This window comes from Streptomyces sp. NRRL S-350 (assembly GCF_000719705.1).
GTDB lineage: Bacteria > Actinomycetota > Actinomycetes > Streptomycetales > Streptomycetaceae > Kitasatospora.
The window spans coordinates 285,398-333,829 of sequence record NZ_JOHO01000004.1; the positions used below are offsets into that span (position 1 = coordinate 285,398).

Consider the following 48,432-nt stretch of genomic DNA (forward strand, 5'->3'; position numbering starts at 1 on the left):
GGCCCGGGCAGAACGAGAGGTACTGGCGCCATGCAGCACAGCACAGTCCAGGGCCACCTGGTGATGAGCCTCGTGGTCTCGCACGAGCTCTCCTTCCACCTCCTGGCGGAGCTGGTGTACGAGGTCGACGACCCGTACGCGGTCCGGCTCACCTTCCACCTGCCCGGGGACGCCCCGGTCACCTGGTTCTTCGCGCGGGAACTGCTGGTCGACGGGATCAGCGGGCCCGCCGGCGAGGGCGACGTCCACATCCACCCGGACGGCGAGGAACTCTCGGAAGTCTGCGTCGTGCTGCGCTCCCCCGAGGGAGAAGCCGTGCTGCGGGCCTCCTCGGAGCCGCTGGCCGCCTTCCTGGCCCGCACCGACCGGCTGGTGCCGCTGGGGCGGGAACGCGCCGAGCGGGAACTCGACGCCCGGCTCGCGGACATCCTCCGAGGGTGCGAGAACGCGGGCTGAGCAGCCGGAAGGGCGGCCCCGGCCGCGGTGCGGTGCGGGCTCCGGGGGCGAAGCCTCCGTACGCGGCCTCCGTGCGCGTGGTCCGTGCGCGGCGTCCGAAGCAGGAGAAGCAGGACGAAGGCCCGCACCCGGATGCTCCCGGGTACGGGCCTCTTGCGCGGGCGGCCACGACAGCCGTCAGTCGTCGTCCAGGGCCAGGTGCAGGCCCCACGCCACCAGACTGATGATCAGCGAACCGAACAGGGCCGCCACGAAGCCGGTCACATGGAAGTCCAACTCCAGCTTCCCCGACGCCCACGAGGTCAGCAGCAGCATCAGGGCGTTGATCACGAAGGTGATCAGCCCCAGCGTGAGGATGAACAACGGGAACGAGAACAACTTGACCACCGGCTTGATCAGCCAGTTGACGACGCCGAACACGACGGCGACACCGAGCACCGTGAGTGCCTTGTGCTGCCAGTCGGCGTTGCCCTGGGCGAGTTGGATGCCGCTGACGAGCCAGGCGGCGACCCAGATGGCCGCCGCGTTGATCAGTGTCTTGATGACGAAACCCTTCATGGCGCCCAAGCCTGGCAGCACCACCGGCCCGGGGGAACCACCTCACGGCGGGTTTGGTGTTGAATGCCCCTGGTCCCGGAGGTGGACGGACGAGGGAGGACGGCGCCGGTGAAGCTCTTCCGGCTGGACGAACTGGACACCGAGCGAGCGGCCAACGACGGCGCGTACCTGCGGTTCCTGCGCGAACCGCGGATGTCCGCCGGGCTGTACGCGCTCTCCCCCGGCGACACCGACCCGCAGACCGCGCACCGGCAGGACGAGATCTACCAGGTGATCAGCGGCCGGGCCGAACTCACCGTCGGCACCGAGACCGCGACCGTCGGGCGCGGCACTGTCGTGTACGTCCCGGCCGGCACCCCGCACCGGTTCCACCACATCACCGAGGAACTGCGCGTCCTGGTGGTCTTCTCCCCGCCGGAGGACTGACCCGACGGGCGGGCGTCTAGGGTCGTCCGCATGACCCGCAGCCTCACCGAAGAACTCTGGGCCTCGATCGAGCCGGTCTACGGCGAGATCCTCGCCCACCCCTTCCTCGGCGGCCTCACCGACGGCACCCTGCCGCGCGAGGCCTTCCGCCACTTCGTCGTCCAGGACTCGCACTACCTGCGCGACTACGCCCGAGCCCTCGCCGTCTGCGCCGCCAAGGCACCCGGCGAGGACGACGTCCGCGCCTTCGCCGACGACGCGGTCGGCGCGCTGGCCGCCGAACAGGGCATGCACGCCGAGTTCCTGACCGCCTTCGGCGGCACCGCCGAACAGGCCGCCGCCGAACCGGTCCTGCCCACCACCCGGGCCTACACCAGCTACCTGCTCGCCACCGTCTACGGCGGCTCCTTCGCCGAAGCGGTCGGCGCCGTCCTGCCCTGCTACTGGATCTACGCCCGGGTCGGCGAGGCGCTGCTCGCCCAGGGCTCCCCCGACCCGCTCTACGCCAGATGGATCGCCACCTACGGCGACGAGGCGTTCCAGTCGGTGGTGCGCCGGGTGCTCGCCCTCACCGACCGGCTCGGCGAGGAGATCTCACCCGCCGAACGCCGCAAGGTGGTCGAGCACTTCGGCATCACCTCGCGCTACGAGTGGATGTTCTGGGACGCCGCCTGGCGCGGCGAACGCTGGCCGGTCTGACCGTTCCCACACCTCTCCCGGACCTCTCCCGCACTCCTCCCGGACCGCCCGTGCACCGGCCGGCGGGCGGCTTCTCAGGGCGCGCCCCGCAGAACCGCAGGGGGTCGTCCCGGGGGTCGGGCTCCGGGTGATCTCGGGGTTCTCTCCGGGCTGTTGGCCCTCGTTCCGGCCCCCGGGCCCCCGTACGATCGAAGTATCGAAAGCAAGCGGGATGCGGCACCGGACGGCGGCCGGCCCTTGGGGAGAAGAGGAACGGACATGGCTGAGATCTGGAAGTCGCTGCCGTCGTGGGTGCGCAACATCGTCATCCCGGTGCTGGTCCTGGTACTGGCCTGGAACGTCGTCGCCTTCGTCTTCGGCATCGTCGGCGCGCTGCTGGGCATCGTGATCAAGCTGCTGGTGGTGGTCGGCATCGCCGCCGCCGTGGTGATCCTGGTGAAGAAGGCCGCCAAGAGCTGACCCTCCCCGAACCGCCGTCCTGAGGCCCGGTCCCCCATCGAGGGGGAGCCGGGCCTCGGCCGTTCCCGGCCGCCCGACCGGCGGTCGACCTGCGGTGACCGGGCCGCGACGGTGTCCGGCCGGGGAGACGGTCTGGACCTGCGGGGATCGGCTCGCTACGGTGTTGGGCGTCATGTGCAGGCAACACCGCCTGCGACGCGGGAGCTCGGAGCACCGGGCTGAGAGGGCGCTGACCGGGACGTCGACGGACGGACCGACGGCTGCGTCGACCGCAGGAACCTGGACCGGATAATGCCGGCGTAGGGAGTAGAGGTCAGATGACCACGTTCGAAGCACAGCCGCAGCCTGCCCGGAGCACCCCCAGCAGCGAGCGCAGCGGATACCCGACGCCCGCCTGGCGCAAGGCCTACCGCGAGGGATCCCGCCCCGACCTGCGGGTGCCGTACCGCGAGGTGCAGCTCACCAACGGCAGGACCGTGCCGCTGTACGACACGGCAGGCCCGTACACCGACCCGTCGTACGAGCCCGATGTGCGGCGCGGCCTGCCCCCGATGCGCGACGCCTGGATCCGGCAGCGCGGCGACGTCGAGGAGTACGACGGCCGCGAGCCGCGGCCCGAGGACGACGGGATCAAGCACACCTCTCCGCGCGGCGGCAACCTGCGCAACCTGGACGCCGTCTTCCCCGGCCGACCGCGGCGCCCGCTGCGCGGTCGCGGTGGTGCCGCCGTCAGTCAACTCGCCTACGCCAAGCGGGGCGTGGTGACTCCCGAGATGGAGTTCGTGGCGCTGCGCGAGGGGCTCGCGCCCGAGTTCGTGCGCGAGGAGGTGGCCCGCGGCCGGGCCGTCATCCCGGTCAACGTGAACCACCCGGAGGTGGAGCCGGCCATCATCGGCACCAACTTCCTGGTGAAGATCAACGCCAACATCGGCAACTCGGCCGTCACCTCCTCGATCGAGGAGGAGGTGGAGAAGATGACCTGGGCCACCCGCTGGGGCGCCGACACCGTCATGGACCTCTCCACCGGCCGCAACATCCACACCACCCGCGAGTGGATCCTGCGCAACTCCCCCGTGCCGATCGGCACCGTGCCGCTCTACCAGGCCCTGGAGAAGGTGGACGGCAAGGCCGAGGAGCTGAGCTGGGAGGTCTACCGGGACACCGTCATCGAGCAGTGCGAGCAGGGCGTCGACTACATGACCGTCCATGCCGGGGTGCTGCTGCGCTACGTCCCGCTCACCGCCCGCCGCAAGACCGGCATCGTCTCGCGCGGCGGCTCGATCATGGCCGCCTGGTGCCTGGCGCACCACCAGGAGAACTTCCTCTACACCAACTTCGAGGAACTCTGCGACATCCTGGCCGCCTACGACGTCACCTTCTCGCTCGGTGACGGCCTGCGGCCGGGCTCGATCGCGGACGCCAACGACGAGGCGCAGTTCGCCGAGCTGCAGACCCTGGGGGAGCTCGGCCGGATCGCCCGGGAGCGCGACGTCCAGGTGATGATCGAGGGCCCGGGCCACGTCCCGATGCACAAGATCAAGGAGAACATGGATCTCCAGAAGGAGATCTGCGACGAGGCGCCGTTCTACACCCTCGGCCCGCTCACCACGGACGTCGCGCCCGGCTACGACCACATCACCTCGGGCATCGGCGCCGCGATGATCGCCTGGTGGGGCACCGCGATGCTCTGCTACGTCACGCCCAAGGAGCACCTGGGCCTGCCCAACCGGGACGACGTCAAGACCGGCGTGATCACCTACAAGATCGCCGCCCACGCCGCCGACCTCGCCAAGGGCCACCCCGGTGCCCAGGCCTGGGACGACGCCCTCTCCGACGCCCGCTTCGAGTTCCGCTGGGAGGACCAGTTCAACCTGGCCCTCGACCCGGAGACCGCCCGCGAGTTCCACGACGAGACCCTCCCCGCCGAGCCCGCCAAGACGGCGCACTTCTGCTCGATGTGCGGGCCGAAGTTCTGCTCGATGAAGATCTCCCAGAAGATCCGCGACGAGCACGGCGACGGCTCCAGCGCAGTGCGGAGCGACTTCGACGCCGAGGCGCTGGCCGGCATGCAGGCCAAGTCCGAGGAGTTCGCGGCCCAGGGCAACCGGGTGTACCTGCCACTGGCGGACTGACGTTCCGGCCCATCGGCGAGCCCTTTCCCGGAGGTCGGGGGAGGGCTCGTCGCTTGGACGGACTCCCGGGCGAGGGGCGCGCCGGAAGTCGGTCGTCGTTGACCGCCCCGCTCTCGTCCTGGTCCTGACGGCCCGGGGGGACCGGCGGCGAGCTCGTCCGCAGCCGGGCGGCCGGGGCGGGGCAGGCCCATGCGCCCGCCCTCCTGGATCACGAGATCCGGTCGGCCCTCCTCGGCGCGCGACGTGGCCGGCAAGCTGACGGAGAAAAGGGTGGAGAGGGCGGCCGCCGCCTAGCCGAGGGGAGCGACGGCCGCTCAGTTCCCGGAGGCGTCGGCCGGGCGGTCCCGTTGGGCGGGCACCCGCGGCATCGCGATGCCCTGGCCCTCGCCGGGGCGGCGGGCGGGCGGGACCATGGACCGGGCGCGCAGCGCGTCGGCTTCGGCCAGGGCCTGCGGGGACGGCGGCCGTGGTGTGTTCCGCCGGCAGGACGGGGCGTCGGTGGGCGCCGGTGCCGGGTGCCGCTCCAGTACGGCGATGGCGCTGCCGGGATCGACGACCGTCAGCCCGGCGCCGGCCGGGGCGAGCGGGCAGCGGGCGATGACGGCTCCGGCGGGGGTGGCGATGGACAGGTGGGACTGGTCGAGGCGCCGGCGGACCTCCACCGGGGCGCCGACGAGGTGGTCCGGGACGGCGTAGAAGTTGCCGCGGAAAGGCACCAGTCCCTGGGCGGTGACGGTGCGGGCGGCTCGGACGCGGGCCGGGTAGGGCGTGGCGGGCAGTTCCCGGAGTGCTCCGGTGCCTGTCGGCGGGCCGCCGACCGCGGGGTGTGCGTCGCCGGTGCCCCCGCGCCGGGTGTCCAGGCGCGCGGTGAACCGGCCCAGGCCGTGCCAGGCGTCCTGCAGGGTGCTGTCGTCCGTCACCGCGCGCGACCAGGAGCGGAGTGCCTGGTCCAGGGACCGGCGCGTGTACGAACGGGGGTCGGTCGGAAGGCGGCACTCGACGCGCACGCCGTAGTGGCCGGCCACCTGCCCGAACGCCGGTGTCATCCGGTCGGTCCGCGGGCACCACACGGTCGGCGTCCGGCCGAACCGCCAGCACCCGGCGGTGCCGCCGAGCCGTCTCAGCACGAGGTCGACGGCTTCCACGAGGTGGGGCAGTTCCTGGTCCTCCGCCAACGCCACCGACCAACGGCTGATGCCGTTGCCGACGCCCGTGCCGGTGAGCGAGCCGAGGAGCAGGCACGCCCGGTTGCCGTAGCCCCAACTCGCCGGCGGTTCGGGAAGCCGCAGCCAGTCGAACTCGACGGCCGTCTCGGTCCGTTCGGACTCGGGTCGGCTGTCGGCGGCCGTGGCGGCGTCCTGGCACTGCTCGCAGCGAGGCCGGGCCCGGTGTCTGCGCAGGGCCCGGGTGAAGGTCGAGTAGGCGCCCGCGTAGCCGAGGTCGACGACCTCGTCGAAGAGGATGGTCGCGGCGAGGTGGGGGTCCTCGGCGAGGCGCTGGCGGCAGTACGGCAGGAACTTGAGGAAGGCGTCCTGGGAAGAAATTCGGATGCCCGGGGTCCGCTCGCCGAGAAGGTAGGACCGCACTGTTTTCCGATCACGGCCGAGGTGTCGGGAGATCCTGATTATCGACCATCCTTGGCGATGCAGCCTAACTGCTTCCAGATATTCCTTCCGGCTGATCAAGAAGCCTCCCAGGGTCGAATCCGGCCTGGCACAGGTGGTGCATATGTCAGGGGCAAGCTGGAAACATAGCACCCCGCAAAAAGAAGAAACGTTCCTCTTGCAATGGCTTTACGTGGGGACTTTCGGCGAGCGGTGCCGACGGTGAGTATAGGATTACCTCTGCTCCGCCTATGCCGGGGAGTTCTCCGGCCGGCGGAAAAAGATTCACCCCCCGGGCCGCTCTCCTGGGTAATTTTGTGGAGCATCTTCGATATCGAATATGGAAGGACGCCCGGATGCCGTAAAAACCGGCCCGGCCGCTTCTCGTTGATGAACCCGTGACTTCACCATGCCTGCCCTACGCCTCGTCGCCCCCCGTGCGGGAACCGGTCGCCCCGCTCGGCGTGTGGCTCTTCGTCCCCGACCGCCGGAACGCCGTGGGTGACGTCTCCACCGGCTACCTGTCGCGCAACGGCGAGCGCGTCGTCCTGTCGTACACCTCGCGCCCGTTGGCCGACTTCGTACGGAAGATCAGCCAGTTGGAGAGGGACTTCGCCGCGCGGATCGGCTCCCTGCTCCTCCCGGACGAATCGTGACGCCGCCGGGCGCACCGAAACCCCCGGCTCGGGCCGGGGCCGGGAACCGGATCGAGCCGCAGCCGGGCGACCGCGTGGGGAGCATGCCGTGTACGACCGTGTGACCGGACTTCTGGGCCCGGCCGGGGACCGTGGCTACGGCGAGCCGGACGGCGAGGTGTGGGCCGCGCCCCATGACCGTCTCCGCGAGACGACCCGTCCGGCGGGCGACTGGTACGACGGCGGCTTCGCCCACGGCCTCGGCCTCGCGTTCGGCGACGCGCAGGTGTTCGGCTCCATCGCCGCATCGGTCGGCGACTGGGAGGGCGAGACGGCGTTCGTGCCGCCTCCACGGGCACCGGTCGACTCGTCCGGCTCCCCCGGGGCCGGCCGACCGGTCGGCCCGTCGGCCTCCCGGCACCGCCGACGGTCTTCTCTCCCCCAGCCGGCCTGGCCCCACCTGATCAGCTCCGTGTTCGGCGCGCTGACGGCGGTGACGGTGACCGCGGCCTGCGTACTGGGCTGGGTGTTCTCCTACGGCCCCTTGCAGGAACTGGCGTTCTCGAGAGTGCCGCGCGGACTGTCGCAGTTGTGGCCGGTGGTCGTTTACGGACCGTGGCTCGCGGGGTGTCTGTCGGTCCTGCGCGCCGTCCAGCACGGTCGTCGGTCGTTCCACTCCTGGGTCGTGGTCGTGGTCTTCTCCGGCCTCGCGGCCGGACTGTGCGTCGCCGGCGTCCCCTGGACGCTGTCCGCCGTCGTCGTCGCCGGGCTGCCCCCGCTCACCGGCGTCGTCTCGCTCCACCAACTGGTGCGTCAACTCACCGCCGCCCGGGGCGCGTGCCGAGGTCTCGACCGTCGGGCCGGGCACCGGGCGCGCCGGTGAACCGGGGCAACCGGGCGCAGGGCGACGGCCGGAGCCGAGGTCCGACGTCCGCCGGAGTCCACCGGCGGTGCGGGGCCGGGCGTCGGGGGCGGCAAGGTGCGACGACGGGGTCTTCCGCGCCGGCCCCGTCCCCTGGCCGGGGCCGACGGGGGTGCCGCCCCGGGTGGACCCCCGTACCTCCCGGGGCGGCACCGGTCACCGGGCGGTGGCGTCCTCGGGGTACCACCGGAGTTCGACGGTGTTGCCGTCCGGGTCGCTGACGTAGACGGAGGTCGCGGAGCCGCGGGCGCCGTAGCGGGAGACCGGGCCTTCGAGGACGGTGAAGGTGCCGGAGTCGATGACCTCCTGCCAGTCGAGCGGGGCCACGGTGAGGCAGATGTGGTCGACGTTGGACTCCTGCCGGGGGCGGACGACCAGGTCGATGATGGTCTCGGCGGTGATGCGGACGGACGGGAACGGGGCCTTGCCGGCGCGCCACTCGTCGACGCGGACCGGCTCCAGGCCGAGGAGGCCGGTGTAGAAGGCCAGGGACCGTTCGATGTCCGCGACGTTGAGGACCAGGTGGTCGAGGGCTACTACGCGCATGGCGGGTCCTTCGGGTGGGGGTGGGGGCGGTTCGGTGCGGCTGGTGGCGGGTTCCACGATCCTCCGGGCGGGGGCGGGCATCAACGGCGCATCACCGTAGGATCGTTGAGCAGGACTCAACGATAAAGGGGTGGCGCGGCATGCTGGAGCGGCTGGAGACCGAGGTCTTCCTCGCACTCGCCGAGGAGTTGCACTTCGGCCGGACCGCCGAGCGCCTGCACCTGACCACCGGGCGGGTCAGCCAGGTGGTGAAGAAGCTGGAACGACGGATCGGCGGCCCGTTGTTCGAGCGCACCAGCCGTTCGGTCCGCATCACCGCCGTGGGGCGGCAGTTGGCCGACGACCTGGCCCCGGTGGTGGAGGCGATGGCGGCGGCCCTGCAGCGGGCGGAGGACGCCAGCCGGGGGGTCACCGGGGAGCTGCGGGTGGCGTTCCTCGGCGAGTGGACGGCGCCGGTGCTGCTCAGGGCGGCTGCGCTGTTCGCCGAGCGGCACCCCGACTGCCGGGTGGACGTGCGGGAGGTCCAGCTCTCCAACTCCCGGGCGAGCCTGGAGGACGGATCGATCGACATCCTGATCGCCTCCTACCCGTTCGACGGGATGGCGCGCGGGCCGGTGCTGCTGACCGAGCAGCGGGTGCTCGCGGTGGCGGCCGGGCACCCGCTGGCCGGGGAGCGCTCGGTGTCGATCGAGGTGCTCGCCGACCACCCGGTGGTGCAGTACCCGGCCGCCACCTCCACGGGGTTCAAGCGCGACCGTACCCCCGACCACACCCCGTCCGGCCGCCCGGTGCCCAAGGGGCCGTCCGGCGGCACGTTCTCCGAGATGCTCAGCCTGGTCGCCATGGGCCGCGGCGTCCTGCCGGTCGGCGAGTCCTCCCGCCACTACTACCCCCGCCCGGACGTCGCGTACGTGCCGATCCGCGACGCGCCCCCGATCGAGCGCGGCCCGATCTGGCGGGAGGGGAACACGACGGCCCGGGTGCTGGCGTTCGTCCGGGCGGCGGCGGAGGTCGCCGGGGTCGGGGCACCCGGCGGGGCCGGGGTGGCCGCGGCAGGGTGACAGGGGGTCGCCACGGCGGCTCAACCTGCCCTGCGCCGGCGGTAGTAGTGCACGGTGAGCACGGCGAGCAGCGGGCCCCAAGCGGCCAGCGGTAGGTAGCTGACCCAGAACACCAGGGTCTGCCAGCCGTGGGTGATGATCCCGCCCCGGTCGCCGCGGATGGTCAGGCCGAGGGAGAACATCACCATCGCGTAGGGGAAGACCATCAGGACCGCCGAGCCGAGCCCGGCCGGGACGACGGCGGCGAGCACCGGGACGGGGCGGCCGCCGAGGACGGGGATCCGGCGCGGCCACACCTCGCCCCAGCGCGCGACCAGGCCGAAGCAGAGGAAGGCCAGGGCCTCGCTGACCGCGCTGAGGGTGAGGATGTACTCCCAGCCGCCGTCGAAGGAGGCCGGGGTGGCGGGGGTGGGGCGGTGGTCGAGCAGTGGCAGGCCGAAGACGAAGCCGCCGATCCGCCAGAGGCAGGAGGGCAGGACGGCCAGGGTGATCGCGTAGGCCGTCCGGACGGCCCAGCGCGGTACGCCCGGTGCGGGTGCGCCGTGCAGTCGTTCCGCCATCGTCCGTGCGCCCATGGGTCCGCCTCCCGGCCTGGGCGGACGCCCTTCGTCCGCCGTTGCTTCGACGGTCCCGGAACGCCGGCCCGGGGGCGTCCTCACCCGGGGTGAACCGGCTCCCCCGGGCGGGGGAGGCAGGGGGGCGGCGGCGTGCCGGGGCGCCGGGGAGCGCGGGCGGGGGCCGGCTCAGCCGACGTCGTCCGGGCCGGTGAAGGCGGGCGGGGTGTAGCCGGGGCCGGTGAAGTCGGGGGTGGTGAAGGCGGTGGGGCGGGAGGTGCGGCCCTCGGCGCCGGTCAGGCCGTCGGGGCCGGGGCCGGGGCTGGTGAAGGAGGGGGAGGTGTAGCCGGGGCTGCTGAAGTCGGGGCTCCCGCCGGAGTGGGGCGCCTCGCCGGAGGCCGGGTCCTCGGCGGAATGCGGGTCCTCGGTGGAGTCGGTGCTGGGGCCGGAGTCGGTGCCGGGGCCGGAGCCGGTGCCTGCGCCTGCGCCGTCCACGGGCGGGAGCGCGGAGTGCAGGTAGGGGAGGAGGCCGCGTTCGCGCAGGGCGGTGCGCCATTCGGTGCGGGCGGCGGCGAGTTCGGCGGCGAGTTCCGGGTCGGTGCCGGCCGGGGCGGCGGTGCCGTCGCGTATGGCGGTGAGGAGGAGTCCGACGATGCCGATGGCCATGGCGGCGACTCCGGCGGCGAGCGCCACCCAGCCGGCGGTGACGAGGGAGCGGGCGAGGGCGAGGTCCGGGGCGGTGGCGCGCAGCAGGTAGCCGACGAGGAGCAGGAACAGGGCGGCGGCCCAGGCCAGGATCGGGGTGAGGACGGTGAGGACGGGGAGGAGGCCGGCGCCGCCGTTGGCGGAGCGCAGCTGGGTGAGCAGGCCGGGTGCGCTGGGTTCGGTGCCGGGCGGTGGTGGGGGTGTGGTGCGCAGGTTCTCGCGGAGCCGGGTGTAGTGCGCGTACTCGGCGGCGGCCGGGGCGTTGACGCCGTCGGCGTCGCGCAGGGCGCGGATGCGGAGCTGGTCGGTGGTGAGCGCGCCGCGGGCGCGCAGGGCGGTGAGGACGGTGCGGTCGCGCAGGGCTTCGGCGAGGAGGCGCTCGTACTCCGGGCGGTCCTCGGCGAGCAGTGGCGGGGGGTTGGTCATGGGGACCCCGTTCGTGCGGACCCCGGTTCGCTCCGCCCCGGGGGCGCGGGGCCCTCAGGACGCCGAAACGGGCGCGGAGGCGGGCCGCCGGACGGGCGGCCGGGTGTGGTGTGCCTCATGGTAGGGGTGGGTGTGCCCGGGCTGACAGTCGGTTTCCGGAATTTCGCGCCCCGGGCCGCGCGCGTGCGACGGCCCGAGCGCCGGGAACAACTGTTCGTCCGCGGTTGTCAGTTGATGGGCAGCCGGGCGACCAGCAGCCGGCCCTCCATGGTCACGCCGCCGTCCATCGCCACCGCGAGGTCGTCCGCGTACACGTACGGTCCGGGGATGTGCGGCGGCTGGCCGTCGTCCGCGTGGACCGCGCCGGTGAGGTACGGGATCGGGCTGTGCCCGTGCACGATCCGGCGGCCGCCGTAGGTGTCCAGCAGCTCGTGGACGGCCGTCGGCCCGGCGTCGCCGCGGAAGGCGAAGCGCTTGGTGAAGCGGCGGAAGCAGTCCCACCACTCGTCCACGCTGCCGTCGGCGAGCAGGCTGTGCACGGCGTCGTTGACGTCGGGGATGGATTCGCCGTACTCCAGGTACGCGGTGGTGTCGGAGTGCAGCAGCAGGTGGTCGTCCTCGAGCGCGACGGCGGGGAGCCGGGAGAGCCAGCTGATGTGGTGCGCCTCCAGGCGTTCCAGGTCGCTCTGCTGACCGCCGTTGAGCCGCCAGGCGGCCAGGAAGGAGGCGGTGCCGGCGGTGGACTGGACGGGCTCGTCGCCGTACTTGGCGGCGCCGAGGAAGAGCAGTTCGTGATTGCCCATCAGGGCGCGGCAGTAGCCCCCGGCGGCGGCGGCCTCGGCGGCGAGCTGCATGACCAGGTCGATGACGCCGATGCCGTCGGGGCCGCGGTCGGTGAAGTCGCCGAGGAACCAGATCCGGGCGCGGCCGGCCGACCAGTGGCCGTCGGCGTCGATCAGGCCCTGGTGGTGCAGTGCGGCGCGGAGCTCTTCGAGGTAGCCGTGCACGTCGCCGACGACGTACACCGGGCCGGGCGGCTCGCCGGGGCCGGGGGCCGGGTACGGGTAGGTCGGGGCGGCGGGGTCGGGCAGCGGCGGGCCGAGTTCGATGGTCGGCGGGTCGTCGCGGCCGTCGCGGCCGTCGAGCCGCAGGGCCGGGGAGGGCTGGTCGGGGAGGGTCGGCTCGTAGCCGGGGCGGTCGTCGTAGCCGCCGTCGTCGTAGGGGGGCTGGTCCTGGCCGTCGTAGGCCGCCGCGTGGTCCGGTCCGTCGTACGTGCCGTGGTCCGGCCCGTCGTACGGCCCGTGGTCCTGCGCGTCGTAGCCGGGGTGCTCCTGGCGGCCCTCGTAGCCGGGGTGGTCCTGGTGGGAGAAGGCCGGTGCCTGGTCCTGGGGGTGGCCCGGGGTGTGGCCGTGGGCGTGTACGGTGCGGCCCTGGCCGTCGGTGGTCCAGTGCTGTTCGAGGTAGCGGGCGCCGCCGTAGCCGCTGTACGTCTCGGCGTCGTACGTCTCGCCGTCGTACGGGGTGCCGGGGTAGCCGGTGGCGGGCTCGGGTTCGTAATAGGTGCCGTACGGCAGCACGTCGAGGGCCGGCTGGTGGCGGGGGCCCGAGTGGGGGTGCTCGGGCCCGGGGAAGCGGTCCTCGGGTGTCATTCGCCCATCATAGGAAGACCACTCTCCCGCCGTCGTCACCTGGTGGGCATCCAATCCTCCGGAGCGTCAGCCGGGCGGCCCCACAGGGTCCGTTTTGTCCTGGCTGGGTATGGTCTCGTCAGCTCTGGCCGGGCTTCCTTCGTGGTCGCCCGGCCTCGGTCGGCGTCCTCTCGGCGCCCTTCCCGCGCCCCGCCGGCACCGGTGCGGCGTCGGTGGGGCGGCGGCCGGTCTAGACCTCGCCGGGGGGCCGGGGAGGGCTGACGGTGGTGCGCGGGCTCCGGCGTTGGGAGGACGCGCGGACGATCAGTTCGGTCGGCATCAGGGTGCCCGGCGGCGGGCCGTTGCCGGCGGTGCGGAACCGGGGCGGGAAGAGCCGTGCGATGTCGACGCCGGTGCCGGAGTCCACGCCCTCGATGGCGTCGATGAGCAGGTTGACGACGGTGGTGCCGATCTTGCGCGGTTTGAGGGAGAGCGTGGTGATCGGCGGTTCGGTGGTGGCGTAGACGTCGCTCTCGCTGCAGCAGACCAGCAGCAGGTCGTCCGGTACCCGCATGCCGTAGCGGCGGGCGGCGGCGAGCAGGTCGGTGCCGTTGGGGTCGAACAGTCCGTAGACGGCGTCCGGCCGGTCGGGGCGGGCGAGCAGCCGGTCGGCGGCGACGGCGCCGGCGGCCGGGTCGTGCGCCGGGTAGGCCTCGTACACCGGCTCCTGGCCGACCTTGGCGCACCAGCCGAGGTAGGCCTCGGTGGAGAGCCGGGTGTAGGTGTCGGTGCTGGTGCCGGTGAGCAGGCCGATCCGGCGGGCGCCGGCTTCGGAGAGGTGGTCGAGGATGCCGAGGACGGCGGCCTCGTGGTCGTTGTCGACCCAGGCGGTGACCGGGCAGTTGCCGGGCTTGCCGTCGCTGACGACCGGGACGCCGGACCGGTACAGCTCGCTGACCAGCGGGTCCTGGTCGGGTGGGTCGATCACCACGGTGCCGTCCAGGGCGATGTTGCCCCAGACGTCGTGGCGTGAGGAGGCGGGCAGCACCACCAGCGCGTAGCCGCGGCCGAGGGCGGCGCTGGTGGCGGCCCGGGCCATCTCGGCGAAGTAGGCGAACTCGGTGAAGGTGAACGGCTCTTCGCCGTAGGTCGTGACGGTGAGCCCGATCAGGCCGGACCGTCCGGTGCGCAGGGTGCGGGCTGCCGCCGAGGGGCGGTAGCCGAGGCGCTCGGCGACTTCGCGCACCCGGCTGCGGGTCTCGTCGGGCAGGCGGCCCTTACCGTTCAGCGCGTCGGAGACGGTGGTGATCGACACTCCGGCGGCTGCCGCCACATCCCGGATGCCGGCCCGCTCCAGACGCCGTGAGGCGGTGGGTCGCCGACCGCTCTGGTTGGCTGCTGCTGTCATGGCGGACCGATCGTATGGCTCGTGACAAGGGTCTGTGACCGGCGCATCGGGAGCCCTCGAAGATACGTTTCTCCATGAGTGAGCCGGGGTGCGCCCCTTCGATACCCGCCCGGAACCTGGCTTCTTACCTCTGACATGTGCCAAAGGAACCAGGCAGAATGGCTGATCCGCGCCTGTAACCCGACCGGGCATCTCACTCCTACGGGTGAGAGCGGTCGGTATCGTGCAAGGCACCCGACCGGGGTGGTCCGGGCGCGCCAGGAGATCCCGGGCACGGGGGCGGACCCGTCCGTGGCGGGCCGGCGCACCGGACAGTTGTGCAACTTCTGGAAACGGAGTACGACCGTGAGCAGTGGTACGTCAGCGCAGGGCCCGCGCCTGCGGCCGACCCTGGACGGCATCCCCACCTACAAGCCCGGCAAGCCGGCCGGCGCCGACGCGTACAAGCTGTCCTCGAACGAGAACCCGTACGCCCCGCTGCCCGGCGTCCTGGAGGCGGCGGTCGAGGCGGCCGGCTCGCTCAACCGCTACCCCGACATGGGGGTCGGCGAGCTGACCGCGGTGCTGGCCGACCGCTTCGGCGTGCCCGCCGAGCACATCGCCACCGGCACCGGCTCGGTCGGCGTCGCCCAGTCGCTGATCCTCGCCACGGCCGGCCCCGGCGACGAGGTGATCTTCGCCTGGCGCTCCTTCGAGGCGTACCCGATCATCACCCGGATCGCCGGCGCGACGCCCGTCCCGGTGCCGATCACCGCGACCGGCGACCACGACCTGGACGCGATGCTCGCCGCGATCACCCCCAACACCCGGCTGATCTTCGTCTGCAACCCCAACAACCCCACCGGCAACGCGATCCGCCGCGCCGAACTGGAGCGCTTCCTGGACGCCGTCCCCGGCGACGTCCTGGTGGTCGTGGACGAGGCCTACATCGAGTTCATCCGCGACCCCGAGGTGCCCAACGGCATCGAGCTCTACCGCGACCGCCCCAACGTGTGCGTGCTGCGCACCTTCTCCAAGGCGTACGGTCTGGCGGGCATGCGGGTCGGCTTCGCGATCGCGCACGAGCCGGTCGCGGCCGCGCTGCGCAAGACCTCCGTCCCGTTCGGCGTGAACCAGCTCGCCCAGGACGCGGCCGTCGCCTCGCTGCGCGCCGAGGAGGCGCTGCTGGTGCGGGTGGACGCGCTGGTCGAGGAGCGCACCCGGGTGGTGGCCGGGCTGCGCGCCCAGGGCTGGGAGATCCCGGACTCCCAGGCCAACTTCGTCTGGCTGGGGCTGGGCGAGCGCTCGGCGGAGTTCGCGGCGGCCTGCGCCGAGGCCGGGGTGATCGTGCGGCCGTTCCCGGAGGGCGTACGGGTGTCGATCGGGGAGGCCGAGGGCAACTCGATCTTCCTCGCGGTGGCGGAGGCCTTCCGCAAGTCGCTCTGAGGCTCCCCGCTCCGCGCTCGGGGCGGTTCCCGCTGTTCCCGCTGTTCCCGCAGGGGCGTGCCGGTCGTCGGTGCGCCCCTGCGGCGTTCCCGGCCCGTGCCGGTTCGTTCCCGGTTCGCTCCCGGATGGCTGTGGATCGCTGTGAGTGTGCTGGGAGTTCGGCCAACGGCCGCCCACGGAGCGGCCAAGCAGGCCGCGCGGGAGGGTCGTTCCGTCCGCAATGCCCGGATCCGGCCGCCCAGCCTTCTCCCAGCCGGCGCCCAGGGCTCCGCAAGAGCACCCCGCGAAGCTGTCCGGCATGAAGGTGCTCCCACGGCGGCGCGGTGCCGTCCTCGTCAACTCCGCGCTCGGTGTGGCCCTCCTGGGCGGCGCGGCCCTGGTGTACGCCACCGTCAGCGGCAGTTCCGGCCCGGCCTCGGCCAAGCCCGCGGCGCGGACCGCGGCGGTCGCCAAGGGGACGGTCCTGGCCACCGTGTCCGGAACCGGCACCCTGGTCTCTCCCACCGACGCGGCCCAGGATTTCACCACCGGCGGCAAGCTCACCGCGGTCAAGGTCGCGGTCGGGGACGCCGTCAAGAAGGGCCAGGTGCTCGCCACCGTCGACACCACGGCGGCCCAGCAGCAGGTGGACGCGGCCCGGGTGGCCCTCACCACGGCCGACGCCAACCTCACCAAGGCGCAGGCCGGGGTCACCACCACGACCACCGAGCCGCTGCCGGCCCCGACCTCCGGGGGGTCCGGTGGCGGGGCCGGCAGCGGCGGATCCGCCGGTGGCGGACGCGGGGCGGGCGGGAGCAGTACGCCCGCCCCGCAGACCACCACCATCACCACCACCAAGGTCGACGACGCGGCCGTGGCCCAGGCCCAGCAGCAGGTCGCCACCGCGCAGACCAACCTGTCCAACGCCCAGGCGGCACTGGCCGGGACCACCCTGACCGCCTCGGTGGACGGGACGGTCGCCTCGGTCTCCGCCAAGGTCGGCGACACCGTCGGGGCGGGCGCCTCGGGTTCCTCGGCCTCCGGCACGGCCTCCGCCGGCAAGACGTCCGGGACGAGCACCGGTTCGGGCACGCCGAGCGGCTTCATCGTGCTCACCAACCCGACCGGGATGCAGGTCACCGCGAACTTCTCCGAGCTGGACTCGCTCAAGCTGAAGAAGGGCGAGGCGGCCACCGTCACCCTGAACGCGCAGTCCGACACCAAGCTCAACGCGACCGTCCTGTCGGTCAGTTCGCTGCCCAGCAGCGGCGGCTCGGGCGGCGCGGCCGGCTCCTCCGCCGTCCAGTACGCGGCCACGCTGCAGCTGACCGGCGACACCAGCACGCTGCGCACCGGCCTCAGCGCCACCGTCCAGGTGATCACCGGCGAGGCCGACAACGCGCTCTCGCTGCCCACCTCCGCCCTGTCGGGCACCGGCGCCTCCCGCACCGCGACCGTCGTGCACGAGGACGGCAGCTCCGAGCGGGTCACCGTCGGCGTCGGCGTCGAGGGCGACAGCACGGTGCAGGTGGTCTCCGGGCTGAAGGAGGGCGACAAGGTCGAACTCCCCACCACCAGCGGCACCAACGGCTTCCCGAACGGCTCCTTCCCGGGTGCCGGTGGCGGCCGGGGCGGCAACGGCGGCGGGGCCGGGGTCTTCCCCGGTGGCGGCGCCGGTGGTGGCGCCGGCGGCGGCCGGGGCGGTCGAGGCTGAGCATGCGTCACGTCATCGACAAGCGCGTCCCCGCGACGCCCGTGCCGGTGATCCGGATCCGCCGGCTCACCAAGTCGTACGGGCACGGCGACGCCACCGTGCACGCGCTGCGCGGCCCGGACGACCCGGCGACCGGCGAGCCGCAGGGCGTCAGCCTGGACATCGAACAGGGCGACTTCGTCGCCGTGATGGGCAGTTCCGGCTCCGGCAAGTCCACCCTGATGAACATCCTCGGCTGCCTCGACGTCCCGACCTCCGGCCGCTACCTGCTGGACGGCGTCGACGTCGGACACCTGGACGAGCAGCAGCTCTCCCTGGTGCGCAACCGCAAGATCGGCTTCGTCTTCCAGTCCTTCAACCTGATCCCGCGCACCACCGCCCTCGCCCAGGTCGAGCTGCCGCTCGCCTACGCGGGCGTCCGGGCCGCCGAGCGGCGCCGCCGGGCGCTGGCCGCGCTGTCCCTAGTCGGCCTCGGCGAGCGGTCCGGGCACAAGCCCAACCAGCTCTCCGGCGGCCAGCAGCAGCGCGTCGCGGTGGCGCGGGCCCTGGTCACCGCCCCCGCGATGCTGCTCGCCGACGAGCCGACCGGCAACCTCGACAGCCGCTCCACGGAGGAGGTGCTGGCCCTGATCGACGGGCTCAACACCACCGGCCGCACCGTCGTGCTGATCACCCACGAGGACGAGGTCGCCCGGCACGCCAAGCGGGTGCTGCGCCTCGTCGACGGGCAGATCGTGAGCGACGTCCGGCAGGCCCCGGTCGAGGGACCGCCCCCCGCCCTGCGTGACCTGGGAGTGCCCGCGTGATCCTCTGGCAGACACTCCGCTTCGCGGTCGGCGGCCTCGCCGCCAACAAGGTGCGCTCGGCGCTCACCATGCTCGGCGTGCTGATCGGCGTGGCCTCGGTGATCCTGCTGCTGGCGGTCGGCAACGGCTCGTCGGTCGCGGTCAAGGACTCCATCACCTCGCTCGGCACCAACTCGCTCACCGTCAGCTCCGGTTCGGCGGCCGGCGGCGCTCGGGCGGCCTCCTCGGTGAAGAAGCTGACGGTGGCCGACGCCAAGGCGCTGGCGAGCGACGCCGACCCCGCCGCGATCAAGTCGGTGGCCCCGGTCGTCACGACCAGCGGGACGGCGCTGTACGGGAACGTCTCCTACAGCCCCGGCTCCATCGTCGGCACCTACCCGGCCTACTTCGAGACCTCCAACCAGAAGGTCGCGCACGGCGAGTACTTCACCAACGACGACGTGCTCGGCTCGCGCAAGGTCGCGGTGCTCGGCGCCACCACGGCGAAGCAGCTGTTCGACACCGTCGACCCGGTCGGCAAGCAGATCGCCCTCGGCGGCACGCCGTTCACCGTGGTCGGCGTGCTGCAGGCCAAGGGCGGCACGGGCTTCACCGACCCGGACGACGTGGTGATCGCGCCGCTGCCGACGGTCCAGAACGCCTTCACCGGATTCGGCACCGTCAACCAGATCCTGGTGCAGGCCGCCTCGGCGGACACCACCACGGCGGCCCAGGCCGAGATCACCCGGGTGCTGCTCGGCGCCCACGCGATCACCGACCCGGCCAAGGCCGACTTCCGGATCACCAACCAGGCCTCCCTGCTCACGGCGCGGGAGAGCACGACGAAGACCTTCACGGTGCTGCTCGGCGCGGTGGCCGCGATCTCGCTGCTCGTCGGTGGCATCGGGATCACCAACATCATGCTGGTGACGGTCACCGAGCGCACGCGCGAGATCGGCATCCGCAAGGCGCTCGGCGCGCCGCGCGCGGTCATCCTCGGGCAGTTCCTCACCGAGTCGACCCTGCTGTCGGTGATCGGGGCGGGACTGGGGGTGGCGGCCGGGATGGTCGGCTCGCACTTCAGCATCGTCGGCATCAAACCGGTGGTGATCCCCGAGTCGGTGCTCGGCGCGTTCGCCATCGCCGTCGCCATCGGCCTCTTCTTCGGCAGCTACCCCGCCAACCGGGCCGCCTCGCTGCGGCCGATCGACGCCCTCCGGCACGAGTAGGGACACACCACTCCATGAGCAACGAGATCGCCACGGTCAGCAGTACCCAGGCCGAGCAGGTCGCCCTGCTCTCCACCCCGCCGGACGCCCGCGACGTGTCCGCCGAACTGGCCGCCCCGCCGAGGCGGAAGCTGCCCTGGATCAGCCTGGTGCTGGCCGGCGGCGTGATCGCGACGGGCGCGTTCGCGGGCGGGGTCTGGTACCAGCAGAACAACGGCACCTCCGGCGGGAAGTCGTCGCGCCCGGCCGCTGCGGGTGCGTCGGCGGGGCAGCAGCGTGCGGCGGGCGGCTACGGTCAGGGCGGCTACGGGCAGCAGGGCGGGGGAGGCCAGGGCGGCTCCCGCCGTGGCGGCCAGGGCGCTGGTCAGGGTGCCGGTCAAGGCGCGGGCCAGGGTCAGGGCGGGCAGGGCCAGGGCGGACAGCCCGGGTTCGCCCGGGGCACCGTAAAGGCGGTGGACGGCAACGTCGTGTACCTGACAGACTCCAATGGCAACACCGTCAAGGTCACCACCGGCGACGCGACGAAGGTCCAGCTCAACAAGGAGGGCAAGGTCACCGACCTGCAGCCCGGCCAGAGCGTGACCGTCGTCGGCACCCCCGACGCCAACGGTGGCTACACCGCCAACCAGCTCGTCGAAGGCAACGCTGCCGGAGGCTTCGGTGGAGGTGGCGGCAACCGGAACTCCGGCGGCTGACCCGGAGCCGCCCGGACGACCGCGAGGCCCTCGCCCCCCAGTGGGGGTGGGGGCCTTCGCGTGTTTCAGCGCTGCTGTCCGCTGCCGTAGGGGCGCTGCATCCGGAGCGCCGCGACGCCCCCCGGGGCCACGGTGGCGGTCGCGAGGGCGAGCAGGGCGACGAGAACGGCGCCGACGAAGGACCTCACCGCTCCCAGGCCTCGTTCCGGTCCAGGTCCCGGAGGAGGTGGAGCAGGTTCAGCAGGGTGCTGACGGGCGCGTTGCCGAAGTCGACGAGGAGGCGCCCGTCCAGGGTCGTCTCCCCGGCGGAGGCGGAACCCCAGAGGAGCCCGCGCCGGAGGCCCCGGCGGTGCAGTTCGCCGAGCAGGGTGGTGATCTGCGGGGCGGTGTAGTCGAGCATCCGGGGATCGTCCGGGGCGATCGGCGGGTGGTTCACGCGGCGGAGTCCAGCTCGTACCAGACGGTCTTGCCGCGCTTCTGCGGGTCGACGCCCCACCGGTGGGTGAGGCCCTCCACGAGTTGGAGGCCCCGCCCGCACTCGGCGGTGGGGGCGGAGACCAGGGGCTGGGGAAGTGCGTCGCTCTCGTCCGCGACGCAGACCCGGAGGGTGTGGTCGTGGAGGGAGAAGTAGACGACGGGCGCCGGGGTCGCGCCGTGCCGCCAGGCGTTGACGAGCAGCTCGCAGAGGGCGAGTTCGGCGTTGAAGATGGTCTCCGGGGCCCAGGAGGCGCGGATCAGGACGTCCCGGAGGGCCTGACGGGAGAGCGTGAGCGAGGGGGTGTTACGGGTACACACGGGAACCTCCGCGAGGCTGTGGTGCGGGAGGGGGAGAAGGCCGTGAGCCAGGCCGGGTTGACGGTTGCTCTTCGGCGGGAGGGCAGCAGGCGCCGACTGCCCGGACTGAGGCATTGCTGACGGTCCGTCGGATCCGTCCGGCAACGACCATAGCGCGGCTCGCCACAGATTTGTGGCGAAGTGCGGGAAGTTCCCCCGAACGTGGTGGCAGCACTGAGGCAGACTGGTCCCCATGGCTCTTCGATCGAACCCAACTCTCCGCCAGCGGCGGCTGGGTGCCGAACTCCGCAGGATGCGGGAGCAGGCCGGCCTCGGCGGTAGCCAGCTCGCCCGCGCACTGGGCATCAACCCGGCCCACGTGACCCAGATGGAGAGCGGGAAGACCGGCATCAGCGTCGAACGGCTGCGCACGATCGCGGCGCTGTGCATGTGCGTCAACGAGCCTTTGATCGATGCGCTGGCGGACATCATCACGGACCGCGACAAGGGCGGGTGGTGGGAGGAGTATCGAGGTCGCCTCTCGCAACACTTCCTTGAGATGGCCGAGATGGAAGGTCGTGCCCACGGGCTCTCGACCTACACGATGGCCTTCATCCCGGGGCTGCTCCAGACCACTGCCTATGCTTCTGCGGTCTTCGCCCGAGGCTTCCCGCGTCTTCCCCGGCACGAGGTCGATCTGAGGACCGCCTTCCGCGTTCGACGACAGCACGTGGTCCGATCCGGCGAGACTCCGTACTGTGCGTACATCCACGAGGCTGCGCTGCGCATGCAGTTCAGTGGGCCCGAGGTTCAAGCCGAACAGCTCGGCAGCCTCATCGAGGACTCGGAGCGGCCGACCATCTCGATCCGGGTCGTGCTGTTCGACGTGGACACGCTTCCGGTCAACCACGAGAACTTCACGTACGTCAGAGGTCCGGTCCCCGATCTCGACACGGCGCAGATGGATTCAGGCCTTGACAGCGTGGTCTTCGACGCGCCGGCCCATATCGCCCAGTTTCGTTCACTGCTCGACCGGATCGATTCGGCGGCTCTCTCCGAGGAGGAGTCCCGGGAGTTCATTCAATCCATCAAGAACGATATGGAAAAGAAAAATGCCTAACTCTGCGTGGCAGAAGTCCAGTTACTCGGCTGCGAACTCCGAATGCGTCGAGGTGCGCACTCTGGACGGGTTGATCGAACTGCGCGAGTCGGACGAGGGCGACGTCATCGTCCGGACCACCGCTGCCAAGTTCGCGGCCTTGCTCCAGGGGGCGAAGGCCGGCGAGTTCGACCACCTCCTCCCCCGCACCTAGCGAATCGTTCCGGCGGCCCCTTGCTCCTCGCAAGGGGCCGCCGGTTGTTCACAGGCCGGGCACGCTGTGCCCGTTCAGGCGCCAGAGCGCCGCGCTGTACCAGAGCAGTGCGATCAGGACGACCAGGGCGCCGCCCGCCACCGGCAGGGCCCAGCCGGGCAGGCGGCGGTGGCGGACCACGATGACCTTGGCGACGAACGCCCCGTAGAGGAAGCACCCGGCGAAGGAGTGCAGGGCGATCCGGCTGTCCGTCGACTGCACGCCGTACGCGGTGAGGCAGTGGTAGGCGATCGGGAGGGAGAGCAGGAACGCCCCCACGCCGACCAGCCGGTGCCCGGTCCGGACGGAGCGGGGTGCGCCGCGCAGTCCGGGCAGCCGGCCGTACATCCAGAGCGCCAGCAGGAGTTGGACCAGCGCGAGGCCCAGCAGGGCGGTGCCGAGCTGGGCCTTGAGCTCGTTGGCGTCGTCGAAGCGGCGGCCGAACAGGCTGCTCGTGTAGTCGGGGGTGTGCGCCCGGCCGAACCAGTAGAGGCCGGCCGTCACCGCCACCGGCAGGAGCGCCCACAGGAGGCCGGAGGCCCGTCGGGGACGGGGCGGCCGCTCGACACCGTCCATCCGCTCAGTCGCCCTCGACCTTGGTGCCGGAGACATTGACCACGTACCACTTGGCACCGAAGGCGCTGGACTCCTCGCCGTTGGTGTCGCCCTGCGCCTTGTCGCCCTCGAAGTAGTACAACGGGTGGCCGTTGTAGACGATCTGGGTCTTGCCGTCCTTGCGGGTGGTGGTGGAGAGCTTGGCCTGGTCGGCGCCGTTCGCGGCGGTGGGGGCCCCGGTGGTCAGGGCGGGCGGCCAGGCGGTGGCGCAGTCGTCGTAGCAGGTCGAGGTGGGGGAGGTGTCCGCCTCGAACAGGTAGAGCGTCCTGCCCTGGGAGTCGACCAGGATGTTCTGGAACTTGCCGATGGTGGCGGCCGCGACCACGCCGGCCGTGCCGGCGGAGGGGCTCGGGCTCGCGCTCTCCGTCGGGCTCGCGCTCTCCGTCGAGGTCGGCTCGGTGGTCGGGCTGCCGGTGGAGGTGGGCGTGGCGATCACCGGGGGCGGTGTGCTGGCGGGAGCCGTCGTCTTCTTGCTGCTGGAGCAGCCGCCGCACACCACGGTGATCAGGGCGACGACGGCGGTTGTGGCGGTCACCGAGCGGGAAATTCTCATGGGCTTCTCTCCGGCGGGGTGGGAACTGGTGCCGCCACTTCAGCCTGAACGGGCCGGGCCACCCCGCTCGGCACGCCAGCGGGTGCGCAACGCGGGCCCGCCGTTAACCCCGATGGCCGACAGCAACACGCCGTCCGCGATGCGCCGCCCGGGCGGTGGGTGGGGCAGGCCCCACCCACCCGGTACGGCTGGACCCGTACCCGGTCGGGCTCGCGGTCCGTAGCGTCGTTCCCACCACGACACGGAGGAGAAGGACCATGGCGACCCACCAGGACGGCTTCACCACGGTGAGGAAATGCATCGTGCTCTTCGGCGCCGTCAGCGCGATCGTCCTCGGCACGGTCGCCGTGATGGCGTCCACCGGGCACGAGGCGACGTCGTTCATGTGGTTCCGCGGGGCGGTCCTGCTGGCGGTCACGCCGCTGCTCCACCGGCTGGCCACCCGCGCCGCCGAGGGGTCGTACCGGGACTTCGACCGCCTGCGGACCAGCTCCACGGTCATGCCCGTCGCCCTCATCGGCGTCGACCTCGTCCCCGGCCTCTGCCCGCCCTGGTACGCCGTCCTCCAGGGACTCTCCGCCCTGGCCCTCCTCGCCGTCGCCGTCCTCACCCGGACCACCGCCTTTCCCCGGCAGACCTGAGAGCGCACCTCGGCCCGCGACGACCCTCCGGCGGCCGCCGGACCGGATCGGCCGCCGGACCGGATATTCGATGGCGGCCCCGGCAGTGCCCGGTGAAGATCGCGGCATGGCTCTCTTCCTGCGGACCGAACGGATCGTCCTGCGCCCGATCACCGAGGCCGACGTCGACCACCTGTTCGCGCTGGACGACGACCCGGAGGTCATGCGCTTCATCAACGGCGGCAAGCCGGCGGACCTCGACGACATCCGCACCCGGACCCTGCCCCGCCTCCTCCACGACCACCCGTGTTCGGGCACCCGGGGCTTCTGGGCCGCCGAGGAGAAGGCCACCGGAACCTTCCTGGGCTGGTTCGAACTGCGCCCCCTCGACGACCACGACCCCACCGTCGCGGAACTCGGCTACCGACTGAACCGGGCGGCCTGGGGCAAGGGCTACGCCACGGAAGGGTCGCGCGCGCTGATCGACAAGGGGTTCACCGACCTGGCGGTGGAACGCGTCACGGCGAACACCATGGCGGTGAACACCCGCTCCCGGCGCGTGATGGAGAAGGTCGGTCTGTCCTTCCTGCGGAGCTTCCACGGTGACTGGCCGGAGTCCATCCCGGGGTCCGAGCACGGCGAAGTCGAATACGAACTCCTCAGGGCCGCCTGGGAACAGCGGTCCCGGCCCCGGCCCCGGTAGCCCGGTCGTCCGCAGGAGGGTCGGTGCCGGGCGGGAGGAGAAGCCACGGAAATGCGGGCGACCAGCGCGAGCTCGGTCCTCTAGGGTGGGCGCGTCCCCCAGGCGGCCGTTTACCGCCTGTCGTCGGCGCGACCAACGCGCCCGCAACCCAGGGAGTTGCCGCCATGACGCGCACCCTTGTCGCAGAGCTCCACTCACGCATCGGTGAGACCGTCACCGTCTTCGGCTGGGTGAACACGCTCCGGCTGCAGCGCCGGCTCCAGTTCGTCCTGGTCCGCGACCACACCGGGCTGGTCCAGGTCACCCACGTGCGGCGGTGAGAGCGACGTCATCGAGGCCGCCTTCGAGCGGGTGACGGTCGAGTCCGCCGTGAAGATCACCGGCAAGGTGGTGGCGAACCCGCAGGTCAAGCTCGGTGGCCTGGAGATCGTGCCGTCCGGAGTGGAGATCGTCTCGCTCGCCGAGGCGAAGCTGCCGATCGACGAGAAGACCGGCATCGACCAGCGCCTGGACTGGCGCTTCCTCGACATCCGGCGCCCCGCCCAGCACCTGGTGTTCGACGTCCAGACGACCGTCGAGCGGGCGATGCGCGAGGTGGCCGCCGAGGAGGGGTTCACCGAACTGCACACGCCGAAGCTCATGGGCACGGCGTCCGAGTCCGGAGCCGAGGTGTTCGAGGTCGGCTACTTCGGCCGTACCGCCTACCTCGCCCAATCGCCGCAGTTCTACAAGCAGATGGCGATCGCCGGCGGCATCGACCGGGTCTTCGAGATCGGGCCGGTGTTCCGGGCCGAGCCGTCCTTCACGTCCCGGCACGCGACCGAGTTCACCGGTGTCGACGTCGAGATCGCCTGGATCGACGGCGTCGAGGACGTGATGGCCTTCGAGGAGCGGATGCTGCACCGCGTCCTCACCGCCGTGGCCGAGCGGCACGGCGAGGCGGTCGCGGAGCACTTCGGGACGCGGGTCGTCGTTCCGGAGCTGCCGTTCCCCCGGATCACGATGGCCGACGCCCTGGCCCGGCTCCGCGCCACCGGCTGGGACCCGGAGGGTGTCAAGGACGACCTCGACCCCGAGGGCGAGCGGACGCTGTGCGCGCTGATCGCGGAGGAGACCGGACACGAGTTCGTCTTCGTCACCCGCTTCCCGGCCGCCGTCCGGCCGTTCTACCACCTGCGGCCGGAGGACGACCCGACCGTCACCGAGTCCTTCGACCTGCTGTGGAAGGGCGTGGAGATCACCACCGGCGCCCAGCGCGAGCACCGGTACGACCGGCTGGTCGCGCAGGCCCGGGAGAAGGGCATGGACACCGGGCCGCTCTCCGGCTACCTGGACTGCTTCCGTTACGGCACCCCGCCGCACGGCGGGCTCGGGCTGGGGCTGGGCCGCCTGCTGATGCTGGCCCTCGGCCTGCCGTCGATCCGCGAGGCGACGTTCCTCTTCCGTGGGCCGCACCGGCTGGAGCCGTAGCTCCTCCACGGCGGCCACGGCGCAGGAAGTCGGCCCGGTCGACTTCCTGCGCCGTGCCTTCCTCAGTACCCGATCGCCTCGCGCAGCAGCAGGACGGTGCCGGGCGTCATCCGCGCCGGGGCGCTGAGAACCAGGAGTTGGTTGACGGCGCTGGGCTGCCCGTAGGCGGCTCGGGACCGTACGGTCTCCAGCGGGAGGGCGTGCTCCTCGACGCGGCGCAGGGCGGTGGGCAGGTCGGGGACCACCTTCTGCGCGCCGACGATCCAGACCGCCCGGCCGGCGCCGCCGACGTAGGAGGGCAGTTGGCTGCCGCTGGCGGAGGCGACGACGAGGGAGCCGCCTTCGGTGACGGCGGCGACGCTGCCCACCACGACGTCGGGGGTGGCGATCATGCGCCGGAGTGCGTCGGCCTCGGTGGTGCGGTCCATGGCGATCCCGCGTGCTTTCACGGACCGGTAGCGGCTGCCGCCGTTGACGTCCTCGTCGATGCCGGACAGCCGCAGGGTCTCGCTGGCGACGGTGAAGACGGAGGCGTCCGCCGGGACCAGCTCCTCCACCCGGGCGCGCGCGGCAGCGGCGTCGTCCAGGATCTCGACGGTGAAGCCGTTCGCCGTCAGGGCGGCGGCCACCCGCTCCAGGCGTTCGGAGGGGGCGGGGTCGGTGAACGAGGCCCGGGCCGAGGCGGGGGCGGAGCCCGTCAGCGGGGTGGTGTCGGCGTACCGCACCTCGTAGACCCGCTCGGTGAACCGCCAGCCGTCCTCGGTGCGGCGGTAACGGTCGTGGTAGATCGCGTAGTTGAGCCCCTGGAAGCCGTTCTTCAGGCTGGCGATCTCATGCATGTGGGCGCGGCCGGTGGCGGTGTCGCCGTCGATCCGGATCGAGCCCGGGTGGGTGTTCTGGACGAAGAAGTCCCACTGCTCCTGGAGCTTCTCGCCGCCGACGCGGATCTGCTCCGGGCCGACCAGTTCGACGGGGACATCGGGCATCCGCAGCGCGCCGTCCGGGGTGAACAGCCGGGCGAGCCGGGCACGGTCGCGCATCATCACGGCGTCGGTGAACTCGTACTGCAGGGCCGCGATCTCGACGCGGTCGGCGATCGCCTGGAAGTCGTTCATCGGGTTCCTCCGTTTCGTCTTCCTCTTCGACCGGTACGACCGGACGGCGCGCCGGAATGTGAGGCGGGCGGGAGGCGAGGCGAGCGGGAAGTGAGGCGGGCGGGAGGCGAGGCGGGCAGGACGTCACATTCCGGCGCCCTGTCCGGTCGGAAGGAAGGTGCGGAGGACCGACGAGCCGAAGGAGCGGGAACGGATGCGGGGACGAGGGGACGAAACGGTGGAGCAGTCCGATCCGGGCCTGGACGCGGTCATGGGCGAGCGGCGTCAGTTGATCAATCTGGCGTACCGGATGCTCGGCTCGCTAGCCGATGCCGAGGACGTCGTCCAGGAGACGTACGCGCGCTGGTACGCGATGCCCCGGCGGGAGCGGGAGGCGGTCGCCTCATCTGGCGGCTGGCTGACGACCGTCGCCAGCAGGATCTGCCTCAACGTCCTCGGTTCGGCGCGGGTGCGGCGGGAGCGCTACGTCGGGGAGTGGCTGCCCGAGCCGCTGCCCGAGCGCCGGGAGTGGACGTCGTCGGCGGCGACGGTGGCGGACCCGGCGGACCGGATCACCCTGGACGAGTCGGTCAACATGGCGTTCCTCGTGATCCTGGAGGCCATGACGCCGGCCGAACGCGTCGCGTTCATCCTCCACGACGTCTTCCGGTACCCCTTCGCGGAGGTGGCCGCGATCCTCGGCCGCTCGTCGGCGGCCTGCCGTCAGCTCGCCTCCTCGGCCCGGCGCCGGGTCGGCACCGCGCAGGCGCCGGTGCCGTCGGTGAGCGTGCAGGCGGGCGTCGTCCGGGCGTTCAAGGAGGCGTGGGAGGCGAAGGACCTCGCGTCGTTGATGAGCCTGCTCGACCCCGACGCCACCGTGATCGCCGACGGCGGGGGCCTGGTCGGTGCCCTGCTCCACCCGCTCTCGGGGAGCGAGCGGATCGCCCGCGCCCACCTGGACTCCGACCGGTTCGGGCCGGGCCTCACGCTGCTGGAGCGCACCGTCAACGGCCGGCCCGGGCTGGTCGCCCAGCGGGGCGGCGTCACGGACACCGTGTTCGCGTTCCGGATCGCCGACGACCGGATCACCCACATCTGGGTGGTGCGCAATCCGGAGAAGCTCCGGCCCTGGACGGACCCGGACCTGGTGGGGGGAGTCCCGTCCGGTCGGGAGTGAGGTGCGTCATACTGGCGGGCGCGCGGGGCGGGCAGTCCCCCCGAGGGGGCGCACCGGGCGTGTTCACGCCCGTGCGCACACCACCGAGCGCCCGCCTACGGGCTTGTCGTCGTAAAACCGACCGATAAGGTGTTAATCCAACATTCATCCATGCCGCGTAGCCTCCGGGGGCTAGCCTCATGCTGAACGTCATCGTCCGACCGGGAGGCGAAACCCCCGTGCAAGGCACTGTCACCACACCAGGCGGGTCCACAGTGGCCGGGGGCCAGGGCGAGGCGTTCCTGCTCGTCGTGGACGACGAGCCCAACATCCGCGAACTGCTCGCCGCCTCCCTGCGCTTCTCCGGCTTCCGGGTCGCCTCCGCCGCCAGCGGCACCGAGGCCCTCGACCTGATCGCCGCCGAACGCCCGGACCTCGTCGTGCTGGACGTGATGCTCCCCGACCTCGACGGCTTCACCGTCGTCGAGAAACTGCGCGAACGCACCAGCCGGGGCCAGATAGCCGGACCGGCCCACGGCCACCCCGGCGACCACCTGCCGGTGCTCTTCCTCACCGCCAAGGACGGCGTCGGCGACAAGGTGCAGGGCCTCGCCGCCGGCGCGGACGACTACGTCACCAAGCCGTTCAGCCTGGAAGAGCTGATCGCCCGGATCCGCGCCATCCTGCGCCGCGCCGGCGGACCCGCCGAGGACGGCCGGCTGGTCGTCGCCGACCTCAGCCTCGACCCGGTCGCCCACGAGGTCACCCGCGGCGGCACCCCGGTCTCGCTCTCCCCGACCGAGTTCAAACTCCTGCACTACCTGATGGCCAACGTCGGCCGGGTGGTCTCCAAGTCGCAGATCCTCGACCACGTCTGGGCCTACGACTTCGGCGGCGACCTCTCCATCGTCGAGTCCTACATCTCCTACCTGCGCCGCAAGCTCGACTCCGGCCCGGCGCACGGCCCCAAGCTGATCCACACCGTGCGCGGCATCGGCTACGCGCTGCGCCGCCCCCCGCAGGGCTGACCGGTCCCGCGCGTGTTCGCCCGCTTCTCCTCACGGCTGTCGCTGCGCGCCCGGCTGCTGGTGCTCGCGCTCGCACTGGTCACCACCGGGCTCGCGGTCAGCGACGCCTTCGTGCTCGGCACCGTCCGGAGCCAGCTGGTGGAGCAACTGGACGAGCAGCTCCAGCGGTACGGGCTGCCGCTGTCCCGCAAGCCCCTCGCCCAGGTGACCACGCCGACCGTCGGCCGGCCCGCCGTCGCCGGCCGGCGGATCAGCCTGCCCAGCCAGTACCTGGTCCAGTACCTGTCCGCGGACGGCAAGGTCCAGGCGCTGATGCGCCAACCCGTCTCCGACAGCGACCCGGCGCCGCAACTGGCCGGCCTGGACCCGATCCGGACCGCCCCCGACGTCCCCTTCGACCTGCCCGACCAGCGTGGCCGGCACAGCTGGCGGGTCCTGGTGCTGCCGCTCCAGCCGCCCCGCGGGCAGGCCGCCAGCCCCAGCGCGTACGCGTCTCCGACGGTCACCCCGGCCTACGTGATGGTGGCCGTCTCCCGCGAGGACATCGACGCCACCGTCGGCAGACTGAGCACCTCCTTCCTCGCCATCGGCGGCGCCGTCCTGGTGCTGATCGCCGCCCTCGGCTTCTTCGCCGTCCGCGCCGGACTGCGGCCGCTGCGGCGGATCGAGGCGGGCGCCGCCCGGATCGCCGCCGGCGAACTGTCGCACCGGATGCCGGAACTCCCGCCGGGCACCGAAGTCGGACGCCTGTCCATCGCGCTCAACGGCATGCTCACCCAGATCGAGGCGGCCTTCGCGGCCCGCGCCGAATCCGAGGCCCGGATGCGGCGCTTCGTCGCGGACGCCTCCCACGAACTGCGCACCCCGCTGGCCGGCATCCGCGGCTTCGCCGAGCTGTACCGGATGGGCGCGCTGCCCACCGAGGCGGACGTCAAGCGGACCATGACCCGCATCGAGAGCGAAGCGGACCGGATGGGCGCCCTGGTCGAGGACCTGCTGGTACTCGCCCGGCTCGACGAGGAACGCCCCCTCGACCTCGCCCCCATGGACCTGCGCACCCTCGCCGCCGACGCGCTGCACGACCTCACCGCCCTCGACCCCAGCCGCCCGGTCTCGCTCACCGGCCCCTGCGGCACGGGCGCTCCCGGGGCCGCACCCGTCCTCGGCGACGAAGCCCGGCTCCGGCAGGTGGTGACCAACCTGGTCGGCAACGCGGTCAAACACACCCCCTCCGGCACCCCCGTACGGATCGGCGTGGGCGCCCGGGCCGACGGAGTCTGCCTCCTGGAGGTCGCCGACTCCGGCCCCGGCCTCACCGAGGAACAGGCCCAACAGGTCTTCGACCGGTTCTACCGGGTCGACGCCTCCCGCAGCCGCGACAAGGGCGGCGGCGCCGGACTCGGCCTCGCCATCGCCACCGCCCTCACCCGCGCCCACGGCGGGACGCTCAGCCTGCACACCGCGCCGGGCGAAGGAGCGACGTTCCGGGTCGAACTCCCCGACCACGGCGACCGGCCTTCCTGACGGACGGGCGGCGGGGCGCCCGGGCTTTCCCGGCGAATTGTCGATTCGTCGGTTCCGCCACCGACCCGGCAAACCCATGACCCGTTCTTTGCCGGAATCCGGCATGGAGCGTAAAGAATGCGTGTGCCTATGATCGGCTCTGCCTGGCCGTCACCACCGTTACGGACCAAGGCAATCGCATTCTTACCGACCCGAAAGGGGTCACAGTGAAACTCCGCCGTTCGCTGGTCTCGGCCGCCCTCGTCGCCGCAGTGATCTCGCCCGCAGTCGTGCTCGCCGCGACACCGGCCTCCGCGGCGCCCGCCTCTGCGGCGCGGACCCAGGGCGACAGCGGCTCGATCGCCGAGCTGGAGAAGGCAGCCGCCGACGCGGCCGCGGCCTACCAGGCCGCCAAGGCCCACCAGGCCGACCTCGCGGCGAAGTTCGAGGCCTACACCTCCCCGCAGGCGCTCCGCACCAAGTTCGAGGAGGCCAAGGCCGCCGCCAAGAAGGCCGCCGAGACGAGGGAAGCCCTCGACAAGGCGGCCGGTGAAGCCGCCGAGGCGTACGGCAAGGCCAAGGAGGAGGACCTGGAGCAGGCCCGACAGGCGATGCTCAAGGCCTTCGACGCCGCCAACGCCTCGCACACCGCGGAGACCCGGGCCAAGGCCGCCGTGGAAGCGGCCGGCAAGGCCATGGACGACGACCGGGTCGCCGAATTCCTCAAGGTCGTCGCCGCCCAGGACGCGACCAAGGCCGCGGCCGCCACCAAGGACGCCGCGGACAAGGCGCTCGCCGACGCGAAGGCCGCCGCCGAGCAGCCGGTGGAGAAGCCGGTGGAGACGCCGGTCGAGCAGCCGGTGGAGACGCCGGCCGAGAAGCCCGCCGAGCAGCCGGTGGAGAAGCCCGTGGAGAAGCCCGCCGAGCAGCCGACCACCGTCACCCCGGCGTCGGACACCACCAAGAGCACGACCGGCGCCCGCACGTCGACCACCACGCCGACCACCACGTCGGCTTCGGCCACCTCGGCCACCACCACCGGCTCGACCACCGGCTCGACCACCGAGCTCGCCGAGACCGGCGCCGACCCGGCCACCCCGTACCTCGCCCTCAGCTCCGGCCTCGCCCTCAGCCTCGGCGCGGCCGCCCTCTACGTCTCCCGCCGCAAGCCGGCCGGCCGCTCCACCTCCTGACCCGCCCCGGTTCGCGCCCACTCGGGAGGAGGACGCGAACCCGCCCCCGGACCGCAGGACAGGCCCCGGCCCGTCCTGCGGTTCCGGCGTTTTTTCCGGGGTTTCCGGGGCTTCCGGCCCGAAACGCCTCGATCGAGTGAACCCACCCCGGTTCGTCCGGTCGGCCGCTCGGTCGTGTGCGAGCGTGCTGCCGTTGCTCGTGCGGACTCGCACGGGCTGATCACACCGGACGGGAAGAGGGGTGCCCCCATGAGCGCGCTCGTTGCCGAGACGGCCGTCGTGGACCTGGCCCAGTTGCCATGGCAGGCGTGGGAACCCATGGATGCACATCGCGACCGCCGCGCGTACGCCTCCTCGACCCGCGCCGCCTACGGGAAGCAAGCCGTGGTCCCCGAGGGCCCTGCCGAGGGCTTCGTGACCGGGCCCGAGACCGCCGGTGAGCGCCGTGGCTGAGCCCGCCGTGTCGTTCAAGCGGGACCTGTCCGAGTGGCGGATCGTCCTGGTCGCGTGGCGGCTGTTGGCGCTGCAGGCGGCGGATCCGGCGGTGGGGGCCGGGATGGCGGAGCACTCCACCTACCGGGCGCACCCGTGGCGACGGGTGGAGCACACCCTGGAAAGCGGACGGCGGCTGTTCTACCAGGACGCGGAGACGCTGCGGCGGGAGATCGCGCGGTTGGAGCGGGCGCACAAGCGGATCCGGGGCACCGGGCCGGACGGGCGGCCGTACGACGCCCGGGACGCAGCGACCAGGGCGTGGGTGCTGCTGACGCTGTTCGAGTGCGTGGTGGCCATGCGCCGGCTGGGCGGGGACGGGTACGACGCGGCCCAACTGGAGGAGGCGTACGCCGAGTTCAAGGAGGCCGTCGCGGCCTTCGAGCTGCCGGACGGCGAACTGCCGGCCTCGGCGAAGGAGTTGCCCGCCTACTTCGCGCGGTACGCCCGCGAGAAGCTGGAGTTCACGGAGGCGGCGCGCTTCCTGATGGGCGACCTGCTGCGCGAGGCGCCCCGCCCGAGGCGGTTGTGGTTCCTCGGGGACGCCGGGTGGTGGGTCGTCCGGGTGGTGGTCGCCCGGGTGATGCGGGAGCTGACGGTGGCGGATCTGCCGCCGGTGGTGCGGGAGCGGTTCGGGTTGGTCGCCACCCGGCGCGGCGCGCTGCTGTCCTTCGTGGTGCACCGCGGCGTCGGCGGGCTCGTCCGGCTCCTGCCGGACCGGCTACGCTACCGCTCCCCGCAGGAGGCCGCTCCGGCGAAGGGCCGCTACCGCCCGCACCGCCGCGACACCCGCGGATCCCGGGTGGACCGGTTCTTCCGCGAGGTGCTGGACCAGACCGGCGACGGCTTCGTCACCGCGCACGACCTGCGGGCGATGGCGCACAACGTGTGCTGGCAGCTGGAGTTGGACGAGGCCGCCGAGGCCCGGGTGTACGGGGCGTTCGACGGTTGGTGGGAACAGTTGCGCGAGGCGATGGACGCCGACGGCGACGGGAGGGTCAGCCGGGAGGAGTTCGTGGCCGCCACCGTGGCGGGCTGCGACCGGGACGGCGCCTACCTGGAGCAGGGGCTGCTGCCCGCGCTGCGGGCGGTGTTCGCCGCCGCGGACACCGACGGCAGCGGTTTCCTGGAGTTCGACGAGTACCGCGCGGTGTTCGGCGGCCCGCGGGTGCATCCGGTGGAGCTCTCGCACGGGTTCCGCCAGTTGGACGCGGACGGGGACGGGCGGGTCACCCGGGAGGAGTTCCTGGGCGGTTTCACGGAGTTCTTCACGGCCCGCGCCGACTCCACCCCGGGCACCCAGCTCCTCGGCCGGGCGTAGGCGGGGCTCCACCAGCAGGCCCCGCTCGCCGGCGCGAGCGGGGCCTCGGTCTGTCAAGCGCCGGTTCGGCCAAGAAGCGCTCCTCATCCGCCCGGTCGTTCGTTGCCCCGGCGCCGGCGGGTCCGCAGACTGTGCGCACCGCGTTCCACCGCCCCGCCCCGCACCGCACCGCGCCGCCCGATCGTGGCGCCCCGCACGACCGTGACGCAGCGCACAGGGCCGTCATCCACCCCACCTGCAGTTCCCCCGTAAGGATGGTGGATACTGGGGCTTGTGAACGTGTTCACGTTCACAAGCGGGCAAGCTCGTGTGGCTTGGCGGCGGTCTACGGCTATCGAAGAAGTTTGTCCTGAATGCGCCCGCCGGCACGCGGGCAGGTTGGGAGAGAGGGCGACGTGGAACTGGCAATCGCTCACGAGACCATCGCGCGATGGCAATTCGGCATCACCACCGTCTACCACTTCCTCTTCGTCCCGCTCACGATCAGCCTGGCCGCGGTCGTGGCCGGTCTGGAGACCGCCTGGGTGCGGACGAACAAGGAGAAGTACTTCCACGCGACGAAGTTCTGGGGAAAGCTCTTCCTCATCAACATCGCGATGGGCGTGGTCACCGGAATCGTCCAGGAATTCCAGTTCGGCATGAACTGGTCCGACTACTCCCGCTTCGTCGGTGACGTCTTCGGAGCCCCGCTCGCGATGGAGGCGCTGATCGCCTTCTTCTTCGAGTCGACCTTCATCGGCCTGTGGATCTTCGGCTGGGACAAGCTGCCGAGGAAGATCCACTGCGCCTGCATGTGGATGGTCGCGCTGGGCACCGTGCTCTCCTCCTACTTCATCCTCGCGGCCAACTCCTGGATGCAGCACCCGGTCGGCTACACGATCGACCCGGTCACCGGCAAGGCCCGGCTGACCGACATCACCGCGGTGCTGTTCCAGAACACCACCCTGACCGTCGTCGCCCACACCCTCACCGCCGCCTTCCTCACCGGCGCCGCCTTCATGGTCGGCATCTCCTCCTTCCACCTCTGGAAGGCGAAGCGGCTGCAGGAGAAGAGCGGAGGCACGGAGACCGCCGACCCCAGGAAGACCGCCTCGATGCGGACCTCGCTGCGACTCGGCCTGGTGCTCGCGGTGGTCTTCGGCGCCGGTACCGCGCTCAGCGGCGACGAGCTCGGCAAGGTCATGTTCGAGCAGCAGCCGATGAAGATGGCCGCCGCCGAGGCGCTGTGGGACACCCAGGCGCCCGCCCCGTTCTCGATCTTCGCGGTCGGCGACGTCGGCAAGGGCCACAACTCGGTGGCGCTGGAAGTCCCCGGAGTGCTGTCCTTCCTCGCCCACAGCGACTTCAGCTCCTCCGTCCCCGGCATCAACGACACCGCGGCCGCCGAGGCCGCCCGGCACGGCGGCGACCCCAAGGACTACATCCCGAGCATCTTCGTCACCTACTGGGGCTTCCGCCTCATGATCGGCTTCGGGATGACCTCCTTCGTGGCCGGCCTGATCGGCCTCTGGACCACCCGGAGGAAGCTCCTCCTGCACCCCCGGTTCCGCACCGGCGAGACGGAGGTGCCGCGGCTGATGCTCACCCCCGGGCGCGAGCTCAGCCCCCTGCTGACCAGGTGGAGCTGGCGGATCGGCATCCTGACCATGGGATTCCCGCTGATCGCCAACAGCTTCGGCTGGGTCTTCACCGAGATGGGCCGGCAGCCCTGGGCCGTCTTCGGCCTGATGACCACCGCCGACGCGGTCTCCCCCAACGTCGGCCTCGGCACCCAGATCGGCGCGCTGGCCACCTTCACCACGCTGTACGCGGTCCTCGCGGTCATCGAGGTCCGCCTGCTGGTCAAGTACGCCAAGGCCGGGCCGGTGGTGACCGAACAGCCGCCCACCGAGGTCCCCTCGCTGCGCGGACCGTCCTCGGACGAGGACGCCGACAAGCCGCTCGCCTTCGCGTACTGAGGCACCGGGCACGGGCACTGAGGACCACTGCGGAACTGAGGATCTGACATGCAACTCCACGACGTCTGGTTCGTGCTGATCGCGGTCCTGTGGATCGGCTACTTCTTCCTGGAGGGCTTCGACTTCGGGATCGGCATCCTGACCAAGCCGCTGGCCCGCGACACCGCCGAGCGGCGGGTGCTGATCAACACCATCGGCCCGGTCTGGGACGGCAACGAGGTCTGGCTGCTGACCGCCGGCGGCGCCACCTTCGCCGCCTTCCCGGACTGGTACGCGACGCTCTTCAGCGGCTTCTACGTCCCGCTGCTGGTGATCCTGGTCTGCCTGATCGTCCGCGGCGTGGCCTTCGAGTACCGGGCCAAGCGCGACGGCGCCCGCTGGCAGCGGAACTGGGAGGAGGCCATCTTCTGGAGCTCGCTCCTTCCGGCCTTCCTCTGGGGCGTGGTCTTCGCCGACATCGTGCGCGGCGTGGACATCGACGCGCAGAAGAACTACGTCGGCGGCCTCGGCGACCTGCTGAACCCGTACGCGCTGCTCGGCGGCCTGGTGACGCTCGCCCTGTTCACCTTCCACGGCGCGGTGTTCGCCGCGCTCAAGACGGTCGGCGAGATCCGCGAGCGGGCCCGCCGGGCCGCCCTGCGGGCCGGACTCGCGACCGCCGTCCTGGCACTGGTCTTCCTGGTCTGGACGCAGGGCCACAGCGGCAACGGCCGCAGCCTCGTCGCCCTGGTGGTCGCCGTGGCGGCCCTGGTCGGCGCCCTGGTCGCCAACGGACTCGGCCGCGAGGGCTGGGCGTTCGTCCTCTCCGGGGCGACGATCGTGGCCGCCGTCGCGATGCTCTTCCTGGCGCTCTTCCCGAACGTCATGCCGTCCACCCTCGACGACGGCTGGAGCCTGACCGTCGGCAACGCGGCCTCCTCGCCGTACACGCTGAAGCTGATGACCATCGTGGCGGCGGTGTTCACCCCGCTGGTCCTGCTCTACCAGGGGTGGACGTACTGGGTGTTCCGCAAGCGGATCGGCGTCCAGCACATCCCCGGGCACGCCCCCGCCGGCCCCGCCGCTCCGGCCGCCCCCGCCGGCCCTGACTCCCCCGCCACCCCGCTCGACCGGGCCTGACGCCGTGAAACCCGTCGACCCCCGCCTCCTCGGGTACGCCCGCACCACCCGGGCCTTCCTCGCCGGATCCGTGCTCCTCGGCGCGGCGGGCGCGGCCCTGGTGGTCGCCCAGGCGAGCCTGATCGCCGAGATCGTCGTCCGCGCCTTCCAACGCGGGGCGACCCTCGCCGAGCTGACCACACCGCTGCTGCTGCTCGCCCTGACGGCCGTCGGGCGAGGACTGGTCGGCTGGCTCACCGAACTCACCGCGCACCGGTCCGTCGCCCGGGTGAAGTCCACCCTGCGGCGCCGGCTGCTCGACCACGCCACCGCGCTCGGCCCCTCCTACCTGGCGGGCCGGCGCACCGGGGAGCTCACCACCCTCGCCACCCGCGGCATCGACGCACTCGACGACTACTTCGCCCGGTACCTACCGCAGTTGGCGCTGGCCGTGGTCGTCCCGGTGATCGTGCTGCTGCGCGTCGTCGGCGCCGACTTCACCTCGGCCGCGGTCATCGCCGGGACGCTGCCGCTGATCCCGCTGTTCATGGTGCTGATCGGGATGGCCACCCAGGCCCGGATGGACCGGCAGTGGAACACCCTGGCCCGGCTCTCGCACCACTTCCTCGACGTGGTCGCCGGACTGCCCACCCTCAAGGTGTTCAACCGGGCCCGCACCCAGGCCGCCACCATCGCCCGGATCACCGCCGACTACCGCCGGGCCACCCTGCGCACCCTGCGGATCGCCTTCGTCTCCTCCTTCACCCTGGAACTGCTCTCCACCCTCTCCGTCGCGCTGGTCGCCGTCACCGTCGGCTTCCGACTGGTGGACGGCACCCTCGACCTGGAGACCGGGCTGCTGATCCTGGTCCTCGCCCCCGAGGTGTACGCCCCCATCCGCCAGGTCGGCGCGCTCTACCACTCCAGCGTCGAGGGGCTGACCGCGGCCGACGAACTGTTCCGGGTGCTGGAGACCCCGCTGCCCGCCGCCGGGACGACGCCGGCGCCCGACCTCACCGGGGCCCGGATCCACGCCGAAGGACTGGTCGTCCGCCACCCCGGACGGACCGAACCGGCCCTCGACGGCGCCGGACTGACCCTGCGCCCCGGCACCGCCACGGCCCTCACCGGCCCGAGCGGCGCCGGCAAGTCCACCCTGCTGTCCGTCCTGCTCGGCCTCACCGCCCCCGACGCCGGCACCGTCCGGATCACCGCCGCCGACGGCCGCACGTACGACCTGGCCGACCTGGAGCCGGCGAGCTGGCGGCGGCAGATCGCCTGGGTGCCGCAGCACCCGCACCTGTTCGCCGGGACGATCGCCGAGAACCTGCGGCTCTACCGCCCCGACGCCACCGACGAGCAGCTGTGGACGGCGCTGCGGGCCGCGCACGCCCTCGACTTCACCACCGACCTGGCCGCCGCGCTCGGCGAGGACGGCGCCGGACTCTCCGCCGGACAGCGCCAGCGCCTCGCACTCGCCCGGGTGCTGCTCGCCGACGACCGGCCCCTGGTGCTGCTGGACGAGCCGACCGCCAACCTGGACGGCGCCTCCGAAGCGGCCGTCGTGGACGCCGTCCGGGCGCTCGCCGAGGATCCGTCGCGCACCGTCCTGGTCGTCGCGCACCGGCCGGCGCTGCTGGCCGTGGCGGGCGAGCGGATCCGGCTGGCCGGGGCCGCGCCCACGCCCGCCGCCGCCGCGCTCGCATCGGTCGCGCCGGCCGTTCCGCCCGGCCCGCCCGCCCCGCTCGTCCACAGCGGCCGGCCGACCGACCCCGCCGCCGTACCCGACGAGCCCGAAAGCGAGGCCGGCGCCGCACCCCGGCTGGCCCTGTCCGTCCTGCTCGGCACCCTCGCCCTCGGCTGCGCCGTCGCGCTGATGGCCACCTCCGGCTACCTCATCTCCCGGGCCTCCCAGATGCCGCCGGTGCTCTACCTGATGATGGCCGTCACCTCCGTCCGGGCCTTCGGCATCGGCCGCAGCGTCTTCCGCTACGCCGAGCGGCTGGTCTCGCACGACGCGGTGCTGCGCACCCTCGGCACCGTGCGGGCCGCCGTCTACCGGCGGCTGAGCGTGCTCGCCCCGGCCGGCCTGCCCGCCTTCCGGCGCGGAGACCTGCTCTCCCGGCTGGTCGCCGACGTGGACGCGATCCAGGACCACTACCTGCGGTGGCGGCTGCCCGCCGCCGTGGCAGGCGTCGTCTCGCTGGCCTCGACGCTGGCGCTGGCCGCCTTCCTGCCCGCCGCCGGCGCGGTGCTCGGCCTCGGGCTGCTGCTCGCGGGCGCCGTGGTGCCCGCGCTGGCCGCCCGCTGGTCGGCGGACGCCGAGCGGCGGCAGGCCCCGGCGCGCGGCCGGTTGTCCACCGCCGTGGTGGACGCCTTCACCGGCACCGCCGAGCTCACCGTGGCCGGCGCGCTGCCCGGCCGGCTGGCCGCCGTCCGCACCGCCGACGCCGCACTGACCCGGCTGGCCGCCCGCTCGGCCGCCGGCACGGCGCTCGGCACCGGACTGATCGCCCTGCTCACCGGGCTGACCGTGGCCGCCGCGGCGGCCGTCGGGATCCAGGGAGTGCGCGGCGGGGCGCTGGCGCCGGTCTGCCTGGCCGTGGTGGTGCTGACCCCGCTGGCCGCGTTCGAAGCGGTCACCGGGATGCCGCTCGCCGTCCGGGCCCGCCGACACAGCCGCGCCGCGCGGGCCCGGCTGGACGAGGTGCTGGACGCTCCGGCGCCCGTCGCGGAGCCCGTCGAGCCGCTGGAGCTGCCCGCGCGGCCGCTGCCGATCGCCGTCCGCGGGCTGACCGTACGGCACCCCGGGCGGCAGGTGGACGCGCTCGCCGAGGTGGACCTCGACCTGGCCGCCGGCCGCCGGATCGCCGTGGTCGGCCCGTCCGGCTCCGGCAAGACCACGCTCGCCCAGGCGCTGCTGCGCTTCCTGGAGCCGACCGCCGGATCGGTCACCTTCGCCGACGGCCGTCCACAGGCTGTGGACAGCCGCGCGCTCGCGGGCGAGGACGTCCGCCGGGTGATCGGGCTCTGCGCGCAGGACGCCCACGTCTTCGACAGCTCGCTGCGCGAGAACCTGCGCCTCGCCCGGCCCGGCGCGGGGGAGGACGAGCTGCGCGCCGCACTGGCCGCCGCCCGGCTGCTGGACTGGACCGAAGGCCTGCCGGACGGCCTGGACACCATGGTCGGCGAGCACGGCGCCCGGCTCTCCGGCGGCCAGCGGCAGCGGCTCGCGCTCGCCCGAGCACTGCTGGCGGACTTCCCCGTCCTGGTCCTGGACGAGCCCGCCGAGCACCTGGACCTGCCCACCGCCGACGCGCTCACCGCCGACCTGCTGGCCGCCACCGAGGGCCGCACCACCGTGCTGATCACCCACCGGCTGGCCGGGCTGGCCGACGCCACGGTGGACGAGGTGCTGGTGCTCGACGGCGGCCGGGTCGCCGAGCGGGGCCGGTGGTCGGAGCTGGTCGCCGACCCGGACGGGCGGCTGCACGCGATGTGGCGGCGGGAGCGGGAGGCGGACGCCCTGGCGTTGCCCGTCCCGGCACTCCGGTAGTCGCGTCGTCGCGCCACCCCTTCGGACGAAAAGCGTACAAACTAGGCTTTCTCCCATGGACCCCACGCCCGACCTGCCCGAGGCCGCCCCCGAGCCGACACCCCACCGGGTGCCCGAGATCGCCTCGCTCGGCCTGGACACCCTGGTCACCGAGGTCGCCGAGCGCCTGCAGTCGGCCGCCGCGGTCACCGACCGGATGCAGCGGCTGCTGGAGGCGGTGGTCTCCATCGGGGCCGGACTGGACCTGCACGCCACCCTGCACCGGATCGCCACCGGCGCCGCCGAACTCGTCGACGCCCGCTACGCGGCCCTCGGCGTGATCGCCCCCGGCGGCACCGGCCTCGCCGACTTCATCCACGTCGGCGTGGACGACGACACCGCCGCCGCGATCGGCGCACTGCCCGACGGGCGCGGCATCCTCGGCGCGCTCATCGACCGCCCCGAACCGCTGCGGCTGGCCGACCTCGGCGCCGACCCGCGCTCCTCCGGCTTCCCGCCGGACCACCCGCAGATGATGACCTTCCTCGGCGTGCCGATCCGGGTCCGCGACGAGGTGTTCGGCAACCTCTACCTCACCGAGAAGAAGGGCGGCGGCGCCTTCACCCCCGAGGACGAACAGGTGGTGCACGCCCTCGCCGCGGCGGCCGGCGTGGCGATCGAGAACTCCCGGCTGTACGAGGAGGGCCGCCGCCGCGAACGCTGGATCGCCGGCGCCGCCGCCGTCGCCACCGCGCTGCTCTCCGCCCAGCAGGCCGAGTCCGCGTTGACCGTCGCGGCCGAACAGGTACGGGAGTTGGCGGACGCCGCGCTCGGCATGATCCTGCTGCCGACCGGCCCCGAGGGCGAGAGCGACGGGCAGCTGCGGGTCGCCCACGCCTCCGGCGAGGTGGCCGAGTTCGTCCGCGGCGAACTGCTGCCCAAGGAGAGCTTCGCGGCCCGGCTGCTGGCCGGGGAGAGCGTCTACCTGGACGACATGTCCAGCGACCCGACCGTGGTGATCCGGCTCGCCCGCCGCTTCGGCCCGTCCATGGCCGTGCCGATGGTCTCCGCCGGGCGGGTGCTCGGCGGGCTCTGCGTCTGGCGGCCGGTCGGCGCACTGCCGTTCACCGACAGCGAGAAGCAGCTCGCCGAGACCTTCGCCTCGCAGGCCGCCCTCGCCCTGCGGCTCGCCGAGGGCCAGCGCGACCAGCAGCGCCTGGCCGTCTTCCAGGACCGCGACCGGATCGCCCGCGACCTCCACGACCTCGTCATCCAGCGGCTGTTCGCCACCGGGATGATGCTGGAGAGCGCCGCCCGGCGGGCGGTCGTCCCCGAGGTGCGGACCGGCATCGGCAAGGCGGTCGACGAGCTGGACGCCACCATCCAGGAGGTCCGCACCACCATCTACGCCCTGCAGCACGACAACCACGGCGACGCCCCGGACACCCTGCGCACCCGGGTGCTGCGGGAGGCCAGCCAGGCCGCGGCGGCGCTCGGATTCAAGCCGTCGGTGAGCTTCGTCGGTCCGGTGGAGAGCCTGGTCGGAGAGAAGACCGGACGTCAACTGCTCGCCGCCCTGAGGGAGATGCTCTCCAACACGGCGCGGCACGCACGGGCCTCCCGGGTCGGCGTGGAGATCGACGCGACCGTCCACCTCGGCGACGACGGCCGGCCGATGGGCGGCGACCCGGAGTGGCCGGACCGCGACGGGCGCCCGGGCGTCCTGCTCACCGTGACCGACGACGGGGTGGGCATCCCGGCGGGCGGCCGGCGCAGCGGACTGCTCAACCTCACCAGGCGCGCGGAGGCGCTCGGCGGCGACGCGTGGCACGAGAGCGGGCCCTACCGCAAGGGGACGATGGTGCGCTGGACGGCCCGGCTCTGAGCCCGGCCCAGCCGCCGCCGGGCCCGCCCCGGCTCGCCGGGCAGAGCCGCGGGAAAGTTGAACGAGAGAGAACTTCCCGACCAACGGCGCAAGTTGCGAACGCACCGGGCTTTCGGCAGCTCCGTGTGCACACATAGCTTTGCTCCGTCTCGGAGGGGAAACCGGACGGTCACCGGACGGAGGGGTAGTGGACGCTTCCGGCCGCGGTCACACCGCAGCAGGGGCAGGGCGAGGGGGGTTCCGCACCGAACGGGCCGCGGACGGGCGCTACCGCTGGCAGCTCAAGGCACCCAACGGCCGGGTGGTCGCGATCACCCCGGCCGTGTTCGAAACGGTCGGCGAGGCCGAACGCGGCTTCGACGGCCTGCGCCTCGGCGCGGCGGAGCTGACCGCGCGCATCACCCACGTCCGGGACGGCATCGGCTGGATCTGGGTCGTCCCCGGCTCGCGCAGCCTCCCCGAGGTGCGGTCCAGCCGGGCGTACGAACGCTACGCGACCTGCCAGAACGCCTTCCGGCGGTTCGCGGTGCTGCTCGCCAAACAGCCGCCGCGCGCACCGGAGCGCGAACGGCCGGAGCGCACACGGCCGTCGAGATGCCCCGACGGCCGCTGAGCGGCGGGGCCCGGGTGCGGCGCCCCGGCGAGGTGCGGCGCCGGACCGGCATGCGGGTCGAGGAGAGCCGGGCCGACCGGGCAGGTCTTCGGCGGGCCGCCCGGCCGGCGGACTCGGACCACGCCAACGGCCGCTTCGGACAAGGGAGTCATCGTCGACCCGGAGGGCGCGGCCCGCTCAGGCGAGGCCGAGCAGCCCCTCCAGCACCGCCGCGACGCCGTCCTGCTCGTTGCTCCCCGCGTGCAGCGGCACCGCCGCCAGCACCTGCGGGTGCGCGTTGGCGACGGCGTACGCGGTGCCGGCCCAGGCCAGCATCTCCAGGTCGTTCGGCATGTCCCCGAAGGCCACCACCTCGCTGCGGTCGATCCCGTGCCCGGCGCACCAGCGGGCCAGGGTGCTGGCCTTGGTGACGCCGGGCGCGCTGATCTCCAGCAGCGCCATCGGCGCCGAGCGGGTGATCTCCGCCAGGTGCCCGGCCGCCTCCCGGGCCTCGGCCAGGAACTTGTCCGGGTCCAGGTCCGGGTGCTTGGCCAGCAGCTTGTACAGGCCCCGGACCGGCCCGCCGGTCTCCAGCAGTTCCTCCGCCGAACCGACCGCGTGCTCCAGGTCGTCGCCCCACATCGGCACCGCGTAACCGGTCTCGCGGGCCCAGCCGTCCGGGTACTCGAAGGCGAACGCGGTGCCCGGCAGCTTGGCCCGCAGCGCCTCGACCACCGCCAGGGTGGTCTCCACCGACAGCGGGAAGGACTCCAGCAGCTCGCCGCGCCGGACGTCCACCACCGCGCCGCCGTTCGAGCAGATCGCCACCCCGTGGCCGCCGATGTGCGGGCTCACCTGCTGCATCCAGCGCGGCGGCCGCCCGGTCACGAACACCACCTGCACCCCGGCCGCCTCGGCCGCCGCCAGTGCCGCGGCGGTGCGGTCGGTGACGGTGCCGCCGGAGCAGAGCAGGGTGCCGTCCAGGTCGGTGGCGATGAGACGGGGGGCGGTGCGGGGTTCGGTCACCGGTCCATCTTCACCCATCGGCGTCACCGGGGCACCGCCCCGGCAGCGGGCCGCCTGCCGGGCCTCGGGCGGTCCGCCGCCCGGTCCGCCGCGGGCGGCCGGGACAGGTCGGGCGCTTGATCCGGGGCAGGTCGGGGGCGGGTCCGGCGCAGGTCGGGGGCGGGTCCGGCGCAGGTCCGGGGCTCGATCCGGCCCTTCGTGCGCCGTTTTCCGGCCGATCCGCCCCCACCCGGGGTGTCGGCCCGGCCACGGCGGGCAGGACTGCCGACGGCCAACCCGTCGGCAGGAAGAGCCATGCCCACTCGCCAGCTCCGTGACCAGCCGCCCTCGCCCGCCCGCCCCGACTCCTCGGCCCCGGACGCGATCGACACCTCACGCGACCCGGTGCTGCTCGGCGACGTCCTCTTCCACACCGTCGCCGACCTCGCCCGCCGCGCCTGCGCCCCGAGCCTGCCCGCGCAACGGACCCGCCCCCACCCGTAGCGCCGGCCCGCCCCCACCCGTAGCGCCGCCCGGGGCTCCGGCACGCCGCCGCCCCGGGCTCCGGCACGCCCCCGACCGGGGCTCCGGCACGCCTCCCACCGGCCCGAACGCCCGTACGGAAAGAGGTGTCGGCGGTTTCGCGGCGGATGGTACGCTCCCGCCGCCTTGAGACCTTCAAGATCTTCACAAAATCCATCGCACCGGGGGGAACCGAACACCGTGCAGGCAAGACAGGCAAGAGCCGTACCGAACGAGCGAGGCCCGGGGGAGGCCGCACGAAGAGGCGGTTCGCGCCGCCTCGCTCTGCCCCTCCTCGCCGCCGCCACCGCCGTCGTCTCGCTCCTGGCGCCGGTCGGCGTCGCCGCCGCGGCGGACACCCCGCGCGCCGCCGACCCCGGCTCCCCGACGGCATCCGCCGCTCCCGCACCGAGCGGTGCCACGACCGCCACGGCCGCCACGCCGTCGGCCGGCCCGGCGAGCCCGGTGAACCCGGCGCCGGACGGCACCGTCACCGGCACCCCGCCCACCACGGCCACACCGCCGCCGAGCGGGCGCTCCACCACTCCGCCTCCCGCGGCCCCGAACCCGGCCGCGAACACGGCCTCCTGCACGTCGATCCCGGCCTCGGCCCTCGCCTTCGGCGCCGCAGGCATCGACGGAAGCCTCCCCGCCGGGAACACCAGCGACTGCTACACCCTCTCCGTCCCGAGCGGCAGCGTGCTGCGGGCACCGGGGCTGAACGCCGGGAAGCCCGGCCAGAACGTCCACGCCGCGGTCACGGACTCGGCCGGGACGACGGTCTGCCAGTTCGAGGGCTTCAACGTCTCGCTGTGCAAGCTCACCGGCACCGGCCCCTACACCGTGACGGTCAGCGAGGCCTACCAGGCGGCCGCCACCTACACCCTGCGCCCGGCGCGGCTGGACCACCCCCAGGGGTGCGTCAGCGAACCGCTCGCACCGTACGGGGATCCCGGCGCCGCCGCCCTGAGCGGCACGGTGGCCTCGTACGGGGCCGACTGCTACAGCGTCACCGCCTCCTCGGCCGGCCGGCTCGGGATCCGGCTCACCACCGGATCCGCCTCGCTCTTCGACCCCGCGGGCACCAAGGTCTGCGACGTCGGAGCCGGCCTGACCAGGTGCACCCTGGCCGCCCCGGGCGCGTACGCACTGGTGGTCAAGGGCTCCGACGCCCCCGGCAACACGACTCCCTACCAGGTCGCCACCACCGCGTTGAGCGACCCGACCGGCTGCGCGGCCGCGGCGAACACCGACTTCGGCCGGCCGGCCGTCGACGGCAAGCCCGTCCTGGGGCTGCAGCTCGACTGCCTGCCCTTCGACGGCAGCCCCGGCCAGACCTTCACCGGCCTCGGCGCCCACAGCTGGATCACCGACGCCACCGGCGCCGACGGCTGCACCCAGGCCCCGCCGACAACCGGCTGCGTACTGACCGGGGCCGGCCCCTACCGGGTGCTCACGTTCATCCCCGTCAACGGCGGCGTCAGCACGTACCAGATCCAGCTCCACCGGATCAGCGACCCGGCCGGGTGTCCGAGCGCGAGCCCGCAGGCATGGGGCGTCCCCGCCGACTCCTCGGCCGTGCCGTGCCGGATCCTCCACGCACCCTCCCCGGGCCACTACCTCCTGGAGGCGGAGGGCGGGGTGTCGCTCTACCGCACGGACGGCAGCAGGCTGTGCCCCAACGGGGCCGACCTCTGCGACCTGCCGGCCGCGGGCACCTACACCGCGCTGATCGCGGGCGGCTGGCAGTACGACGCGACCCGGCAGCTGCCGCTGGTCTTCCACGGGCCGACCGACACCCAGGGGTGCAGGACCGCCACGGACACCGGGGCGGCCGACGGCGCGCTGACCGGACGGCTCACCGGCGCCGGCCAGTACGACTGCTACACGCTGCCCAGCCTGCAGGGCTCGAAGCTCGCACTCCTCTCGCCCGCCCGCGCCGCGTTCGTGAACCCCACCACCCGGGTGGTCGACGCCACCGGCGCCGAACAGTGCAGCTCCACGTACGCCACCAGCTTCTGCGACCTGAAGGGCACCGCACCGTACCGGCTGCTGATCGGCACCGGCGCGACCGGCCAGAACCCGCTCGGGCAGTACTCCGTGACGGCGGCCCGCACCAACGCCACCAACGGCTGCACGCCCTTCGCCGGGTCGGGCTACCCCGGCACCCCCGGTGCCACCGCCGCGCTCGACGCGAACCGCACCGCGGGCTGTTTCCTCATCCCGGCGGGTGCCCACGGCGCGAGCGAGATGGTCGACTTCGACTACAGCTCGCTGCCGGCCACGCCGCCCCAGACCCTGGCCGGCGAGCTGTACGTCTACGACCCCGCCGGCGCGGAGGCCTGCCGCACCTGGGCGTGGTCCTCCACGCAGGCGATGTGCCGACTGGACCCGGCCAAGGCCTACCTCGCCCTGCTGGTCGCCGACGGCACGAGCAACACCTTCCGGCTGATCCACCGCGACACCGGCACGGGTGCGGACTGCCAGACGGCGGCGGACACCCGGGTCGGCGGCACCCAGACCCGGGCGCTGCTCAGCTCCGGCCTGGACGCCCGGTGCACCCGCGTCGACGCGTCACCCACCGACCAGTTGGTGGTCTCGACCGCCGGTGACAACGGCGCGACCCACGTCACCGTGACCGACTCGAACGGGCAGCAGCGCTGCGCCACCGGCGCGTACCAGCTCCGGTGCACGGTGACCGGATCGATCGCCTACCAGCTGATCGTGTCGGCCTCCACCTTCAGCGGCGCGCCGATCAACGCCCACCTGGACATCTGGCGGACCGTCACCGATACCGGCTTCCCCGCCGAATGCCCGGCCGTGACCCCCGGTGCCTCCGGCTTCGGCCCGCTCACCGGCACCCTGACCGTCGACCACCCGGTGGCTTGCGCCGTCGTGCCGGTGAAGGCCCGGGACGCCTACACGGTGACCGGCGTGGGGGACGCGAACAACATCAGGGTCAGCATGCTGTCCAGGAACCTGGCGACCCAGGCCTACCTCGGCAACGACTACTGCGCGACCAACTCCGGTGCCACCCAGGCCGACTGCACCATCACGTTCGGCTCGCCCGACAGCAAGGCCCTGCTGCTCATCACCCCGCGCACGGCCGCCGACAGCGTGCCCTACGCCGTCTCGGGCACCTGCTCGGGCTGCGGCAACGCGCCCATGTCGATCGACTCGGTCTACCCGACCGCCGGCGCCGCCGGGACGAAGACCACCATCACCCTGCGCGGCTCCGGACTCACCGCACAGCAGGTGCTGAACTTCTCCAGCATCAACGCCAACCGGCAGGCGACCGTGAAGAGCGCCGCCGCCGACGGCAGCACGCTCACCGCGGAGCTGGACCTCACCGGGGTGGCCACCGGCACCGGCGGCCTCACCCTGGACAGCCGCATGACCCTCTCCCAGTCGTTCACCGTCACGGCCCCGGTCTCCCCGACCAACGGCCGCTTCACCGTGGCCGGCCCCTCGCGGGTGCTGGACACCCGGGCGGGCATCGGACGGTCGGGCTCCGACCCGGTACCGGCAGGCGGCGTCGTGAGCGTCGCGGCCGCCGGCCAGGTCGGTGTGCCGCAGGGCGTGAAGGCCGTGGTCCTGAACGTCACGGTGACCGAGCCCGCGGGGGACGGTCACCTGACCGCCTGGGCCTCGGGAACGCCCCAGCCGACGTCGTCCAACCTGAACTGGGTGGCCGGTCAGACGACGCCGAACCTGGTCGTGGTCCCGGTCGGGGCGGACGGCAAGGTGAATCTGCTCAACGCGGGTTGGGGTTCGACGCACCTGATCGCGGACGTCTTCGGGTACTACTCGGACAGTGTGGCGGGGTCGACCTTCTCGACGGTGGACCCGTCGCGGCTGCTCGACTCGCGTGCGGGCGTCGGCCGGCCGGGCGACGACAAGGTTTCGGCGAACGAGAC

Annotated in this window: 43 protein-coding genes, 3 pseudogenes and 1 riboswitch; of the genes and pseudogenes, 31 read left to right on the forward strand and 15 right to left on the reverse strand. The window is 72.9% G+C overall.

Annotated features, from left to right (window positions below):
- Positions 1-30: 30 nt before the first annotated feature.
- Positions 31-456, forward strand: a complete 426-nt coding sequence (locus tag IF30_RS0106655; protein WP_030233285.1) for an SsgA family sporulation/cell division regulator — start codon at positions 31-33, stop codon at positions 454-456.
- A 177-nt stretch (positions 457-633) separates the two neighbouring features.
- Here the strand turns inward: IF30_RS0106655 and IF30_RS0106660 are convergent, their stop codons facing one another.
- Positions 634-1,014 carry a phage holin family protein gene (locus tag IF30_RS0106660; protein ID WP_030233288.1) on the reverse strand — a complete coding sequence of 127 codons (381 nt, stop codon included), beginning with the start codon at positions 1,012-1,014 and terminating at the stop codon, positions 634-636.
- Between the two features lie 108 nt (positions 1,015-1,122).
- Between IF30_RS0106660 and IF30_RS0106665 the strand changes: the two genes are divergently transcribed.
- The 4 genes from IF30_RS0106665 (at position 1,123) to thiC (ending at position 4,730) form a co-directional block, all read left to right on the forward strand.
- Positions 1,123-1,440 (forward strand): cupin domain-containing protein, encoded by a 318-nt coding sequence (locus IF30_RS0106665; RefSeq protein ID WP_030233290.1) that lies wholly within the window; start codon positions 1,123-1,125, stop codon positions 1,438-1,440.
- Positions 1,441-1,470: 30 nt separating this feature from the next.
- Positions 1,471-2,139 carry a thiaminase II gene (tenA, locus tag IF30_RS0106670; protein WP_030233293.1) on the forward strand — a complete coding sequence of 223 codons (669 nt, stop codon included), beginning with the start codon at positions 1,471-1,473 and terminating at the stop codon, positions 2,137-2,139.
- Positions 2,140-2,397: 258 nt separating this feature from the next.
- The gene (locus IF30_RS0106675) at positions 2,398-2,598 is read left to right on the forward strand and encodes a DUF5326 family protein (protein WP_030233296.1); all 201 of its coding nucleotides are present in this window, start codon (positions 2,398-2,400) and stop codon (positions 2,596-2,598) included.
- A 187-nt stretch (positions 2,599-2,785) separates the two neighbouring features.
- Positions 2,786-2,921, forward strand: a riboswitch (TPP riboswitch).
- Positions 2,916-4,730: a phosphomethylpyrimidine synthase ThiC gene (gene thiC / locus IF30_RS0106680; protein ID WP_030233299.1), complete on the forward strand. Its 1,815-nt coding sequence runs from the start codon at positions 2,916-2,918 to the stop codon at positions 4,728-4,730. (Overlaps the previous riboswitch by 6 nt.)
- A gap of 314 nt (positions 4,731-5,044) precedes the next feature.
- Here thiC and IF30_RS0106685 read toward each other — a convergent pair whose 3' ends face one another.
- On the reverse strand, positions 5,045-6,316 hold the full coding sequence (locus IF30_RS0106685) for a Mu transposase domain-containing protein (RefSeq protein ID WP_051709350.1): 1,272 nt from the start codon (positions 6,314-6,316) through the stop codon (positions 5,045-5,047).
- Positions 6,317-6,487: pseudogene (locus tag IF30_RS50755) on the reverse strand (hypothetical protein); the annotation flags it as partial.
- A 245-nt stretch (positions 6,488-6,732) separates the two neighbouring features.
- Here IF30_RS50755 and IF30_RS0106690 point away from each other — a divergent pair.
- Together IF30_RS0106690 and IF30_RS41040 are read left to right on the forward strand one after the other, a co-directional pair.
- Positions 6,733-6,990, forward strand: a complete 258-nt coding sequence (locus IF30_RS0106690; RefSeq protein ID WP_158834799.1) for a hypothetical protein — start codon at positions 6,733-6,735, stop codon at positions 6,988-6,990.
- 88 nt (positions 6,991-7,078) lie between these two features.
- Positions 7,079-7,852, forward strand: coding sequence for a hypothetical protein (locus IF30_RS41040; protein ID WP_051709351.1), 774 nt, complete (start codon positions 7,079-7,081; stop codon positions 7,850-7,852).
- 195 nt (positions 7,853-8,047) lie between these two features.
- On the opposite strand, the gene IF30_RS0106700 is transcribed toward IF30_RS41040, so the two are convergent.
- Positions 8,048-8,437, reverse strand: a complete 390-nt coding sequence (locus IF30_RS0106700; protein ID WP_030233311.1) for a VOC family protein — start codon at positions 8,435-8,437, stop codon at positions 8,048-8,050.
- Positions 8,438-8,577: 140 nt separating this feature from the next.
- Here IF30_RS0106700 and IF30_RS0106705 point away from each other — a divergent pair, with 140 nt between their 5' ends.
- Positions 8,578-9,498, forward strand: coding sequence for a LysR family transcriptional regulator (locus IF30_RS0106705; protein ID WP_030233314.1), 921 nt, complete (start codon positions 8,578-8,580; stop codon positions 9,496-9,498).
- Between the two features lie 20 nt (positions 9,499-9,518).
- Here IF30_RS0106705 and IF30_RS0106710 read toward each other — a convergent pair whose 3' ends face one another.
- The 4 genes from IF30_RS0106710 to IF30_RS0106725 all read right to left on the reverse strand — a co-directional run bounded on the left by IF30_RS0106710 (position 9,519) and on the right by IF30_RS0106725 (position 14,219).
- Complete coding sequence (locus IF30_RS0106710) at positions 9,519-10,073, reverse strand: hypothetical protein (RefSeq protein WP_030233317.1); 555 nt, start codon at positions 10,071-10,073, stop codon at positions 9,519-9,521.
- 168 nt (positions 10,074-10,241) lie between these two features.
- Positions 10,242-11,183, reverse strand: coding sequence for a hypothetical protein (locus IF30_RS41045; protein WP_051709352.1), 942 nt, complete (start codon positions 11,181-11,183; stop codon positions 10,242-10,244).
- 227 nt (positions 11,184-11,410) lie between these two features.
- Positions 11,411-12,832, reverse strand: coding sequence for a metallophosphoesterase (locus IF30_RS49115; protein WP_234322606.1), 1,422 nt, complete (start codon positions 12,830-12,832; stop codon positions 11,411-11,413).
- A 229-nt stretch (positions 12,833-13,061) separates the two neighbouring features.
- The gene (locus IF30_RS0106725) at positions 13,062-14,219 is read right to left on the reverse strand and encodes a LacI family DNA-binding transcriptional regulator (protein ID WP_078891177.1); all 1,158 of its coding nucleotides are present in this window, start codon (positions 14,217-14,219) and stop codon (positions 13,062-13,064) included.
- A gap of 345 nt (positions 14,220-14,564) precedes the next feature.
- On the opposite strand from IF30_RS0106725, the gene hisC reads away from it, so the two are divergent.
- The 5 genes from hisC (at position 14,565) to IF30_RS43260 (ending at position 20,046) form a co-directional block, all read left to right on the forward strand.
- Complete coding sequence (gene hisC, locus IF30_RS0106730; RefSeq protein ID WP_030233326.1) at positions 14,565-15,644, forward strand: histidinol-phosphate transaminase; 1,080 nt, start codon at positions 14,565-14,567, stop codon at positions 15,642-15,644.
- Positions 15,645-15,942: 298 nt separating this feature from the next.
- Positions 15,943-17,337, forward strand: coding sequence for an efflux RND transporter periplasmic adaptor subunit (locus IF30_RS41050; protein ID WP_037899105.1), 1,395 nt, complete (start codon positions 15,943-15,945; stop codon positions 17,335-17,337).
- 2 nt (positions 17,338-17,339) lie between these two features.
- Positions 17,340-18,143, forward strand: coding sequence for an ABC transporter ATP-binding protein (locus IF30_RS0106740; protein ID WP_030233331.1), 804 nt, complete (start codon positions 17,340-17,342; stop codon positions 18,141-18,143).
- Positions 18,140-19,351: an ABC transporter permease gene (locus IF30_RS0106745; protein WP_030233332.1), complete on the forward strand. Its 1,212-nt coding sequence runs from the start codon at positions 18,140-18,142 to the stop codon at positions 19,349-19,351. Before IF30_RS0106740 ends, IF30_RS0106745 begins: the two co-directional genes overlap by 4 nt.
- Before the next feature lie 14 nt (positions 19,352-19,365).
- On the forward strand, positions 19,366-20,046 hold the full coding sequence (locus IF30_RS43260; RefSeq protein WP_051709353.1) for a hypothetical protein: 681 nt from the start codon (positions 19,366-19,368) through the stop codon (positions 20,044-20,046).
- A 65-nt stretch (positions 20,047-20,111) separates the two neighbouring features.
- On the opposite strand, the gene IF30_RS50150 is transcribed toward IF30_RS43260, so the two are convergent.
- From IF30_RS50150 to IF30_RS47555, 3 genes are read right to left on the reverse strand one after another with little or no spacing between them, the layout of a single operon-like run.
- Positions 20,112-20,234, reverse strand: a complete 123-nt coding sequence (locus IF30_RS50150) for a hypothetical protein (protein WP_267884507.1) — start codon at positions 20,232-20,234, stop codon at positions 20,112-20,114.
- A complete protein-coding gene (locus IF30_RS0106760) occupies positions 20,231-20,482 on the reverse strand; it encodes a hypothetical protein (RefSeq protein WP_030233338.1) in 252 nt (83 codons plus the stop codon). Before IF30_RS0106760 ends, IF30_RS50150 begins: the two co-directional genes overlap by 4 nt.
- Positions 20,479-20,841 carry an ATP-binding protein gene (locus tag IF30_RS47555; RefSeq protein WP_051709355.1) on the reverse strand — a complete coding sequence of 121 codons (363 nt, stop codon included), beginning with the start codon at positions 20,839-20,841 and terminating at the stop codon, positions 20,479-20,481. Before IF30_RS47555 ends, IF30_RS0106760 begins: the two co-directional genes overlap by 4 nt.
- A gap of 232 nt (positions 20,842-21,073) precedes the next feature.
- Between IF30_RS47555 and IF30_RS0106770 the strand changes: the two genes are divergently transcribed.
- Both IF30_RS0106770 and IF30_RS0106775 read left to right on the forward strand, forming a co-directional pair.
- Positions 21,074-21,940: a helix-turn-helix domain-containing protein gene (locus IF30_RS0106770; protein ID WP_030233344.1), complete on the forward strand. Its 867-nt coding sequence runs from the start codon at positions 21,074-21,076 to the stop codon at positions 21,938-21,940.
- Positions 21,933-22,133, forward strand: coding sequence for a DUF397 domain-containing protein (locus tag IF30_RS0106775; protein ID WP_030233346.1), 201 nt, complete (start codon positions 21,933-21,935; stop codon positions 22,131-22,133). Before IF30_RS0106770 ends, IF30_RS0106775 begins: the two co-directional genes overlap by 8 nt.
- 48 nt (positions 22,134-22,181) lie before the next feature.
- On the opposite strand, the gene IF30_RS0106780 is transcribed toward IF30_RS0106775, so the two are convergent.
- Together IF30_RS0106780 and IF30_RS49120 are read right to left on the reverse strand one after the other, a co-directional pair.
- The gene (locus IF30_RS0106780; RefSeq protein WP_078891179.1) at positions 22,182-22,748 is read right to left on the reverse strand and encodes a DUF6529 family protein; all 567 of its coding nucleotides are present in this window, start codon (positions 22,746-22,748) and stop codon (positions 22,182-22,184) included.
- A gap of 4 nt (positions 22,749-22,752) precedes the next feature.
- A complete protein-coding gene (locus IF30_RS49120; RefSeq protein ID WP_234322607.1) occupies positions 22,753-23,322 on the reverse strand; it encodes a hypothetical protein in 570 nt (189 codons plus the stop codon).
- A 275-nt stretch (positions 23,323-23,597) separates the two neighbouring features.
- Here IF30_RS49120 and IF30_RS0106790 point away from each other — a divergent pair, with 275 nt between their 5' ends.
- The 3 genes and pseudogenes from IF30_RS0106790 to aspS all read left to right on the forward strand — a co-directional run bounded on the left by IF30_RS0106790 (position 23,598) and on the right by aspS (position 26,133).
- Positions 23,598-23,981, forward strand: a complete 384-nt coding sequence (locus tag IF30_RS0106790; protein WP_030233354.1) for a hypothetical protein — start codon at positions 23,598-23,600, stop codon at positions 23,979-23,981.
- A gap of 106 nt (positions 23,982-24,087) precedes the next feature.
- Complete coding sequence (locus IF30_RS0106795) at positions 24,088-24,663, forward strand: GNAT family N-acetyltransferase (protein ID WP_030233357.1); 576 nt, start codon at positions 24,088-24,090, stop codon at positions 24,661-24,663.
- Between the two features lie 164 nt (positions 24,664-24,827).
- Positions 24,828-26,133 (forward strand): annotated as a pseudogene (aspS, locus tag IF30_RS41060) (aspartate--tRNA(Asn) ligase).
- A gap of 62 nt (positions 26,134-26,195) precedes the next feature.
- Here aspS and IF30_RS44950 read toward each other — a convergent pair.
- Positions 26,196-27,248: a nuclear transport factor 2 family protein gene (locus IF30_RS44950; RefSeq protein ID WP_030233360.1), complete on the reverse strand. Its 1,053-nt coding sequence runs from the start codon at positions 27,246-27,248 to the stop codon at positions 26,196-26,198.
- 193 nt (positions 27,249-27,441) lie between these two features.
- Here IF30_RS44950 and sigJ point away from each other — a divergent pair, with 193 nt between their 5' ends.
- The 11 genes from sigJ (at position 27,442) to IF30_RS0106860 (ending at position 43,009) form a co-directional block, all read left to right on the forward strand.
- Positions 27,442-28,404, forward strand: a complete 963-nt coding sequence (gene sigJ / locus IF30_RS0106810) for an RNA polymerase sigma factor SigJ (RefSeq protein ID WP_051709358.1) — start codon at positions 27,442-27,444, stop codon at positions 28,402-28,404.
- Between the two features lie 179 nt (positions 28,405-28,583).
- Positions 28,584-29,411 carry a response regulator transcription factor gene (locus IF30_RS0106815; RefSeq protein WP_078891181.1) on the forward strand — a complete coding sequence of 276 codons (828 nt, stop codon included), beginning with the start codon at positions 28,584-28,586 and terminating at the stop codon, positions 29,409-29,411.
- A 12-nt stretch (positions 29,412-29,423) separates the two neighbouring features.
- Positions 29,424-30,935: a sensor histidine kinase gene (locus tag IF30_RS0106820; RefSeq protein WP_030233369.1), complete on the forward strand. Its 1,512-nt coding sequence runs from the start codon at positions 29,424-29,426 to the stop codon at positions 30,933-30,935.
- 206 nt (positions 30,936-31,141) lie between these two features.
- A complete protein-coding gene (locus tag IF30_RS43275; protein ID WP_051709360.1) occupies positions 31,142-32,107 on the forward strand; it encodes an LAETG motif-containing sortase-dependent surface protein in 966 nt (321 codons plus the stop codon).
- A gap of 249 nt (positions 32,108-32,356) precedes the next feature.
- The gene (locus tag IF30_RS0106830; protein ID WP_030233374.1) at positions 32,357-32,560 is read left to right on the forward strand and encodes a hypothetical protein; all 204 of its coding nucleotides are present in this window, start codon (positions 32,357-32,359) and stop codon (positions 32,558-32,560) included.
- A complete protein-coding gene (locus IF30_RS0106835; protein ID WP_234322608.1) occupies positions 32,553-33,920 on the forward strand; it encodes an EF-hand domain-containing protein in 1,368 nt (455 codons plus the stop codon). The genes IF30_RS0106830 and IF30_RS0106835 overlap by 8 nt, the downstream gene beginning before the upstream one ends.
- A gap of 395 nt (positions 33,921-34,315) precedes the next feature.
- The gene (locus IF30_RS0106840; protein WP_030233381.1) at positions 34,316-35,878 is read left to right on the forward strand and encodes a cytochrome ubiquinol oxidase subunit I; all 1,563 of its coding nucleotides are present in this window, start codon (positions 34,316-34,318) and stop codon (positions 35,876-35,878) included.
- Between the two features lie 48 nt (positions 35,879-35,926).
- Positions 35,927-36,997 (forward strand): cytochrome d ubiquinol oxidase subunit II, encoded by a 1,071-nt coding sequence (gene cydB, locus IF30_RS0106845; protein WP_051709362.1) that lies wholly within the window; start codon positions 35,927-35,929, stop codon positions 36,995-36,997.
- A 4-nt stretch (positions 36,998-37,001) separates the two neighbouring features.
- On the forward strand, positions 37,002-40,532 hold the full coding sequence (gene cydD, locus IF30_RS0106850) for a thiol reductant ABC exporter subunit CydD (protein WP_030233387.1): 3,531 nt from the start codon (positions 37,002-37,004) through the stop codon (positions 40,530-40,532).
- Between the two features lie 55 nt (positions 40,533-40,587).
- The gene (locus IF30_RS0106855; RefSeq protein ID WP_030233390.1) at positions 40,588-42,396 is read left to right on the forward strand and encodes a GAF domain-containing protein; all 1,809 of its coding nucleotides are present in this window, start codon (positions 40,588-40,590) and stop codon (positions 42,394-42,396) included.
- A gap of 187 nt (positions 42,397-42,583) precedes the next feature.
- Positions 42,584-43,009, forward strand: a complete 426-nt coding sequence (locus IF30_RS0106860) for a hypothetical protein (protein ID WP_030233391.1) — start codon at positions 42,584-42,586, stop codon at positions 43,007-43,009.
- A 177-nt stretch (positions 43,010-43,186) separates the two neighbouring features.
- On the opposite strand, the gene IF30_RS0106865 is transcribed toward IF30_RS0106860, so the two are convergent.
- Positions 43,187-44,032: an HAD family hydrolase gene (locus tag IF30_RS0106865; protein WP_051709364.1), complete on the reverse strand. Its 846-nt coding sequence runs from the start codon at positions 44,030-44,032 to the stop codon at positions 43,187-43,189.
- A 276-nt stretch (positions 44,033-44,308) separates the two neighbouring features.
- Between IF30_RS0106865 and IF30_RS0106870 the strand changes: the two genes are divergently transcribed.
- On the forward strand, positions 44,309-44,497 hold the full coding sequence (locus tag IF30_RS0106870) for a hypothetical protein (protein WP_030233393.1): 189 nt from the start codon (positions 44,309-44,311) through the stop codon (positions 44,495-44,497).
- Positions 44,498-44,716: 219 nt separating this feature from the next.
- A pseudogene (locus tag IF30_RS50155) lies at positions 44,717-48,432 on the forward strand (hypothetical protein); the annotation flags it as partial.

Bases quoted from the DNA above. Each gene is read 5' to 3' on its own strand.
- IF30_RS0106655 (WP_030233285.1), top strand. From the start codon at position 31: ATGCAGCACAGCACAGTCCAGGGCCACCTGGTGATGAGCCTCGTGGTC.
- IF30_RS0106660 (WP_030233288.1), bottom strand. From the start codon at position 1,014: ATGAAGGGTTTCGTCATCAAGACACTGATCAACGCGGCGGCCATCTGG.
- tenA (WP_030233293.1), top strand. From the start codon at position 1,471: ATGACCCGCAGCCTCACCGAAGAACTCTGGGCCTCGATCGAGCCGGTC.
- IF30_RS0106675 (WP_030233296.1), top strand. From the start codon at position 2,398: ATGGCTGAGATCTGGAAGTCGCTGCCGTCGTGGGTGCGCAACATCGTC.
- thiC (WP_030233299.1), top strand. From the start codon at position 2,916: ATGACCACGTTCGAAGCACAGCCGCAGCCTGCCCGGAGCACCCCCAGC.
- IF30_RS0106700 (WP_030233311.1), bottom strand. From the start codon at position 8,437: ATGCGCGTAGTAGCCCTCGACCACCTGGTCCTCAACGTCGCGGACATC.
- IF30_RS0106705 (WP_030233314.1), top strand. From the start codon at position 8,578: ATGCTGGAGCGGCTGGAGACCGAGGTCTTCCTCGCACTCGCCGAGGAG.
- IF30_RS0106710 (WP_030233317.1), bottom strand. From the start codon at position 10,073: ATGGGCGCACGGACGATGGCGGAACGACTGCACGGCGCACCCGCACCG.
- IF30_RS41045 (WP_051709352.1), bottom strand. From the start codon at position 11,183: ATGACCAACCCCCCGCCACTGCTCGCCGAGGACCGCCCGGAGTACGAG.
- IF30_RS49115 (WP_234322606.1), bottom strand. From the start codon at position 12,832: ATGACACCCGAGGACCGCTTCCCCGGGCCCGAGCACCCCCACTCGGGC.
- IF30_RS0106725 (WP_078891177.1), bottom strand. From the start codon at position 14,219: ATGACAGCAGCAGCCAACCAGAGCGGTCGGCGACCCACCGCCTCACGG.
- IF30_RS41050 (WP_037899105.1), top strand. From the start codon at position 15,943: ATGAAGGTGCTCCCACGGCGGCGCGGTGCCGTCCTCGTCAACTCCGCG.
- IF30_RS0106740 (WP_030233331.1), top strand. From the start codon at position 17,340: ATGCGTCACGTCATCGACAAGCGCGTCCCCGCGACGCCCGTGCCGGTG.
- IF30_RS43260 (WP_051709353.1), top strand. From the start codon at position 19,366: ATGAGCAACGAGATCGCCACGGTCAGCAGTACCCAGGCCGAGCAGGTC.
- IF30_RS0106770 (WP_030233344.1), top strand. From the start codon at position 21,074: ATGGCTCTTCGATCGAACCCAACTCTCCGCCAGCGGCGGCTGGGTGCC.
- IF30_RS0106775 (WP_030233346.1), top strand. From the start codon at position 21,933: ATGCCTAACTCTGCGTGGCAGAAGTCCAGTTACTCGGCTGCGAACTCC.
- IF30_RS0106780 (WP_078891179.1), bottom strand. From the start codon at position 22,748: ATGGACGGTGTCGAGCGGCCGCCCCGTCCCCGACGGGCCTCCGGCCTC.
- IF30_RS0106790 (WP_030233354.1), top strand. From the start codon at position 23,598: ATGGCGACCCACCAGGACGGCTTCACCACGGTGAGGAAATGCATCGTG.
- IF30_RS0106795 (WP_030233357.1), top strand. From the start codon at position 24,088: ATGGCTCTCTTCCTGCGGACCGAACGGATCGTCCTGCGCCCGATCACC.
- IF30_RS44950 (WP_030233360.1), bottom strand. From the start codon at position 27,248: ATGAACGACTTCCAGGCGATCGCCGACCGCGTCGAGATCGCGGCCCTG.
- sigJ (WP_051709358.1), top strand. From the start codon at position 27,442: ATGCGGGGACGAGGGGACGAAACGGTGGAGCAGTCCGATCCGGGCCTG.
- IF30_RS0106815 (WP_078891181.1), top strand. From the start codon at position 28,584: ATGCTGAACGTCATCGTCCGACCGGGAGGCGAAACCCCCGTGCAAGGC.
- IF30_RS0106830 (WP_030233374.1), top strand. From the start codon at position 32,357: ATGAGCGCGCTCGTTGCCGAGACGGCCGTCGTGGACCTGGCCCAGTTG.
- cydB (WP_051709362.1), top strand. From the start codon at position 35,927: ATGCAACTCCACGACGTCTGGTTCGTGCTGATCGCGGTCCTGTGGATC.
- IF30_RS0106855 (WP_030233390.1), top strand. From the start codon at position 40,588: ATGGACCCCACGCCCGACCTGCCCGAGGCCGCCCCCGAGCCGACACCC.
- IF30_RS0106865 (WP_051709364.1), bottom strand. From the start codon at position 44,032: ATGGGTGAAGATGGACCGGTGACCGAACCCCGCACCGCCCCCCGTCTC.
- IF30_RS0106870 (WP_030233393.1), top strand. From the start codon at position 44,309: ATGCCCACTCGCCAGCTCCGTGACCAGCCGCCCTCGCCCGCCCGCCCC.